50 protein-coding genes and 1 pseudogene (1 of these 51 running past the window's edge) are annotated in these 57,671 nt (G+C 59.3%); 28 read left to right on the top strand and 23 right to left on the bottom strand.

Annotated features, from left to right (window positions below; all coding sequences use genetic code 11):
- Positions 1-331 precede the first annotated feature (331 nt).
- The 3 genes from HX803_RS32645 (at position 332) to HX803_RS04820 (ending at position 7,780) form a co-directional block, all read left to right on the top strand.
- On the top strand, positions 332-565 hold the full coding sequence (locus HX803_RS32645; protein WP_256732811.1) for a DUF6124 family protein: 234 nt from the start codon (positions 332-334) through the stop codon (positions 563-565).
- 336 nt (positions 566-901) lie between these two features.
- Positions 902-6,646 carry a DUF4011 domain-containing anti-phage protein Hhe gene (gene hhe, locus HX803_RS04815; protein WP_372339892.1) on the top strand — a complete coding sequence of 1,915 codons (5,745 nt, stop codon included), beginning with the start codon at positions 902-904 and terminating at the stop codon, positions 6,644-6,646.
- Positions 6,647-6,691: 45 nt separating this feature from the next.
- Complete coding sequence (locus HX803_RS04820; RefSeq protein ID WP_178919359.1) at positions 6,692-7,780, top strand: DUF4236 domain-containing protein; 1,089 nt, start codon at positions 6,692-6,694, stop codon at positions 7,778-7,780.
- A gap of 87 nt (positions 7,781-7,867) precedes the next feature.
- On the opposite strand, the gene HX803_RS04825 is transcribed toward HX803_RS04820, so the two are convergent.
- From HX803_RS04825 to HX803_RS04880, 12 genes and pseudogenes are all read right to left on the bottom strand, one after another.
- Complete coding sequence (locus tag HX803_RS04825) at positions 7,868-8,719, bottom strand: restriction endonuclease (RefSeq protein ID WP_372339893.1); 852 nt, start codon at positions 8,717-8,719, stop codon at positions 7,868-7,870.
- Between the two features lie 58 nt (positions 8,720-8,777).
- Positions 8,778-8,906, bottom strand: a pseudogene (locus HX803_RS33085) (type I restriction-modification system subunit M N-terminal domain-containing protein); the annotation flags it as partial.
- Positions 8,903-9,121: a hypothetical protein gene (locus HX803_RS32655; protein ID WP_256732812.1), complete on the bottom strand. Its 219-nt coding sequence runs from the start codon at positions 9,119-9,121 to the stop codon at positions 8,903-8,905. The pseudogene HX803_RS33085 and the gene HX803_RS32655, both read right to left, overlap by 4 nt.
- Positions 9,122-9,210: 89 nt before the next feature.
- Entirely contained in the window at positions 9,211-9,987 is a 777-nt protein-coding gene (locus HX803_RS04840; RefSeq protein ID WP_178919363.1) for a helix-turn-helix transcriptional regulator, read from the bottom strand.
- Positions 9,988-10,201: 214 nt separating this feature from the next.
- Positions 10,202-10,729: an inorganic diphosphatase gene (gene ppa / locus HX803_RS04845; RefSeq protein WP_068579703.1), complete on the bottom strand. Its 528-nt coding sequence runs from the start codon at positions 10,727-10,729 to the stop codon at positions 10,202-10,204.
- A 94-nt stretch (positions 10,730-10,823) separates the two neighbouring features.
- Complete coding sequence (locus HX803_RS04850; RefSeq protein ID WP_178919365.1) at positions 10,824-11,654, bottom strand: zinc-dependent peptidase; 831 nt, start codon at positions 11,652-11,654, stop codon at positions 10,824-10,826.
- Between the two features lie 7 nt (positions 11,655-11,661).
- Positions 11,662-12,318 carry a DedA family protein gene (locus HX803_RS04855; RefSeq protein ID WP_178919367.1) on the bottom strand — a complete coding sequence of 219 codons (657 nt, stop codon included), beginning with the start codon at positions 12,316-12,318 and terminating at the stop codon, positions 11,662-11,664.
- Positions 12,319-12,641: 323 nt separating this feature from the next.
- Positions 12,642-13,100: an N-acetyltransferase gene (locus HX803_RS04860; protein ID WP_017735604.1), complete on the bottom strand. Its 459-nt coding sequence runs from the start codon at positions 13,098-13,100 to the stop codon at positions 12,642-12,644.
- A 92-nt stretch (positions 13,101-13,192) separates the two neighbouring features.
- Positions 13,193-14,026 (bottom strand): ethanolamine ammonia-lyase subunit EutC, encoded by an 834-nt coding sequence (gene eutC, locus HX803_RS04865; protein ID WP_178919369.1) that lies wholly within the window; start codon positions 14,024-14,026, stop codon positions 13,193-13,195.
- A complete protein-coding gene (locus tag HX803_RS04870; RefSeq protein ID WP_178919371.1) occupies positions 14,023-15,417 on the bottom strand; it encodes an ethanolamine ammonia-lyase subunit EutB in 1,395 nt (464 codons plus the stop codon). Before HX803_RS04870 ends, eutC begins: the two co-directional genes overlap by 4 nt.
- Positions 15,418-15,469: 52 nt before the next feature.
- Positions 15,470-16,903, bottom strand: coding sequence for an ethanolamine permease (gene eat, locus HX803_RS04875; RefSeq protein ID WP_176998549.1), 1,434 nt, complete (start codon positions 16,901-16,903; stop codon positions 15,470-15,472).
- 149 nt (positions 16,904-17,052) lie between these two features.
- Complete coding sequence (locus HX803_RS04880; RefSeq protein WP_176998548.1) at positions 17,053-18,573, bottom strand: aldehyde dehydrogenase family protein; 1,521 nt, start codon at positions 18,571-18,573, stop codon at positions 17,053-17,055.
- A 273-nt stretch (positions 18,574-18,846) separates the two neighbouring features.
- Here HX803_RS04880 and HX803_RS04885 point away from each other — a divergent pair, with 273 nt between their 5' ends.
- The 7 genes from HX803_RS04885 (at position 18,847) to HX803_RS04915 (ending at position 29,030) form a co-directional block, all read left to right on the top strand.
- Complete coding sequence (locus tag HX803_RS04885; protein ID WP_178919373.1) at positions 18,847-20,763, top strand: sigma-54-dependent Fis family transcriptional regulator; 1,917 nt, start codon at positions 18,847-18,849, stop codon at positions 20,761-20,763.
- Positions 20,764-21,159: 396 nt separating this feature from the next.
- The gene (locus HX803_RS04890) at positions 21,160-21,969 is read left to right on the top strand and encodes a hypothetical protein (protein ID WP_372339894.1); all 810 of its coding nucleotides are present in this window, start codon (positions 21,160-21,162) and stop codon (positions 21,967-21,969) included.
- 97 nt (positions 21,970-22,066) lie between these two features.
- Positions 22,067-23,416, top strand: coding sequence for a UDP-N-acetylmuramate:L-alanyl-gamma-D-glutamyl-meso-diaminopimelate ligase (gene mpl, locus HX803_RS04895; RefSeq protein WP_178919375.1), 1,350 nt, complete (start codon positions 22,067-22,069; stop codon positions 23,414-23,416).
- A complete protein-coding gene (ubiX, locus tag HX803_RS04900; RefSeq protein WP_071485426.1) occupies positions 23,413-24,042 on the top strand; it encodes a flavin prenyltransferase UbiX in 630 nt (209 codons plus the stop codon). The genes mpl and ubiX overlap by 4 nt, the downstream gene beginning before the upstream one ends.
- Entirely contained in the window at positions 24,035-24,319 is a 285-nt protein-coding gene (locus HX803_RS04905) for a YceK/YidQ family lipoprotein (RefSeq protein WP_178919377.1), read from the top strand. The genes ubiX and HX803_RS04905 overlap by 8 nt, the downstream gene beginning before the upstream one ends.
- A 225-nt stretch (positions 24,320-24,544) precedes the next feature.
- Positions 24,545-27,808: a hypothetical protein gene (locus HX803_RS04910; protein WP_178919378.1), complete on the top strand. Its 3,264-nt coding sequence runs from the start codon at positions 24,545-24,547 to the stop codon at positions 27,806-27,808.
- 460 nt (positions 27,809-28,268) lie between these two features.
- Positions 28,269-29,030 carry a hypothetical protein gene (locus tag HX803_RS04915; protein ID WP_178919380.1) on the top strand — a complete coding sequence of 254 codons (762 nt, stop codon included), beginning with the start codon at positions 28,269-28,271 and terminating at the stop codon, positions 29,028-29,030.
- 232 nt (positions 29,031-29,262) lie between these two features.
- Here HX803_RS04915 and HX803_RS04920 read toward each other — a convergent pair whose 3' ends face one another.
- The 3 genes from HX803_RS04920 to HX803_RS04930 all read right to left on the bottom strand — a co-directional run bounded on the left by HX803_RS04920 (position 29,263) and on the right by HX803_RS04930 (position 32,284).
- Complete coding sequence (locus HX803_RS04920; protein WP_178919381.1) at positions 29,263-29,904, bottom strand: oxidoreductase; 642 nt, start codon at positions 29,902-29,904, stop codon at positions 29,263-29,265.
- Between the two features lie 29 nt (positions 29,905-29,933).
- Positions 29,934-31,652, bottom strand: coding sequence for a C13 family peptidase (locus tag HX803_RS04925; protein WP_178919382.1), 1,719 nt, complete (start codon positions 31,650-31,652; stop codon positions 29,934-29,936).
- 176 nt (positions 31,653-31,828) lie between these two features.
- Positions 31,829-32,284, bottom strand: a complete 456-nt coding sequence (locus HX803_RS04930) for a MaoC family dehydratase (protein ID WP_014720094.1) — start codon at positions 32,282-32,284, stop codon at positions 31,829-31,831.
- A 158-nt stretch (positions 32,285-32,442) separates the two neighbouring features.
- Between HX803_RS04930 and HX803_RS04935 the strand changes: the two genes are divergently transcribed.
- From HX803_RS04935 to HX803_RS04945, 3 genes are read left to right on the top strand one after another with little or no spacing between them, the layout of a single operon-like run.
- Positions 32,443-32,796 (top strand): CidA/LrgA family protein, encoded by a 354-nt coding sequence (locus HX803_RS04935; protein WP_178919383.1) that lies wholly within the window; start codon positions 32,443-32,445, stop codon positions 32,794-32,796.
- Positions 32,793-33,509, top strand: a complete 717-nt coding sequence (locus HX803_RS04940; protein WP_176998539.1) for an LrgB family protein — start codon at positions 32,793-32,795, stop codon at positions 33,507-33,509. Before HX803_RS04935 ends, HX803_RS04940 begins: the two co-directional genes overlap by 4 nt.
- A gap of 22 nt (positions 33,510-33,531) precedes the next feature.
- A complete protein-coding gene (locus tag HX803_RS04945) occupies positions 33,532-34,125 on the top strand; it encodes an LON peptidase substrate-binding domain-containing protein (RefSeq protein WP_178919384.1) in 594 nt (197 codons plus the stop codon).
- Here HX803_RS04945 and HX803_RS04950 read toward each other — a convergent pair.
- Both HX803_RS04950 and HX803_RS04955 read right to left on the bottom strand, forming a co-directional pair.
- A complete protein-coding gene (locus HX803_RS04950; protein WP_178919385.1) occupies positions 34,119-35,435 on the bottom strand; it encodes a bifunctional DedA family/phosphatase PAP2 family protein in 1,317 nt (438 codons plus the stop codon). The two genes, HX803_RS04945 and HX803_RS04950, sit on opposite strands and share 7 nt — an antisense overlap.
- 191 nt (positions 35,436-35,626) lie before the next feature.
- The gene (locus HX803_RS04955; protein WP_178919386.1) at positions 35,627-36,310 is read right to left on the bottom strand and encodes a DNA-3-methyladenine glycosylase; all 684 of its coding nucleotides are present in this window, start codon (positions 36,308-36,310) and stop codon (positions 35,627-35,629) included.
- 175 nt (positions 36,311-36,485) lie between these two features.
- Here HX803_RS04955 and HX803_RS04960 point away from each other — a divergent pair, with 175 nt between their 5' ends.
- The 13 genes from HX803_RS04960 to HX803_RS05020 all read left to right on the top strand — a co-directional run bounded on the left by HX803_RS04960 (position 36,486) and on the right by HX803_RS05020 (position 48,978).
- The gene (locus HX803_RS04960; RefSeq protein ID WP_178919387.1) at positions 36,486-37,751 is read left to right on the top strand and encodes a glutamate-5-semialdehyde dehydrogenase; all 1,266 of its coding nucleotides are present in this window, start codon (positions 36,486-36,488) and stop codon (positions 37,749-37,751) included.
- Positions 37,751-38,395, top strand: coding sequence for a nicotinate-nucleotide adenylyltransferase (nadD, locus tag HX803_RS04965; RefSeq protein WP_176998534.1), 645 nt, complete (start codon positions 37,751-37,753; stop codon positions 38,393-38,395). The genes HX803_RS04960 and nadD overlap by 1 nt, the downstream gene beginning before the upstream one ends.
- A 69-nt stretch (positions 38,396-38,464) precedes the next feature.
- Positions 38,465-38,959 (top strand): ribosome silencing factor, encoded by a 495-nt coding sequence (gene rsfS, locus HX803_RS04970; RefSeq protein WP_010206793.1) that lies wholly within the window; start codon positions 38,465-38,467, stop codon positions 38,957-38,959.
- Between the two features lie 9 nt (positions 38,960-38,968).
- Positions 38,969-39,436, top strand: a complete 468-nt coding sequence (gene rlmH / locus HX803_RS04975) for a 23S rRNA (pseudouridine(1915)-N(3))-methyltransferase RlmH (protein ID WP_003176297.1) — start codon at positions 38,969-38,971, stop codon at positions 39,434-39,436.
- 15 nt (positions 39,437-39,451) lie between these two features.
- On the top strand, positions 39,452-41,350 hold the full coding sequence (gene mrdA, locus HX803_RS04980) for a penicillin-binding protein 2 (protein WP_178919389.1): 1,899 nt from the start codon (positions 39,452-39,454) through the stop codon (positions 41,348-41,350).
- A gap of 31 nt (positions 41,351-41,381) precedes the next feature.
- Positions 41,382-42,485 (top strand): rod shape-determining protein RodA, encoded by a 1,104-nt coding sequence (gene rodA, locus HX803_RS04985; protein ID WP_050442794.1) that lies wholly within the window; start codon positions 41,382-41,384, stop codon positions 42,483-42,485.
- 17 nt (positions 42,486-42,502) lie between these two features.
- A complete protein-coding gene (mltB, locus tag HX803_RS04990) occupies positions 42,503-43,513 on the top strand; it encodes a lytic murein transglycosylase B (protein ID WP_178919390.1) in 1,011 nt (336 codons plus the stop codon).
- Positions 43,513-44,511, top strand: a complete 999-nt coding sequence (locus HX803_RS04995; protein ID WP_176998531.1) for a septal ring lytic transglycosylase RlpA family protein — start codon at positions 43,513-43,515, stop codon at positions 44,509-44,511. Before mltB ends, HX803_RS04995 begins: the two co-directional genes overlap by 1 nt.
- A 184-nt stretch (positions 44,512-44,695) precedes the next feature.
- Entirely contained in the window at positions 44,696-45,853 is a 1,158-nt protein-coding gene (locus tag HX803_RS05000; protein ID WP_176998530.1) for a D-alanyl-D-alanine carboxypeptidase family protein, read from the top strand.
- Between the two features lie 84 nt (positions 45,854-45,937).
- Positions 45,938-46,219 carry a DUF493 domain-containing protein gene (locus HX803_RS05005; protein ID WP_025858241.1) on the top strand — a complete coding sequence of 94 codons (282 nt, stop codon included), beginning with the start codon at positions 45,938-45,940 and terminating at the stop codon, positions 46,217-46,219.
- Entirely contained in the window at positions 46,219-46,866 is a 648-nt protein-coding gene (gene lipB / locus HX803_RS05010; RefSeq protein WP_178919392.1) for a lipoyl(octanoyl) transferase LipB, read from the top strand. Before HX803_RS05005 ends, lipB begins: the two co-directional genes overlap by 1 nt.
- Positions 46,867-46,892: 26 nt before the next feature.
- On the top strand, positions 46,893-47,894 hold the full coding sequence (gene lipA, locus HX803_RS05015; RefSeq protein WP_176998559.1) for a lipoyl synthase: 1,002 nt from the start codon (positions 46,893-46,895) through the stop codon (positions 47,892-47,894).
- Between the two features lie 154 nt (positions 47,895-48,048).
- Complete coding sequence (locus HX803_RS05020; protein WP_178919394.1) at positions 48,049-48,978, top strand: LD-carboxypeptidase; 930 nt, start codon at positions 48,049-48,051, stop codon at positions 48,976-48,978.
- Between the two features lie 125 nt (positions 48,979-49,103).
- Here HX803_RS05020 and HX803_RS05025 read toward each other — a convergent pair whose 3' ends face one another.
- The 5 genes from HX803_RS05025 to leuS all read right to left on the bottom strand — a co-directional run bounded on the left by HX803_RS05025 (position 49,104) and on the right by leuS (position 55,189).
- The gene (locus tag HX803_RS05025; protein ID WP_178919396.1) at positions 49,104-50,429 is read right to left on the bottom strand and encodes a lytic murein transglycosylase; all 1,326 of its coding nucleotides are present in this window, start codon (positions 50,427-50,429) and stop codon (positions 49,104-49,106) included.
- A 61-nt stretch (positions 50,430-50,490) separates the two neighbouring features.
- Positions 50,491-50,655 carry an alternative ribosome rescue factor ArfA gene (arfA, locus tag HX803_RS05030; protein ID WP_003176285.1) on the bottom strand — a complete coding sequence of 55 codons (165 nt, stop codon included), beginning with the start codon at positions 50,653-50,655 and terminating at the stop codon, positions 50,491-50,493.
- A gap of 156 nt (positions 50,656-50,811) precedes the next feature.
- The gene (gene holA, locus HX803_RS05035; protein WP_178919398.1) at positions 50,812-51,849 is read right to left on the bottom strand and encodes a DNA polymerase III subunit delta; all 1,038 of its coding nucleotides are present in this window, start codon (positions 51,847-51,849) and stop codon (positions 50,812-50,814) included.
- A 39-nt stretch (positions 51,850-51,888) separates the two neighbouring features.
- Positions 51,889-52,494, bottom strand: coding sequence for an LPS assembly lipoprotein LptE (gene lptE, locus HX803_RS05040; RefSeq protein ID WP_178919400.1), 606 nt, complete (start codon positions 52,492-52,494; stop codon positions 51,889-51,891).
- An 88-nt stretch (positions 52,495-52,582) separates the two neighbouring features.
- Positions 52,583-55,189 (bottom strand): leucine--tRNA ligase, encoded by a 2,607-nt coding sequence (gene leuS / locus HX803_RS05045; RefSeq protein WP_178919402.1) that lies wholly within the window; start codon positions 55,187-55,189, stop codon positions 52,583-52,585.
- A 261-nt stretch (positions 55,190-55,450) separates the two neighbouring features.
- On the opposite strand from leuS, the gene HX803_RS05050 reads away from it, so the two are divergent.
- The gene (locus tag HX803_RS05050; RefSeq protein WP_178919404.1) at positions 55,451-55,768 is read left to right on the top strand and encodes a hypothetical protein; all 318 of its coding nucleotides are present in this window, start codon (positions 55,451-55,453) and stop codon (positions 55,766-55,768) included.
- 114 nt (positions 55,769-55,882) lie between these two features.
- The gene (locus HX803_RS05055) at positions 55,883-56,644 is read left to right on the top strand and encodes a YdcF family protein (RefSeq protein WP_178919405.1); all 762 of its coding nucleotides are present in this window, start codon (positions 55,883-55,885) and stop codon (positions 56,642-56,644) included.
- A 121-nt stretch (positions 56,645-56,765) separates the two neighbouring features.
- Here the strand turns inward: HX803_RS05055 and lnt are convergent, their stop codons facing one another.
- Positions 56,766-57,671, bottom strand: the 3' portion of a protein-coding gene (lnt, locus tag HX803_RS05060) for an apolipoprotein N-acyltransferase (RefSeq protein WP_178919407.1). The gene runs 618 nt beyond the window's last position; 906 of the gene's 1,524 nt are visible here — the last part of the coding sequence; its start codon lies off the right edge, out of view; the stop codon is at positions 56,766-56,768.

Genomic DNA, 57,671 nt, shown 5'->3' on the forward strand with positions numbered 1-57,671 from the left:
GGGTTTTAAAGGCCAGCAGGGCTGAGCGCTTTCATTTGCGGGACGTTTCCGAGAGAATCCAAACCGCATTGCGCCAGTGGGGATGGGTGACTAGGCTGCGGGCTGTCACTGCATATTCAGTGAACGGGTTTAGTCGCCCGGACCTTGCTAGGCGCATGCGCCATCTCAAAGACAGGTGTCTTCTCACCTGCACTTTATGGTGGCTGTGCGCAGGGCACCCTCGGGTGCGCCGGAGCCTAGCAGCCGGTCGACTAACCTGCGTACAGCCGCCACCTCTGATTGTTTAGTCGCAAAAGGACGGTGGTATTCACTTACTGCTAGGGGTTTTGCTATGGATAACGTTTGTTCGGATTTGCCGTCATCGGGTGCGACTTACCCATTCACCGTTAATGAAGAGCTAAGCTTTGAGGATGCCTGGGTGCGTGTGGCTGAGTTGCTGCAGTGTGCGGTGGCTACGTCGCAGGTGCTTGGGGAACCGCTGGCTGCACCGCAGAGGGCGGTGATGCATTTGGTGGAGCTGGCGAAGATGGTGGCGGATCGGGCTGTGGAGTGTATGCAGCCTTAATCACTCCACTTCAAAGACGGGCAAGACAGCAGCCAGTTCGCCTTTGCCGTCACCACTGGCATAAGACAGGCAGCATTTGGTGGTTCTTCCAACCCTTGTGGAAGCAGAGACTTGCACGCGTCAAGGCATTTTGCCTTTACCTTGCAGCGCGTGCTGGATATTGTGACATCCATCAAATTCCAGGCAGGCCGCTGTTTCCCAAGGATGGCATCTCGAGCGCACTGAGAAATCTGCCGCGCCCCTAAAACGCCTCTCTTGTTATCGCGGCCAGCTGAAGCTGAGCATCGGCTTGCCTTGCCCGGATAAATCATTAGGCAGTTACCCCGAAAATTAGCGGTGATCGACGTGAACTCAGGCCCTGAATCATTGGATATCCAACGAGATGAACTTGTTCTGCAATGGATATTGGAACTAGTCCCTGCAGACGGGACTGCCGTTGGTAACAAGTCACTCAGGGACCGGATCGATCGGCGAGCTGAGCTTCAGGATTTTTCCGTTTCTGAGGAAGAGTACTGGCGTCTTCGTGACGAGCTTATTTCCAAGGGGTTGCTCAATAAAGGAAGTGGTCGCGGGGGATCGGTTTATCGCTTCGATACAGAGGCCAAGGGGCATTCGAAGCCTATTGATACAGAGCCATTTACCGATTGGGACGACCTCGATACGCCTCCAAGCGAGATACCGGAAAGTCTGGAGAAACTGAGAAGTAGGCTGCTTGACCTTAGTGCTCGCAATCGGTTGTTGAATTTCTCACACGCGCGCTCCAAGCGTTTTGTACGGATCATTGATGAGCTGCCGGATCATTTGTTTGACTCCTTGGCAGACGAAAAATCTATGCGCTTTGCTGCTGTGCCTGAGCCAACGGAAAGGCAGCTGCTTACTCACGGTTTTTTAAAGCTGGACGAAAAAACAGGCGCAGTTATTGAACTCAAGAAACAACCCACAGCAGAAGTGTGGGCGCAAATTCTGGGTATGTCGACCAGCTATGAGCTACCTCTGCCTCCTGAAAACGGGGAATCTGGTAAGCACTCTGATGATGCGATCCAGACGCTTTATTACCCGGTAGAGATGGAGTCTCGGCTGCAGATACTACATGCTCAGTCGCGATCAGCGCTTGAGGAGACGGGTGCAAACATCCTTTATCTTGCGCTGGGTTTTCTGGAGTGGAATGACTCGGTGGCGGGTAAAGAAAGCACCCGTCTGGCACCGTTGATGTTATTGCCAGTGAACTTGGAGAAAGGAAAGCTCAACCCTCAAACCGCAACTTTTGAATACCGCGTACACCCTACCGGTGAAGATATTCTTACCAACCTTTCGCTACGAGAAAAGCTTCGCGTCGATTTTGATATCGCGTTACCGCGAATTACCGACGACAGTACACCTGAAGAGTACTTCGAGCGAATTGTAGAAACCGTACTGAAAGTCAAACCTGACTGGAAAGTTCATCGTTACGCTTCGCTCGGTCTGTTTGAGTTTGGCAAGTTGATGATGTACCTCGACCTTGATCCCGGCCGGTGGAAAGATCAAGCGCTGCTTGATCACGGTTTGGTTAAGCGACTAACAGGAATGGACGGTTTACCGCCTGACTCGACAGGAAAGCAAGGCGCATTTTGCGTCGAGCATTCGATAGACGATATTGAGCAGATTCACCTGCAGTTTCCTCTCATTGATGACGCTGACAGCTCTCAGCACAGTGCATTGATAGATGTTATCCGCGGGGATGATCTTGTGATTGAGGGGCCTCCCGGTACAGGGAAGTCTCAGACCATCACCAACATGATTGCTGCGGCATTGGCCCAAGGCAAAAAAGTGTTATTCGTTGCCGAAAAAAGGGCGGCGCTTGAGGTCGTCAAAACTCGACTGACGCGGGCCGGCTTGGGTGATTTCTGTTTGGAGTTGCATAGTCATAAGAGCCAAAAGAGCGCTGTTATCGATAGCATTCGGCAACGGATTCAGAAAAATGGCGGCTACCGTTCGCCTAAGCAACTTACAGATCTGATTTCCAACTATGAGCGATTGAAGCAGCAGCTCAATAAGCACGTACATCACCTACATACTCAATTCGAAGAATCGGGAATGAGTGTTCATCAGGTGCTCATGCAGGCAACGCGTTTGCGTGAGGCATTGTCGATTAAACCTTCAGACCTGCACCCGCAGTCCGAGGTATTGATTGATAAAGTGCATTTGCAAGAGCAAGCCGGCTTTTACGCACATATCTATCGTAAGACAGCTGAGGAGGCTGGCCAAGCAGGCAGGCTTGAAACGCATCCGTGGTTTGGCAGCACAAAAACGCGGGTGACGGGTGCCGAGCGATCAGCACTTCTGGAAAACCTCGCACGCGCGCAGCATGCGCTGAATCGTCTAGCGACTCTTCGGCCTCAACTCGCACTACAGCTTCAGGTTCCTGTACTGGAGGCTTATAGCCCAGAACAGATGCGAGATTTAGCTGCCTCTATTCCGGTGCTTGCATTACCTAAAGGTGATGAGGATTGGGATCTATTAGGACGCTTGGACATCGCGTCCTGTGAGGCGTTGAAGCTTTGGCTGCAGGGTATGGACTCCTTGTTGGACGAACAGAGTGTTTTAGCTAGGTCGTTGCGTGCTGAAGTTATTAGCTCTGAGGAAGCAATCTCATCTATCAAAAAAGCCTGCGCAGCCATACGTCTGCATAACGGTGATGAAGCCCTTTCACTTAATGTCCTACTGGATGTGATTGAAGAGGCTGAAGATCTACTGGAGTTGGCTCCGCGCCTTCAAAGACTAATTCAGTTGTTAACGGACGGGCGGGCCGTTCAAGGCTTGCGAAGTGACTTTATCGGAATTGAGCAGTTGGTACTCTTTCTGCAAATGCTTTCGGCGATGCCTGAGGATTTGGCAAGTCTTCGCCATAAGCGCTTTGAAGACGAGAGCTTGGACGAATTGCTCGTAGAGTTGGGCAGTGATATCTCGGTTGTTAAACACTTGCAGGAGCAAGCAGCAGGTCACTTCACACTGGATCGATTGCCTAGCCATACGCGATTAGAGGATTTAAATCGAGTTCTGGCAGATAAATCACTTTTCCGTTGGTTCAAGGGGCAATGGCGCTCTGCGAAAGCCGAAATCCTGGCTATGGCGCGACCTGGGCTCAAGCTGAACCAGCTTCTGGTGGTCCTACCTGATGTAATTGCCTATTTGAAACAATACAGTCAGTTGAATGAAAACAAAGGGCTAGGCGAAAAACTGGGTGAGCATTTCCAAGGCATTGATACTCCGATTGATGCGCTCAAGCGTTTACGAGATTGGTACAAGCTCCTGCGAGCAGAATGCGGACGTGGGTTCGGTGCAAAGGTCTGGATTGCAGAGTACCTACTTAAAGTCGATGAGCAGCTATTGGCTGAGATTTTTGACGATACCGTAGAGCTCGAATCCTACCTGATGGATGTACGTGACCATCGACTGGACTTGGAAGAACTGTTGCCGTTTGACTGCCATGATTTGCGTTCGGAAGACTTGCTCGCCCCACAGGGGCTGTATGTTCGCCTTATCAGAGACGTCGGAGCTCCTCTTCGCTCTTTACTACCCGTGGTTAGCGAAGAGAAACCTACGATGGGGCAACTGCTGCAGTTGATTCAATCCGTGGAGAGCTGGCAGGCCCGTTCGGCGGCCCTGCAAAGCGACGCAGTGCTAAAAACCTGCTTGTTAGGAGAAGAGCTCCCTCGAATAGAAAACCTTTCCGCAGCCCGACCTCGCTTGACTACGTGGCGGCATACGGTTGCGTTCGTTCAACCCATTCTGGCGTTACCGATTCGTGACATTCTCGTTCCGCAGTTGACGGCGTGTACGCCAAAAGAGGCTGAGGAGTTGATACTCCACTGGCGTCAAGAAGGCGCAACGCTCGCACAAGCTGTGGATGTTTGGGAGCACGCATTGGAAGGCTTTTTCCAAAGCGCTTCGGTCATTTCCAGCCAGTGGTGGCAGTCCATTGAGAAAGCAGATTTCGAACCCATTGCTGACCGCTTGGCATGGGCTGCACAGAATTCGGATCTCCTCGATCATTGGTTCGAGTACCGTCGCTTGCGTTTGCACCTGGTCGACTTAGGGTTCGAGACCGTCGTCGAAGCAATCGAAACGCAAAAACTGGCGTCGGAGCACTGTATTGACGCTTGTTTGCTCGGCCTTCTCGACAGCTGGGCATTGAAGATTCTTGAGCTCGATCCCGCATTGGGTCAATTCTCGGGTAAAGAACAAGAAGCCATCCGCGCCCGGTTTGCTGACATTGACGAGCAGCTCAAGCATCTACAACGTGAGCAGGTTTCTTCACGTATCAGTCAGAACAATATTCCCGCCGGCAATAGTCATGGAGCGGTTCGAGACTTTACGCAACTGGCCTTACTGCAACGTGAGGCTGAGAAAAAGACACGGCATGTGCCGATCCGTAGCTTGATGAACCGTGCATCTGAAGCGTTACAGGGCCTCAAACCCTGCTTCATGATGTCGCCAATGGCTGTCGCCCAATATCTGCCAGCAGGTCATGTCGAGTTCGATTTGGTCGTTATGGACGAAGCCTCTCAAATGCGTCCGGAAGAAGCATTGGGTAGCATTGCCCGAGGCAAACAGTTAGTGGTTGTGGGTGACCCGAAACAATTGCCGCCGACAAATTTCTTCTCCCGCAACGGTGGCGATACAGACGCCGATGAAGCCGATGTTTCCTTGGCAGAGGACTCAGAAAGCATTTTGGAAGCCGCCATGCCGCTATTCAAACTGCGGCGTTTGCGTTGGCACTACCGGTCCCGTCACGAGAGTTTGATCGCCTTCTCCAACAAGGCCTTCTATGAAAGCAACCTCGTTGTCTACCCATCACCGCACCGCGAATCAACCGAATTTGGCGTCAAGTTTGTCAGAGTACCTCGCGGGCGTTTTGTTGAGCAGCGCAATATCGAAGAGGCTGAAGTTGTCGCTAAGGCCATTGAACACCACCTTACTCACCGACCTGATGAGTCTTTAGGTGTGGTGGCCATGAACGTTAAACAGGCTGATCAAATTGAGCGAATGCTTGAGCATCTGGCCAAACAAAGTCCGCAGTTGCAAGTCGCGCTGGACCGTAATCAAAGTCAGGATGAGCCACTGTTCATCAAGAACTTGGAAAACGTTCAGGGTGACGAGCGAGATGTTATTTACATCTCCGGTACTTACGGCCCTATGGAAGTAGGTGGCACCGTTCCTCAACGCTTTGGCCCGATTAACGGTGCCAGCGGATGGCGACGTTTGAACGTGCTGTATACCCGCTCCAAGAAACGCATGCAGGTCTTCTCCTCGTTTGGATCGACCGATGTCTTAGTAACCGGAACCTCTAGCAGAGGTGTTCAGGCACTGCGCGACTTTCTGCACTTCGCCGAATCTGGTCGTATGCCACACATCAAAGAAAATGAACGCGCCCCTGACAGTGATTTCGAGGTAGCAGTCATGGACATGTTGTCGCGCCATGGCTATCAATGCGAACCCCAGGTTGGCGTAGCGGGATTCTTCATTGATTTGGCTGTCCGTGATCCTGGGCAACCTGGCCGCTACCTGATGGGCATTGAGTGTGATGGAGCCGCATACCATTCGGCCAAGTCCGCGCGTGACCGCGACCGTCTGCGTCAAAGCGTGTTGGAGCAATTGGGCTGGAATATTCGCCGCATTTGGTCGGTGGATTGGTTCCGCAATGCCCGCGTGCAAATCGAACCTATTCTCCAGGAGCTTGCACGGTTGCGAACCGAGCCAACGGCAGAGGTAGCGGCGATAGGCGAGGAGTCTGAAGAGGCTTCAATCCAGCACGTGGCAGATGAGCAGAGCGAGCACGCTGAGCGTATTACCCTTGAGGGTAACTACAGCCTGCGAGAGAAGTTGCTGTGGCTTGAAGAAAATGTGATCCGGCCGAGTTTGCCAGATGTTCCTGTTAATCAGCGGCTATTGAGGCCTGCGATGCTGGAAGCGTTGCTTGAGTTTCTACCTGCAGACCGTATTGAGTTTCAGCAGATGATTCCTGGGTATTTGCGTAATGGCACCCACGGTATGGAAGGGCGGTATATCGATGATGTACTCCTTGTGATTGGCGAGCAGTGAGTCAGCTACTAACAGTGGATGTTCAGACGGCTTCAAGGAAGGGTAATGGGTTTCTATATTCGTAAGAGCATCAGAGTAGGGCTGTTTCGTTTCAACCTGTCCCAACAGGGAGTGGGCGTTTCGGTTGGGTTGAAAGGCTTACGCATTGGGACGGGACCTCGGGGTAATTACGTGCATATCGGTCGGGGAGGCCTGTATTACCGGGCTACCCTACCAAGTGCAAACGGTAACCAGCCTTTTTTACCTCACATTGACACTACTGTGATACCTGAGGGTACCCACGCCCCTTTAGTCGAAATCGAATCCGCGGCTGCTTCGAAAATCGTGGATTCATCTTCACGTGATTTGCTCAATGAGATGAATATGAAGCAGGCACGATGGCGGATTTGGCCATGGGTTGGCGTCCTGGGACTGCTCACAGTATTTCTTGGCCTACGTAGTGGTTGGTCCAATAGCGCTTTATGGAGCGCACTCGTCATTGGTTCAATCCTAACCATTGCCTTTGCGGCACGCGACGCGATGGCTAAGACGGTTGTACTGTTTTACGATTTTGACGCCGAGATGGAAAAAGCTTACGAAGCATTGCATAGCAGCGGTCAGCAGGTTTCGACAGCTGTTGCAGCCTGGCATATCGAAGCCGAAGGTGCCGTTCATGATCGTAAGTATCACGCTGGTGCGAGCAACCTTGTTCGTCGAAAAAAAACGACTATTTCACGATCTTCACCTCCTTATGTAAAAACCAATATAGAAACCATTTCCATGGTTGTAGGGCGCCAAACGCTGCATTTCTTCCCTGACCGTGTGCTGATTTATGACGAGAAAGGCGTGGGAGCGGTTAGCTATGGAGAGCTGCAGTTACAGGTCAATGCGAAGCAATTTATCGAAAGTGGTCCGCTTCCTAGAGACGCCACGGTAGTTGATAGGACGTGGCAATTTGTTAACAAAAAAGGCGGCCCCGATCGCAGGTTCAAAAACAATCGTGAGCTTCCCGTTTGTCTTTATGATGAATTGAAATTTTCTAGCGTGACCGGTCTGAATGAGGTCGTACAAATCTCGCGAAATGGTGTTGGAGATACTTTTGCTAGGGCGATTTTCGACCTTGCGCGGGTGATGCCGTCTGAGCGAGTAAGTTGAGGCGCTCTCGTTAAGCGTGTTCATCCGAGTGGTTGAGTTGCGACTGTGCGCGGCCAGGCTGGTTTGTACTTTGCAGCTTGGGGGGCGTCAGTCTTCTACGAAATAATCATTGTCCAGCTGCTTCACTTCGTAGATCTGTTTCACATTGCAACCCAGGTTGTTCTCGACCATCAGGCGTGCCAGATCTTCACCATCGATTAGCACCACTTTTATATCCAGATTCATCGCGGCTTCGCGAGCACCGTTGGAGAAGTCTGAAGTGGTAATGAAAACACCCTTACGAGCGCGCTGGCGTGTGAGAGCCCCGATGAACTTATCTATTTCTGGGCGGTGTACGGTGTTCACCCAGCGCTTTGCTTGCAGGTAGATCACATCCAGGCCGAGCTTGTCTTCCTTGATGATGCCGTCTATGCCGCCGTCGTTAGTTTGTTGAGTTGCGCGGCCAGCTTCCTTACGTGATCCGCCATTTCCCATGGAAATCATCAGATCGACGACAAGCTGCTCAAAAAAGGCTGGTGAGGCCGCACGTACCAAAGACAGCAGATCCTCCGCCAATGCTTGGCCAAGAGTCTGATGAGCATCGGCTAACTGCTCGTCTGGGGTGGTTTCCGATGCGGCGATTTCCAACGCAGCAGGGATGTCTCCTGTTTGTGGTTTGGCGGTGTGAAAGTCGGCGAACTCAGGGAACTGCTTAAGCCAACTGACGCTGATACGCTCTGGTCCATTGGACAATGCATCAAGGCCCCGCGCAGTAATCTGCACCATACCTTTCGCCGGGATGGTCAGTAGTCCGGCCTTATTAAGATAAGTTCGAGCCCAACCTACCCGGTTATTGATCACCGTCTGATTGCCGGAAGGCAGGTGCTCTTTTCGCTCGTCCTCACTCAATTGGAACTGATCGGCAATCCGCTCGCGTAGTTCACGGAGCGGCAGCGGCATACCATCCTGTACTGTGCTCAGGACTGGCCGCATCACACTTTGAAAGTCCGGAATTGCCATCCATACGGCGCAACAAAGTGAAAGGCAGGATAATGCGGCCGTACTGGGATTGCTTAAAATCACCACGCAGCAGGTCGGCAATCGACCACAGAAAGGCGGCCGTCTGGGAATGATTTTCCGTGTTCACGCGACAATTCCTTGGGGTAGGCAAAAAGCTAAGTCTAACCCGTTGAACTGCCAACCTGTGACAGGCAATGTTTGTTCGGTGATGTAAATACTTAAGACATTAAAAAGCCGGCTTGTGGCCGGCTTCTCGGGGACTGCTTCAGCTTGTTTTTGACAAACCTCACCAGCCTTCAAATCGCTCAGCCCACGTTGCGTCGGGCTGAATAGTAAGGGCATCCGCGGGAACTCCTCCGCTTCGCCGAGCAGGGTGGATAGCGCAAAGCCACCCCCTGCCAAATGTGGGCCGCATGATACCCACATTCACCTCAAATGCCCACCTCCGGATCCGTTTTAGAGCCTTCCCAGCCCAATAAATGCTCATCCAGCGGCACGGGTGGGCGGCGGTTGTTCAGGGTGGACCACCAGAACACCCAACCCACGATCTGGAAGTTCTGCTCGAAGCGTTGCTCGTACGTGAGGTATTCGTCGGGGTGTTCGCTGGCGTTGTGGCTGCGCATGCGCAGGCCGCCGCCTGGGCGGTTGTAGAGGTATTTGATGCGCAGCATGCCGTCGTGTTCTACGGCGTAGATTTCGCCATCGATGATTTGGGTGCGGCCTCGGTCGATGGCGAGGGTAGCGCCTTGTTGGATGATGTCGATCATGCTGTTGTCGACCATGTAGGCGCCCAGGGCGCGGTCGGGGTTTACGGTGAGGGTGTCGAGGGTGTGTTGGGAGACGCGGATGCGTTCGCTGGAGGTGAAGGAAGGGTGGAGGTCGATCTCCACGTCGGTTTTTTCCGGAGGGCAGGCTGGGTCTGCGAGGTATTTGCCGCGTCCTTCGCGGGTGTTGGTCAGTCCTTTTCGGGTGTCCGGGCCTTCCAGCAGGAAGTTGGCCGGTGGGTGCTTGGGGCCTTCGCCGGTGCGTAGCCAACGGCTGGAGATGCACAGCAGTTCTGCGATCTCGTTGAGTCGGCCCATGGGCACGCCGCGCTTGAACCAGTTGTTCACGTGTTGGGGCGTGACGCCGCGGTTCTTGGCGAAGTCGGAGGCGGAAAGGTGAACTTCCCGTAATAGCGCTTTTAAACGATCACCTGATGTATTCATAAACGCAGAGCTTACTGACCGGGAAAACAGATCAAATAAACCATGCGTTGAGTTGCGCTTGTAGGTTTTTACTTAGTTGTAGTTCGATGCGCCGGATTCAAAGGGCAACTAAACGAGATCTATAAGTTTTTGAACTTGTCGTTTAATTTTTCCCACAAAAAAAGCCCCGAATGATCGGGGCTTTTTTTATTGCCGGGGCAATGAGGAGCGGGTATCAGCCTTTGTAGGCAGCGACCGACTTCAGGATCTCGGCGCGGGCGGCGTCTGCGTTGCCCCAACCGTCGATCTTCACCCATTTGCCTTTTTCGAGGTCTTTGTAGTTCTCGAAGAAGTGTTTGATCTGCTCCAGCAACAGTGGTGGCAGGTCGGTGTATTCCTTCACGTCCACGTACAGCTGGGACAGCTTGTCGTGTGGTACCGCGATAACTTTGGCATCGCCGCCGCCGTCGTCGGTCATGTTCAGGATGCCGACTGGACGTGCGCGGATCACCGAGCCTGGTGCAACCGGGTAAGGGGTTACGACCAGCACGTCGAGGGGGTCACCGTCGTCGGCCAGGGTGTTTGGGATGAAACCGTAGTTGGCCGGGTAGAACATTGGGGTGGCCATGAAACGGTCAACGAACAGGCAATCGCTGTCTTTGTCGATTTCGTATTTGATCGGCGCGTGGTTGGCCGGAATCTCGATGGCGACGTAGATGTCGTTCGGCAGGTCTTTGCCAGCCGGAATCTTGCTGTAGCTCATTGGGCGTTGCCCCCGTTAATTGGCCATGAAACATGGCCGGATTGGCCTAAAAGTGGCGGCGATTATAGGCACATTCTGATGCCGATGCCATGCGTCAGACGTCGTACGGCGCCTGGGGTTCAGTCCGGTACCGTGCGTCGCTGGCTTGCAGCTGAGTCAGGCGGGCCAGGGGATCCTGGCGGTAAAAGCGGCTGAGCTGCGCGTACACCTGTGGATAATGGTTGACCAGTAAATCCGGGGCGCTGAAGAAATATTCGCTGGTGACCGCAAAGAACTCGGCCGGGTTTTCGGCGGCGTAGGGGTCGATCTCGGTTTCGACGTCCGGGTTGGCGTCGAGCTGGCGATTGAGGTCGTCGTAGGCGCTCTGCATCACGCTGGCCCACTCTTGCACGCGCATGTCGCTGTGCAGCGGCGGCAGGCCGTTGGCATCGCCGTTGAGCATGTCCAGCTTGTGGGCCAGTTCGTGAATGACCAGGTTGTAGCCTTCCCACTGGCCGCTTGCTAGTACACCGGGCCAGGCCAGGATCACCGGGCCCTGTTGCCAGGCTTCGCCGCTGTGTTCGCCGTCCCATTCGTGTTCGATGCCGCTGCTGTCGCGATGGCGCTGGGGGCTCAGGAAGTCGTCGGGGTACAGCACGATTTCATGGAAGCCCTGGTACCAGTCGAGGTCGCCGAGGTTCATCAGCGGCAGTTGCGCCTGGGCGGCGAGCAGCAGGCGTTGTTCCTGGTGCAACTCGACGCCGGGAAGGGCAGTGAGGTGTTTTTCGGCGAGGAATACTACGCAGGCTTCGCGTAGCCACTGGTCCTGCTCGGCGCTGATGCCGTCGAGGAAGGTCAGGTGGTGGCGCACCCGCTGCCAGGTGTCCTCGGCAATCGGGTGCTTGGCCAGCAGGCGCCGGCGACGCCAGGCGCTGAGGGACCACATCGCGCGCTTACTGCGACTTGGCTTCGGAAGAGGTGCGGCCAAAGCGGCTGCGGGCCACGCCAATGATCATCGGCACCAGGGACAGCAGGATGATGAACACCACCAGCAGCGACAGGTTTTTCTTGATGAACGGCACGTTGCCGAAGAAGTAGCCCAGGGTCACCAGGCCGCCGACCCAGATGATGGTGCCGAACACGCTGAAGCCGAAGAAGCGCGGGTAAGGCATTTTGGCGATGCCGGCGACGAACGGGGCGAAGGTGCGCAGGATTGGCAGGAAGCGCGCCAGGGTCACGGTTTTGCCGCCGTGCTTGTCGTAGAAGTCGTGGGTCTTCTGCAGGTAGTCGCGGCGGAAGATTTTCGAGTTCGGGTTGCTGAACAGCCGTTCTCCGGCCGTTCGGCCTATCACATAGTTGGTGCTGTCCCCGAGGATCGCCGCCAACATCAACAGGCCGCCCAACAGGATCGGGTCCATGCCGCCGCCCGCGGCAATGGCGCCGGCGATGAACAGCAACGAATCACCCGGCAGGAACGGCATGACCACCAGGCCGGTCTCGCAAAAAATCACCAGGAACAGGATGGCGTAGATCCACACGCCGTAATTCCTCACCAGCGTATCGAGATACACGTCGAGATGCAGGATAAGGTCAAGCGGGTTGAAATCCATGAATGGCACCTGTGTGAATGGCCCGGCTCAGCAGGCCTGTGCGGGGGCGTCGGGAAATAAGGCTACAAGTCTATGTCGCGATTCTTACAACCCTGAGAGGTCCGCATTATACGGATTGAGCCGTGAAAAGCGTGTTGGTTTTGTAGCGGGGGATGTCGTGTAGACGATGGGCTAAGGTCTGAATGTTATCGAGTGTTCAATTGTGGGAGCTGGCTTGCCTGCGATGCCGGCACCTCGGTGTATCAGTGAGACCGAGGTGATGCCATCGCAGGCAAGCCAGCTCCCACACAAGCCCGTTCCCCATAGGATAGGCGGTATGGGCTTCAGTCCTCGCTGATTGGCAACACGTAGTTCTTGAACTCCGTGTCTTCGCGAAACCCGATTGACTCGTACGTCTTCTGCGCCACTTCGTTGTCACTGCTGGTCGACACCCGCAGCCGTACCGCGTGGGTTTCCTTGGCCATTTTCTTCGCCGTGCGCATCAGGTTGTCTGCCACCAGTTGGCGGCGGGCGTCTTCGGCCACGTAGATATCGTTGAGGATCCACACGCGCTTGAGCGACAGCGACGAAAAGCTCGGGTACAGCTGGCAAAAGCCGAGCAGCTTCTTGTCGTCATCATCGGCCAGGGCCAGGTAGATCACCGACTCCTTGCGGCGCAGGCGCTTTTCCAGAAAGGCCCGCGACGAGTCCGGGAAGGGCAGGGCACCATAAAACTCACGGTATTTGACGAACAGCGGGGTCAACAGGTCCAGGTGTTCCAGGGTCGCTTGAGTAATCCGCATGCCAGGCCTCAACTTCCAAAGGGGGGATGACCACACAAGCGGCCGTGACTCGATGCTGCCTAATGGCGCGAAAAAGCGCAATCGTGCAGCAATTAGTCATCCGGTGAACTGAGCAGGAAATTGCCTTTCATCAGGTCAGGATCATCCGATTCGATGGTCTGAACCTGCGCCTCGTCCTTGAGATTGACCCCCGACAGCTGCCGACGACACGCCTCTCGCATCAAGTAAAGCAGGCGATGGGCGGCCATGCCGTAGCTCAGGCCTTCCAGGCGCACATTGGAGATGCAATTGCGGTAGGCATCGGTGAGGCCGACCTTGGGGTTGTAGGTGAAATACAGGCCTAGGCTGTCCGGCGAACTGAGCCCCGGCCGTTCGCCGATCAGAATGACGGTCATCTTGGCCCCCAGCAGCTGGCCCACTTCATCCGCCACCGCCACGCGGCCCTGTTCCACCAAAACAACCGGCGACAAGGACCAACCGTCGGCGCTGCTCTGTTCCTCCAGGCGTGTCAGAAACGGCAAGGTGTGTTTATGCACCGCCAGTGCCGACAGGCCATCGGCGACCACCACCGCCAAGTCCACGCCGCCCGGATTGGCCGACGCATGATCACGCAGCAACTGGGCCGACTCATCGCTCAAGCGCCGCCCCAGATCCGGGCGTTGCAGGTACATGTGACGGTCAGTGGCGGCACTGTGCAGCAACAGGCTATCGCGCCCGCGCTCGGCCAACTGGCTGCTGAGGCCGGCATGGTCGAAGGGCAGGTGCACGGCGTCCCGCGCTTGGGCGTGGGCGAACTGGAAGTCCAGCTGTGCGCTGGTGGGGATGCTGGTGCCGGTGCGGCCCAGGGCAATGCGCGCCGGGGTCAGGCGGCGCAATTCCAGCCACGGGTTGTCAGGCAGGTCGAGTTGCACGGGCGGCTCCTTCATCCCAGTTGCGCCAAGGCTTGGCGGAAGGCCGGTGGCAGGCTGTTGCCAAACTGCACCTTGCCGTCGGCTTGCGTGAAAATGCCCATTTTTGCCAGCCACTGTTCAAACTCCGGCGCCGGCTTTAAACCCAATGTTTGGCGGGCGTATAAAGCGTCGTGGAACGAGGTGGTCTGGTAGTTGAGCATGATGTCATCGGAGCCCGGGATGCCCATGATGAAGTTGATCCCGGCCACCCCCAGCAGGGTCAGCAGGGTGTCCATGTCGTCCTGGTCGGCCTCGGCATGGTTGGTGTAGCAGATGTCGCAACCCATCGGCACGCCCAGCAGCTTGCCGCAGAAGTGGTCTTCAAGGCCGGCGCGGATGATCTGCTTGCCGTTGTACAGGTACTCGGGGCCGATAAAGCCTACGACCGTATTCACCAGAAACGGCTTGAAATGCCGCGCTACCGCGTAGGCGCGGGTTTCGCAGGTTTGCTGGTCGACGCCAAAGTGCGCGTTGGCCGACAAGGCGCTGCCTTGGCCGGTTTCGAAATACATCAGGTTCTGGCCCAGCGTGCCGCGCTTGAGGCTCAAGCCCGCCTCGTAACCTTCCTGCAGCACACTCAGGCTGATGCCGAAACTGGCGTTGGCCGCTTCAGTGCCGGCAATCGACTGGAACACTAGGTCAAGCGGCACGCCGCGGTTGATCGCCTCGATCGAGGTGGTGACGTGGGTCAGCACGCACGCCTGGGTCGGGATCTCATAGCGCTGGATGATCGCGTCGAGCATCTCCAGCATGGCGCAGATCGAGGCGATGCTGTCGGTGGCCGGGTTGATGCCGATCATGGCGTCGCCGTTGCCGTACAGCAGGCCGTCGAGAATGCTCGCGGCGATGCCGGCCGGTTCGTCCGTAGGATGGTTGGGCTGCAGGCGCGTGGATAAACGCCCGCGCAGGCCCATCGTGCCGCGAAACTGCGTGACCACGCGGATCTTCTGCGCCACCAGCACCAGGTCCTGCACGCGCATGATCTTGGACACGGCGGCGGCCATTTCCGGTGTCAGCCCTGGCGCCAAGGCGCGTAGGGAATGTTCGTCGGCCGCGTCGCTGAGCAGCCAGTCGCGCAGGCCGCCGACGGTCAGGTGGCTGACCACTGCAAACGCCTGTTTATCGTGGGTATCGATGATCAGCCGAGTGACTTCGTCGCTTTCATAAGGGATCAGCGCTTCTTCGAGGAAGTGCTTGAGCGGGATATTCGCCAGCGCCATCTGCGCCGCCACCCGCTCGCCGTCGTTCTGCGCGGCGACGCCGGCCAGGAAGTCCCCGGAACGTGCGGGGCTGGCCTTGGCCATCACGTCCTTGAGGCTGTCGAAGCGGTAGGTTTGAGCGCCTACCGCGTGGGAAAAGCTTGCCATACAGTGTCTCCTTGACGACGCAGGCAGCGGCCTGCGTCGAGGTTTACGGCAGTCAGTGCAAGGCGGCCTCTGCGGCCTGGATCGCCGCGAATTCCTCTTCGGGCGTGCCTGCTACCAAGTGATGCCGGCTGTAGAAAGCAAAGTAAGCAATTAATACTCCATAGATGATCGCGGCGCCAATCACCACCCGTGGGTCCACCAGAAAGCCCGCCACCACGGCCACGCAGGCCAGTACCAAGGCGATGCCGGAAGTGAAGATGCCGCCTGGCGTGCGGTACGGACGCTCCATTTTGGGGCGACGGATACGCAGGGTGATGTGCGCGGCCATCATCAGCACGTAGGAAATGGTCGCGCCAAACACCGCCACCAGAATCAGCAAGTCGCCCTGGCCGGTCAGCGACAGGCCAAAGCCAATGATGCCGGGGATCACCAGGGCCAGTACGGGTGCCTTGCTCTTGTTGGTCTGCGACAGTTTGCGCGGCAGGTAGCCCGCGCGGGACAAGGCGAAGATCTGCCGCGAATAGGCGTAGATGATCGAGAAAAAGCTGGCGATCAGGCCGGCCAGGCCCACCAGGTTGACGAAGCCGCCCATCCACGTTGAACCGCCGTAGGACAAGGCCAGCGCTTCCACCAGCGGGTTGCCGGATTTGACCAGCGCATAGGTGCCGGCGCCGCCCGGTGCAATCACCAGGATCAACAGGGCAAAACTGGTCAGCACCACAATGGCGCCGATCAGGCCGCGGGGCAGGTCGCGCTTGGGGTTCTTGGTTTCTTCGGCGGCCAGGGGCACGCCTTCTACCGCCAGGAAAAACCAGATGGCGTAGGGAATCGCTGCCCACACGCCGACATAACCGAACGGCAGGAAGGTGCTGGCGCCCTTGGCTTCGGTCACTGGAATGTCCAGCAGGTTGGCCACGTTGAAGTGCGGCACCATCGACACCAGGAACACGCCCAGGGCAATCGCTGCAATCGCGGTAATCACAAACATCAGCTTCAAGGCTTCACCGACGCCGAAGATGTGGATGCCGATAAAGATGATGTAGAACGCCAGGTAGATCATCCAACCGCCGATGCCGAACAGCGACTCACAGTAGGCGCCGATAAACACCGCGATGGCGGCGGGGGCGATGGCGTATTCGATCAGGATGGCGGTGCCCGTGAGGAACCCGCCCCAGGGGCCAAAGGCGCTGCGGGCAAAGCCGTAGCCACCACCGGCGGTAGGAATCATGGAAGACAGTTCGGCCAGGGAAAAACACATGCACAGGTACATGGTGGCCATCAGCAATGTGGCGAGGAACATCCCGCCCCAGCCGCCTTGGGCCAGGCCGAAGTTCCAACCGGCATAGTCGCCGGAGATGACGTAGGCAACGCCAAGGCCTACCAGCAGTACCCAGCCGGCGGCGCCTTTTTTAAGTTCGCGTTGTTGGAAGTAGTGGGAGTCAACTTTTTCGAAGTCGACAGAAGAGCCAGTCGGTTCGCTAGGCATGGGAAAGTACCGTCCGTTGTTATTGTTTTTAATTCGGCATCTATGGGCCGAATGCATTTCGCAAGTACTTGTAGAGATCTAACTGTGGGAGCGAGCAAGCCCGCTCCCACATTAGGTAGTGCATTTCAAATGTGGGAGCGGGTTGTCAGTTAGAAGAAACCCAACGGATTAATGTCGTAGCTCACCAGCAGGTTCTTGGTCTGCTGGTAGTGATCCAACATCATCTTGTGGGTCTCACGGCCCACGCCGGACTTCTTGTAACCGCCGAACGCGGCATGGGCCGGGTACAGGTGGTAGCAGTTGGTCCACACGCGGCCGGCCTTGATCGCCCGGCCCATGCGGTAGGCGCGGTTGATGTCGCGCGTCCACACGCCGGCGCCCAGGCCGAACTCGGTGTCGTTGGCAATCGCCAGGGCTTCGGCTTCGTCCTTGAAGGTGGTGATGCTCACCACTGGGCCGAAGATTTCTTCCTGGAACACGCGCATTTCATTGGTGCCCTTGAGCAGGGTTGGCTGGATGTAATAGCCGCCCGCCATGTCGCCTTCGAGCTTCTCGACCTTGCCACCAGTGAGCAGTTGCGCGCCTTCGCCCTTGGCGATTTCCAGGTAGGACAGGATTTTGTCGAATTGCTGCTCGGACGCCTGGGCGCCGACCATGGTGTCGGTGTCCAGCGGGTCGCCGCGTTTGATCGACTCGATCTTCTTCATGACCACTTTCATGAACTCGGGGTAGATCGACTCCTGTACCAGCGCACGGGACGGGCAGGTGCACACTTCGCCCTGGTTGAAGAACGCCAGCACCAGGCCTTCAGCGGCTTTCTCAATGAAGGACGGCTCGGCCTTCATGATGTCGTCGAAGAAAATGTTCGGCGACTTGCCGCCCAGCTCAACGGTGGACGGAATAATGTTCTCGGCGGCCGCATGCATGATGTGCGAGCCCACTGGCGTGGAGCCGGTGAAGGCAATTTTGGCGATGCGCTTGCTGGTAGCCAGGGCTTCGCCGGCTTCTTTGCCGAAACCGTGCACCACGTTCAGCACGCCCGGTGGCAGCAGGTCACCGATTACTTCCAGCAGCACGTTGATGCCCAGCGGGGTTTGCTCGGCAGGCTTGAGCACCACGCAGTTGCCCGCCGCCAGGGCCGGCGCGAGTTTCCAGGCGGCCATCAGCAGCGGGAAGTTCCACGGGATGATCTGGCCCACTACACCCAGCGGCTCGTGGAAGTGGTACGAGGCGGTGTGTTCGTTGATCTCGGCGCTGGTGCCCTCCTGGGCGCGGATGCAACCGGCGAAGTAGCGGAAGTGGTCGGCGGCCAGCGGGATGTCGGCGTTGAGGGTTTCACGCACGGCCTTGCCGTTGTCCCAGGTTTCGGTGATGGCTAGCAGTTCGAGGTTCTGTTCAATGCGGTCGGCGATTTTCAGCAGCACCAGCGAGCGGTCCTGGGCCGAGGTCTTGCCCCAGGCGTCGGCGGCGGCGTGGGCGGCGTCCAGCGCCTTGTCGATGTCTTTGGCCGTGGAGCGAGGGAATTCTGCGATGGGCTTGCCGTTGACCGGCGAGGTGTTGGTGAAATAGTTGCCATCGACCGGCGCAACGAATTCGCCACCGATGTAGTTGCCGTACTTGGCCTTGAACGAAACGATGGCGCCTTCAGTACCGGGGTGTGCGTAACGCATGGTAGGTATCTCCTGGCTCTTATGTTTATTGGGAGTGCAGCGCAACGAGCGCGTTATAAAGCGTAGAGCAAAGGTTGGGCCACTGCTTTGCGGGCCAGGTAAATCAAGGGTTTAGGGTTTGTTGCAAGGCGTTGCTGTGCCAAGGGTGGTACAGGCGGTGTGACAGTTTGTGCCACCTTTGGTACAGCCGGTGACCGGTGAGTCTGCCCGGGATTGCAATGGCTGGAGGCCTGGGGGATGCTGGGCGTTCTCACGCAGGGAGAATAATAAGAAATGCACAACGATCATTTCAGTCGCCATGCCCAGCAAGTCCTCACCGTGGCCCATGGTCGCGACCCATCCAGCGATCCCTCCATCGCCCGTTCCTGGCTGCGTTGCCTGGAGGACTACCACCTGGACCCTGCGCAAACCATTGCCCCCACCGTGCTTGAACATGGCCGCCTGCTGGAAAGCCGCGAGCGCCTGCAACAGGTGCTGCACATTGCCGGCAGTGAGATGAACAGCCTGCACCAGCAACTCTCGGGCGCCGGCCATGCGGTGTTGCTGACCGATGCGCGGGGCGTGATCCTCAACTGTGTCACCGCGCCGTCCGAGCGCAAGATCTTCGAACGCGCCGGGCTGTGGCTGGGCGCCGACTGGAGCGAGGCGTGCGAGGGCACCAACGGCATCGGCACCTGCCTGGTGGAGCGCCAGTCCCTGACCATTCACCGTGATGAACACTTTCGTGGCCGGCATACCGGGCTGACCTGTTCGGCCAGCCCAGTGTTCGATCCCCATGGCGAACTGCTGGCTGTGCTGGACGTGTCCTCTGCCCGCGAGGCGGTGTCGCGCCAGAGCCAGTTCCATACCATGGCGCTGGTCAACCTGTCGGCGAAGATGATCGAGAGCTGCTACTTCCTGCGTCACTTCGAACACCACTGGCTGCTGCGTTTTCATTTGCAGGCCGAGTCGGTGGGCTTGTTCAGCGAAGGGCTGCTGGCGTTCGACGGTGAGGGGCGAATCTGCGCCGTGAACCAAAGTGCACTGAACCTGCTGGGACAACTGCGCGGCGGTTTGCTGGGGCAACCGGTGGAAGCGTTTTTCGACTGTTCCCTGGACCAATTGCTCGGCCGCGCCAGCGCCAATGCCACGGCCAGTTGGCCGCTGCGCACCCGCGATGGCCGGCATTTGTTTGCGGCATTGCGCGGGCAAGCGCTCCCAGCCCCCGTGCCCATCGCCAAGTCGGTTGCCGTGGAGCGGCCACGCCTGCCCGGCATCTGCCTGGGTGACCCCGCTTTGCAACAGGATTTCAGCAAGGCGCTGCGGGTGTTCGAACGCGACGTACCGCTGTTGATCAATGGCGAAACCGGTTCCGGCAAGGAGGCCTTCGCCAAGGCTGTGCACCAGGCCAGCCAACGGGCCGACAAGCCCTTTGTGGCGCTCAACTGCGCGGCCATCCCTGAAAGCCTGATCGAGAGCGAATTGTTCGGCTATCGCGGTGGCAGTTTCACCGGTGCCCGCAAGGAAGGCATGCAAGGCAAGTTGCAGCAGGCCGATGGTGGCACGTTGTTCCTCGATGAAATCGGCGACATGCCCCTGGCCTTGCAGACCCGCCTATTAAGGGTACTGGAGGACCGGCTGGTGGTGCCCATTGGCGGCGAGCCGCAAGCCGTCAACGTCAGGATCATCAGCGCGACTCACCGTAATCTGCTGGAGCGCGTGGGCGACGGCAGCTTTCGCGAAGACTTGTACTACCGGCTCAACGGTCTGGAAATTCCGTTGCCGGCCTTGCGCGACCGTGCCGACAAGCCCCAATTGCTGGATTTTCTGCTGGCCGAGGAGGCGGGTGATCAAGCAGTCACCCTTGAGCCCTCCGCGCGCCAAGCGCTGCTGGCGTTTGCCTGGCCAGGCAATGTGCGGCAGATGCGCATGGTGCTGCGCACCGTGGTTGCGTTGTGCATGGACGGTTGCGTGCGGTGTGAGGACTTGCCGGTGGCGCTTCGCCATTCACCCAGCGTGACGGCCGGCACTGCAACAACCCAGGCTGACTCGTCGCTGGGGGCTGCAGAGCGAGGAGCATTGTTGGCCACCTTGGCTCAGCAGCATTGGCATATGAGCCAGACCGCCGTCGCGCTGGGTGTCAGTCGAAACACGCTTTATAGAAAGCTGCGCAAATATGGAATCGCCCGCCCATTGCGCCAGGAGTGTTAACGGGTTGTCGTTTATTCAGTTGGGCGAGTAGGAGGCGAGTTTTGCCTGCCGTGCGATGACTCGGGTTTATCGTGGGGCGCTGATTTTCTGGAACCCGATAGCGGTTTTCAAAGACGCAGTAGATGAGGTCGGCATTCAGCCTGGCCTCGGATTACCGGCTTTAACTCCCTATCCGTATCAGAAGTCATCAAGGTGAAGATTATGCGTATCACAGGTCTGCCTCCGTCGACGCTCCACCATTCTGAGTCATCGCCCGCCCATCCGCAGACAGAACCCGCCGCGCCTGAAACGTTCGCCCATGAAGAAACCCAGGGTGGACACACACGCAGCAAGCGCGGGATTGTTTCCAATCCATTCCGACGCGCACCGTCGACTCCGCTACGTACGCCCAGTGTCGTGTCGACTCGCCCGCCCGTTGCGCCTGGGAGCCCCAAGCCTCCCGCAAGGACCGCGCGGGACAACTTCAAGGAAATCTCGGCAACCCTCACCGGTACGCCCGGTCCGCGTACGCTGCCCTCCCAGAGCCACGTGGCCCCGAAAACCCTGGCGGATGTCACGCAGAACCTGATCGTTGCAGACCGCCTGCACAAGGCTGGCGTGTTCGCCAACGAGCCCAAGCTGGGCACGGTGGCCCGGGATGCCTTTGTCAACGCGGGTATCAACGGCCTGGTGAGTGCACCGTTGAGCATTGCAACGTACGCAGGCTCGGCCTGGACCGGGGAGGCGATCAAGGGTCAATTCGCCTCGCAAACGCCCATACTGCCACCTATTCACGGCCCGGCGCCGAGTACCCAAGTGGGCGGGGGCGCGCCAGTGCCGGATTCCGCTCAGGTGGAGGCACACCTGAAATTGGCCGAGCTTCGGATCGAAATGGTGGCGAACAACATCATGGCGATACGTCAGGGGACGGATGCGCCCGCCCTGCGCATGATGGAGCAGGTTTATGCCACTCCGAACGAACGTCTGAACACCTTGGAGGCGTTGTACGAGGTGGCTGAAAAGAAGCTGAAACTGATCGGAGAGGGCAATGACATGATTTTCCGCCCCTTCGCGGTGCCGGCGGGCACCTCGCCTCTCACTGACGCGGTTCGCCTGACGCACCTGGACAAGCGTTTTGAAGCGGTGAACAAGTTCATCGGCAAGTTGATCGTATTGAAGGAGACAGAACTACCCAAGGAAACACCCGGCGAAACCTCGACGGCCTGATGTTCCAGGCGGCCTTCCGGGGCCGCCGCCCGACACCTAAAGAGTGCGATTTCCCCCGCCCTGCGCTAACCTGCCTCGATGTTTTACGAGGTCGACTATGCACATTCATATTCTTGGTATCTGCGGCACTTTCATGGGCTCGATGGCGGTTCTGGCCAAAGAACTGGGCCATCACGTCACCGGCTCCGATGCCAACGTCTACCCGCCCATGAGCACGCAGTTGCAGGCCCAGGGCATTGAGTTGACCCAAGGCTACGACCCGTCGCAGTTCGACCCGGTGCCGGACCTGGTGGTGATCGGCAATGCCATGTCGCGGGGCAACCCAGCGGTCGAATATGTGCTCAACAAAGGTTTGCCTTATGTGTCTGGCCCGCAGTGGCTGGCCGATCACGTGCTGCAAGGCCGTTGGGTACTCGCCGTTGCCGGCACCCATGGCAAGACCACTACCAGCAGCATGCTGGCCTGGGTGCTGGAGCATGCCGGCATGAGCCCGGGCTTCCTGATTGGCGGCGTGCCGCAGAATTTCTCGGTGTCGGCGCGCTTGGGCGACACACCGTTTTTTGTGATCGAAGCCGATGAATACGACAGTGCCTTCTTCGACAAACGTTCCAAGTTCGTTCACTACCGCCCACGCACCGCGATCCTGAACAATCTGGAGTTCGATCACGCCGACATCTTCCCCGATCTGCCGGCCATCGAGCGGCAGTTCCACCACCTGGTGCGCACCATTCCCAGCGAAGGCCTGGTGATCCATCCGACCACCGAGCCCGCCTTGCAGCGGGTGATCGAGATGGGCTGCTGGACCCCGGTGCAAACCACCGGCGCGGGCGGGCAGTGGCAGGTCAAGCTGCTCAGCGAAGACGGCTCCAGATTCGAAGTGCTGTTTGAGGGCGAGCCCCAGGGCATTGTCGAGTGGGGCATGACCGGCCAGCACAACGTGGCCAACGCGCTGGTGACTCTTGCCGCCGCGCGGCATGTGGGCGTTGTGCCGTCCATGGGCATTGCCGCGTTGAGCGCCTTCAAAAGCGTGAAACGCCGCATGGAAAAAGTCGCCGAGGTGAATGGCATTACGATCTACGACGACTTTGCCCACCATCCGACGGCGATTGCCACCACCCTGGATGGCCTGCGCAAGCAGGTGGGCGATGCGCCGATCATTGCGATCATCGAGCCGCGTTCAAACTCCATGAAGCTGGGCGCGCACCGCGATGGTTTGCCGGAAAGCGTCAACGATGCCAACGAGGCTGTCTGGTACGCACCGGCCAACCTCGGCTGGGACCTGCCGGGCATTGCCGCGCGGTGTACGGTGCCGTCCACGGTGTGCGATTCCATCGAAGGCATCATCGAACACGTCAAGCAGCAGGCCAAGCCGGGCACTCACGTAGTGGTCATGAGCAACGGCGGCTTCGGCGGCCTGCATGGCAAGTTGGCCGAGGCGCTGAAATGAGCGGGCCGGAACGCGTCACCCTGGCGATGACCGGCGCATCGGGCGCACCTTATGGGTTGCGCCTGCTCGATTGCCTGGTGCGCGAAGACCGCGAGGTGCATTTCTTGATCTCCAAGGCCGCGCAATTGGTGCTGGCTACCGAGACCGACGTCGCGCTGCCGGCCAAGGTACAGATGATGCAGGCCTTCCTCACCGAGTACACCGGTGCGGCGGCGGGGCAGATCCGGGTTTACGGCAAGGAAGACTGGATGTCGCCGGTGGCCTCGGGCTCTGGCGCACCGGCGGCGATGGTGGTGGTGCCGTGTTCCACCGGCACGTTGTCGGCGATTGCCACCGGTGCGTGCAACAACCTGATCGAGCGCGCGGCGGACGTGACCCTCAAGGAGCGTCGCCAGTTGATCCTGGTGCCACGTGAAGCGCCTTATTCGAGCATTCACCTGGAGCACATGCTCAAGCTGTCGAACATGGGCGTGACCATTTTGCCGGCATCGCCGGGCTTCTATCACCAGCCGCAGACCATCGATGACCTGGTGGACTTTGTGGTGGCGCGCATTCTCAACCTGCTGAACATCCCTCAGGACATGCTGCCACGTTGGGGCGAACACCATTTGAGCAGCGATGAATAAACTCTTGATGGTAGTGCTGGCGCTGCAACTCGCCGGCTGCGCGACCGCTCGCACCTTGGACGCCGCGCAATCCGGTGCACCGGTGGTGTATGCCGGTACGCGGCTGGACTTGTATGCGATCAATGGTGGCTGCTGCGCCAAGGATCGGTTTGGTGCCGAGGCGCCGAGCTATCCCCATGTCGACCTGCCAGCCAGCGCGCTGCTCGACACGCTGCTGTTGCCGCTGTCGGTGTTAACGGTGCTGGGGGTTGGCTTCAACGCCACGGGCGGTCTTTAGGGCGGGGGTGCAAGCGCGCCTCATTGTAGCCAACCCCGTATCCACATCAGATCGTGTTCATACCGTATAAGTGGGAGTGCGAACGGCAGTCGTAACTGGCTCTAGCCCGAAGTATCAATCGATTTACTTCGTAACATTATAAACAGTGGCTGTTGTGGGGGGGATCGGTCGCTCGTGTCACTCAGTGCATGAAATATTTAATTTTTGTTCATGTGCGAGGCAAATATGACAACTATTCCTACTTCTCAGGTAGAGCCTGCTGGGTCAGGTAACGCACTCGTCGAAACGTATTCAGGCTCCCAGCCGAACAACGATAGTGAAGCCGCTGCGAGCCGCCGCAGTACGCAAATGTCTGACTCTCCTGAGAGTCGCGCAGCTGCTGACGCTAAGTTATCGAAACCTTTCGCGATGGCATTAGCGGCGCGGTCCTATCACACTTCCATTGCACCGCCTGATCTTTCTGTTCCTGCGGATACTACATTGGGGCGTTGGTGCACCGAACTGGACAACGCGTTCAACAGCCGCGAATTTTTAACGTGGGCGAAGGAGCAAGGGCTTGATACCAAGAGTATGAAGCTGGACCCCTTGCTCGGGGAGTTGACCGGCATTGTAAAGGGTAAGACAAAAACGTTTTCCCTCAGTGACGATTCAGGCTGGCCGGATGTTTCCCGAGTCTTGCTTTCAATTGCCAGGGTGATCGCACCACGGCCTGGGCAGGCCTTTAGTTACCCTTGGCCGGAGGGCAAGGTGCCGTTGTACGTGGTGGGGCGATTTTACGGAGTGCCCATCGACCTTTCGCCAGCACAGGCCGCCGATCACCGCAAAAAACTGCAAAAAGGCGAAATACCTGAATTTCCTCCTTCGGGTTACGGCGTGCAGCGATCCGTAGCGGCGTTAGAGGAGCAGCGTAAGGCGCTGGGGGATGACGCCAATCATCATGCACTTCTTGCAGCGCTGAGATCCCAGGCAAACGATGCCGAAGGGAAGATTGATCTGAACACCGTCATGCTGCCCCTTGACAGGCGCTCAAGCCTATTTTTCACCGAACAGTGCCGGGAGATAAGTGTTGCGAAGATGCTTGAGTCGCGTGGATATAACGTGCCTGCCAATAGTCAGGAAGCACAGTATCTGGCTCGTTCATTATCCTTTGATCTTCTCCCTCGGGTGCCAGGGGCGGACGCTGGAGGGGTCAGGAATATCGTTAAGGCGTTGGGTAACACTCAGTTACGCAAGATGAAGGCGGAGGTAAACAAATGGAAGGCGCAAACAGCCAGTGAGGCTTCTAATCCTCAGGCCGGGGTTGGGGCTGACAGTCTGTTACACCGTCTGATCGGCTCGCTTGCCGAGTCTACGCGCAAGGCGATTGCGGACAACCCTGCGTTAGCATGGGATCAGCTGATTCGCTCGCCAGAGGCTTTGAAGCTGGGTAAGGCCTTACAAAGTAAACTCAATACAGCTGAGTCTCCGACCGGTGTAATCGAAATATTGAACGCAGCGCTCGTGCAAGAGCTTGATCCCGGTTTAGGAAAGTCACCCTATAATCTGGCGGGCTATAACCTCTACAGCAAAGACAATGCGGGGGCCACTGCTGCCGAAATTGTGAAGCGCTTCGTAGCCCATCTTGAAGCGAAAGTGGGTGTTGAAGCGGCACCTATTGCTGCTCGTTTATTATTGTCGGCTGCCGCACCTGAGTTCCTGTCGAAAAACATACCGCCCAATCTTGTTTATGGGTCTCATACGTGGACGGACTTCTCTATTGCGGTTGCACTCGTAGAACAGGACGCGCCCGGCGCATCCGCGAATATGACCTTTAGTCAAGTGATAGAGTACGCTGAGGCGCAGCTTAATGTTCACGAGGGCGAAGCCCGAGTAAATATAGCGTCGGTCAATCCATATATTCAGTGGGGCCTCGCGAATGGTGTGATCGTAAGCACTCCTAACGGGGAGTATAAGGACGAAGATCTCGAACACTCACTCACGGTGTTAAAAAAACAGAAAAAGGAATTGGAGTGGGCGCGTGCTGAGTTGCAGAAAGATCCGCCGAGTCGGAAAGAATTGGCATTGGCAGAGTTCAAGCGCGTTTTTCCGGGAATAGAGGATCCTACGGAGAATACGCTACGGGGCGTTTTGGATAGCCGGTATATTGTGTCGCCGCTTGATGTTTACATGACTGATCCATTTGATCCGAGCGTATGGGTCTCGCGCGATGAAAAGAAACTACCCTGGGATCAGATGAAGTCCCGCTTTCCGCAGCTTATTAAAGATATCAATAAAAAATTTGATGATGAATTTAGCCAGTACAAGAAAAATCATAAAAATGCTTGGGCTATTCAGTTTAAATACCAACTTTCTTTGTTGCCACCAGCAGAGCGGGAACGCATAGGAAATTCAGATGTAAGTTTCTTCGAAGTGTCTCGCCCCTTTTTGGGTACAAAGCTTCAGTTCAACGAACATGGCCACTCTGCGCATTCCTGGCCCGTACCACGTACTCCGACTGCGCAGGAGCTAGACGCTTTAAAAGGGCAACATGGCTTACTGATGAAAGTGGAAGGGCGCGATGGGAAGACAGACTATTACAGTTATTTCCCCGCGCTAGGGAAAATGGTCAAGGAAAAAGCTGTGCCGGCAGAACAGCTGAACTACGACGATAGCGCTTATTTTGGTCCTGGCGCCAAACCTCGTGTGTGGAACACACAGAATATCTACACGCAGTACGGTGAAACCAATAAAAAGCGTGATCCAGTGAGTCTGGACGGTAAGGCACAAGGCTCTTATTTTTCTGGCAGAACTGGTTCGCTGGCTAACGTGGTAGGTGATTTTTTCACAAAAAATTATGATGCTTTTCAAGCAGGCGCTGCCGGCGTTACAGAAATTGAAAAAACCCGAAGGGAGATTAAAGAGATAAATGAGTTTTTGCTTTCGCTCATTCCTTTTTATGACGGTATTAAAGATGCTATCAACGGTAATGTTGCAGGCGCAATTTTTAATATCGGGTTTGATATTTTAGGCTTCCTTCTTCCTGGGGTAGGTGCAGCGAATAAAGCGTTAAAGGGGGGTAAGTCAATAGGTACTGCTCTTGCCCGTTCCTTTTTTGCGGGGGTTGGCGCCTCTGTCGGCATTACCGATGCCATTAATCTTCCAAAAAATATCAAGCGTGGGATAAGGACTGTCATTAAGGATGGGAAGAAAATTTATCAGCACGCAGATGAAGTATTGCCCCGGCTGAGAGGGAATTATAAGAAATATGATGTGACGAAGACTTATAAAGATGGTGACATTGTCAAAGGGGTCGGTCGCGTTGATACGGGAGGGGTAGCGGAGCCTGTGGTGGCTATTTTCCACAAGGGGGGGTGGTATGCATATAGCAGTATCACAAACACACCGTTTGGTCCCCAGTTATTACAGTTTGGCGCACTGAGTTCAATGGGGGAGGGGCAGCATGAGGCAGGAAATGGATCTGAGACCAGGCTAAGACTGGCCGGTGCTTGAATTTCTTTTGTAGGCGAATGTATGTGTGCCATCTACAGTTAACCTTATTGAGGTTGGAAAGTTTGTGCGCGTTCTGGTGTGTGCGCTTTAGGTAATTTCTGGTTGGTTGCTGATTTGGCGGCAAACTGTCTGGATGTCGCAACATTGAATAAAATGGTGGGGGGTGGAACTCGTTGAGTGTTTTTTTACACAAAACAGTTGAGGGTAAGGGATGACTTTCTAATGCTAACTAATCATTAGGTAATTCATTATGATGTTTTTACATGCAACCTCTCGGTCGATGGCTTTCTCCAGGATTGGGGAGTTTTTTAGTGGCGCCTGGAATAGAAACAGTCCTTCTTCGGTGCCCAAAGATGTGAGTGCTCCCCATACAAGAGGTGGCCAAAGTTCTAGCTCGTCGAGCGGTTATGGCTCACAAAAAAGTGCTGAGTCATTTGACCAAAAGTATGTGGATTCTCAAGTGAACGGCGCCAATGGGGCTGGACATACGACGGGCACTAGGCAGCCTGGCGACTCCACTAATACCGACGCTTCTGGCTCTGATGGTTTAAAGAAGTACCAAGAGGCGCAACAAAAAAAGTGGCAGGCCCAAAAAGACGCGGAAGCGCGAGACAGGTTGTTTGGCCAGCCGACGCCGGGTCGCGTAGACGGTAAAGACGTTGAGCCGTTCTCTTCAGAAAAACTATCGGATGAGGCGATATCACTTTCATCCTCCGCCAAGGCTAAAGTTGACAAGGCAGCGCCGGTAAGAAATTCCAGCTTACTTCGGACCGCGGCAATTGCTCTACCATTTTCCGCCCTCGGTTTGATTATTGCAGGCACTGTCAACGCAGTTCTCAAACCGTATGTAGACCCTAGCGCTAGCTCGGGCCTTACCAAGCAAGACGTCAAAGATAATCAGATTGTCGAGCAGAGCCAGAAAGATGTATTTACGGCCGCAAACGCGTTGAATGATCTGAAAAGAAATGCAAAGGTTGCTCCGGGCTTGGATTGGGCATTGAAAAGCAACGATGAGCGCATGGATACCCTCGAAGACATGATGGATATCATAGAGCGGGATATGGGGGGCGAAGCCAAAAATTTGGGTATTCCCTTCACGCTCGCGTCTACTGGGGCGCCGAGAGATGACATTGAAAGTCGTGCGAAGGCAATTAGCTCCAGGCTTGCTGTGATCACTACGTTGTTCCGTAGCGTGGGAGCTAAGTTGGACGCTAATGCTTAAATTCTCACGCCTGCTTATAGCGTAACTGTGCAAAAAGGCCTCGGCGGTATCAGCCGCACGCGTCTGGATTTCAAGGCCATGAATGGCGGCTGCTGCGTCAAGAATCGGCATGTTGACAGGGCGCCAAGCTATCCGGGAGTGTTGCTGCCACTGTCGGTGCTGACAGTTGGCTTCATTGTGTGTGTCTCATCGCGGGCAAGCCTGCGATGAGGCCATTCCAACCGGTGCACAATCATTTGCCCAGCTTGCGCAACTCATCCGACTCCACCACCCGCACCCCATCCTGCTCTTCCAGCGCCAGGCGCCACATGGCCCGGGCCAGTTCACACACTTCGATGCCACGGTATTTACCGGGGATCAGCTTGGACAACGGCCCGGCCAGTTGCTCGGCCAGGCGTGGCTCCAAACGTTCCCCAAGCAACAGCGAAGGGCGAACGATGGTCAGTTGCGGCCAGTCTTGCGCCTTCAACGCCTGCTCCATCTCGCCTTTGACCCGGTTGTAGAAAATCGATGACTTGGGATCGGCGCCAATCGCGCTGATCACGATCAGGTGCCGTGCACCCATTTCTCGCGCGCGCTTGGCAAAGGCCACGACCATGTCCAGGTCAACGGCGCGAAACGCTGCTTCGGAGCCTGCTTGTTTGATGGTGGTGCCCAGGCAGCAGAAGGCGATGTCTACGCGACCGCTCAGTTGCGGCAGGAACACCGCCGGGTCGCCCACCGGGTTTTCCAGGTGCGGGTGTTCGGCCAGTGGCTTGCGGCTAGGTGCCAGTACGCGAGATACCGTAGGTTCGTTGAGCAGGCGGTCGAGCAGGTGTTCGCCGGTCAAGCCGGAGGCGCCAGCGAGCAGGATATGCTGAGGTGTCAGGTACATGGTGTTTCCCCCTTGTTACACAGTTCAGCTTAGTTGCCTTTGGCTTCCTTGCTATTCATTGAGACGCTTTCGAGCGCCTTTCGTGCCTGCTGTTTGCGTAAAAGTTGCCAGTGGGCGATCACGCCCTTGGGGGCCCAGATCTGCGGCTCGGAGGCTTCGAAGTTGTCCGCCTGTTCGCGTTCGGCCACGTGCTGCTGCGCCAGCTTGAAGGCTTGCTGCAAGTCGTCGGTCTGGTTGAAGGCTTGGGCGAAGAGGGCGTCGCCAAAGTAGGTGAAGTCGGCCTCTTCGGAGCAGCCGAAGGACACGCGGTCGGCGCGGGAGGCGGTCATGATCAGGGTGCGTTCGTCTTTGAGCGCCGGGATGAAACCGCCGGAGTAGCAGGCGGAAATCACGATGATCTTGTCGCGGTTCTTCAACGGCGCGAGCACGGCAGCCAGCTCATCGGCGGGCAGGTCGGCCAACTCCATGCGCGGCTGGTCCAGCACCAGTTCGTGTTCGTGGGTGCCGTGGCTGGTCATGTAGATGAACACCAGGTCTTCCGGCCCGGTACGTTCGGCCAGGGTTTGCACGGCGCGGCGCAGGCTTTCGCGGGTAGCGAGGGGGCGGTCGGCGATATGGTCGCGGTGGTTGACCAGGCGGATCTGCCCACGGGCACCAAAACGGCTGGCGAGCATGTTGCTGACGTAATCGGCTTCGCGCAGGAACACGCTTTGCTTGCCATCACCGGCCAGCACCAGGGTGTACAGTTCCACAGCAGGGGTGGAGGGGGGCACGGCGGCGAGGGCGGCTTCCAGCAGGCGGCCTTGAGCCAGTATTCCGGTTTCCAGTGGGTCGGGCAGCAGCTTACCGTCGGCATCGCGCACGCGCATGCCGTTGACCCAGGTGCCCGCTTGCACCGTGCCATCGGTGAGCACCAGCGTGCCCTTGCCTTGGTAGCTGTCGCTATCGAAACCGCCGATATAGAAGCTGCCATCGGTGAGGTTCAGGCGGCCTTCGCCGGTGAAGCGCCAATCGCTGAATTGGCCCACATAGTGGCTGCCGTCGATACCGATCAGCTCGCCTTTGCCGCTGAGGGCGCCTTCCTTGAACTGACCGATCCACACGTCGCCGTCGGCGTTCTCATAGCGGCCCTTGCCGTTGAGCTGGTTCTGTTTGAACTGGCCGACATAGATATCGCCATCGGCGCTGTTGAACGTGCCGTTGCCTTCAAGCTGGCCATCGACGAAGTGACCGCTGAACTGGTTGCCGCTGTCGTCGTTGCGCTGGCCTTCGCCATTGGGCTTGCCGTGGGCGAACTGGCCCTGGTACTGGCTGCCATCGGCCAGTTCCAGGCGGCCGAGGCCGGAATACTGGTCGTCCTTGAACTCGCCGCGATAGGTCATCGCCCCTTCTTTGAGGGTGCCTTCGCCATTGCGTCGACCGTTCTTGAAGCCGCCCACATAGCTGCTGCCCGAAGTGCTCAGGCTGCCCTGGCCGTCGAACAGGCCTTGCTGGAATTGGCCTTTATAGACTTCGCCGTTGCTGCCATGCCATTCGCCCTGGCCGTGCCATTGGCCCTTGTCGAACTGGCCGGCGTACCAGCTGCCGTTGGGGTAGTCCACCCGGCCCTGGCCCTGCAGCAAGCCGTTGACCACATCGCCCCGGTAGCGGCCGCCGTCGGGCAGGCGCGCATCGGGCGGCAACAGCGATTCGCCGTCTCCGCAAGCGGTGAGCAACAGGGCAAGGGCAAGAGGAGCGAGTGGGCGCATAGCGGGATCCGGATAATTGAGCGCCGAGTATGCCGCAGCTGCGAGATTCATACATAAATTTACATACATTGTGGCGAGGATTTTGCCCCGCCACGCGCCTGTAGGAGCCGGCTTGCCGGCGATGCAGCGTCGCTGCGTTTTTCGCTGGCAAGCCAGCTCCTACAGGGGGCTGGGCGTTACACGAAGCAGAGTGACAACGACTCCGCAATGTAAGCCGGTTTTTCCTGGCCTTCGATTTCCAGGGTAGCGGTGGCCTTGAACAGCCATTGGCCAGGCTTTTTCTCGGTGACGTCCGTGAGCGTGACGTTCAGGCGAACCTTGGAATTGACCTTTACCGGCTGGATGAAACGCACGCTGTCCAGGCCGTAGTTGACCGCCATCTTCAGGCCTTCAGGCATGATGAGGATGTCTTCCATCAGCTTGGGCATCAGCGACAGCGACAGGAAGCCGTGGGCGATGGTGCTGCCAAACGGCGTTTGCGCGGCCTTGATCGGGTCGACGTGGATGAACTGATGATCGCCGGTGGCTTCTGCAAACAGGTTGATACGGGCCTGGTCGATGGTGAGCCATTCGGAACGTCCCAGTTCCTTGCCGACATAATCTTTGAGCTGCGCTACAGGTACATAGGGCATTGCGACTCTCCTTGGTTCATCGGTTTTTATAGGTGTGCGAAATCCATCTTAGATCATCATGGGCACCCCGCCCGGTCAACCCACCATGCTTTTGGCGAATGCCTGAGCATAGGGCGGGCGTGCTTATAATGCGGGGACGTTTCGAGGGGGAAGAACGGATGCTGCTACGTGGCCTGACCTGGCTGGTGCTGTTTCAATTGATCGGCACGGCGATCAACCATTTGCTGTTGCCCATCTTGCCGGGGCCGATTATCGGGCTGCTGCTGATGCTGGGCTTTCTGATCTGGAAGGGCGAAGTCGGTGAGCCTTTGAGCCTGGCGGCCAGCAGCCTGCTGCGCTATCTGCCGCTGCTGCTGGTGCCCCCTGCGGTCGGGGTGATGGTGTACGCCAAGGACATCGCGGCGGACTTCTGGGCCATCGTCGGTGCGCTGGTGCTGTCGCTGGTGATCGCCATGGGCTTTGTCGGCGTGCTGATGCAGCAGATGGTCAAGCGCAAGGAGAAGGATCAATGATCTTCGACTGGCAGGGCGCGTGGACCGCCGTGATTCATCACCCCTTGTTCGGCATTGGCATCACCCTGGGCGCTTATCAACTGGTGCTGGCGGCGTTCGAGAAAACCCGCTGGATTTTCCTGCAGCCGGTGCTGGTGTCCATGCTGCTGGTGATCGGTGTGTTGGTCAGCTGTGGCCTTACATACGCCGAGTACCGCAAGAGCACTGAGATCATGGGCATCCTGCTGGGCCCCGCGACCGTGGCCCTGGCCGTGCCGCTTTACTTGAACCTGCGGCGCATTCGTCAATTGTTCTGGCCGATTTTTACTACGCTGGTGGTAGGCGGGGTATTGGCCACCGGGTTGTGTGTGCTGTTGGGCTGGTGGTTCGGTGCCGAACACATGATGTTGATGACCATGGCGCCCAAGTCGGTGACCTCGCCAATTGCCATGCTGGTGGCCGAGCAGATCGGCGGCGTGGCAGCGCTGGCGGCCGTGTTTGTGCTGATCACCGGCGTGATCGGTGCGATGATCGGCCCGGCCTACCTGTCGCGCCTGGGTGTTCACAGCCCTGAGGCGCGCGGCATGGCGCTGGGCATGACGGCTCACGCGGTCGGCACCTCGGTGGCCCTGCAAGAGAGTGAAGAGTGCGGCGCCTTTGCGGCGCTGGCGATGAGTCTGATGGGCGTGGCCACGGCGGTATTCTTGCCGCTGGCCGTGTCGGTGATCGTTTAATCCGGGTTTGAAGGAAACCTTTATGAGTCTGGCGCTGTTCCCGCTCAACACTGTGCTGTTCCCGGGTTGCACCCTCGACCTGCAACTGTTCGAAGCGCGCTACCTGGACATGGTCGCGCGCTGCATGAAAAAGGGCGAAAGCTTCGGCGTGGTGTGCATCCTTGACGGCAGCGAAGTGGGCATGGCCCCGGACGGCTACGCGTTGATCGGCTGCGAAGCGCTGATCCGCGACTTCAAGCAACAGGACAACGGCCTGCTGGGCATTCGTGTCGAAGGCGGGCGGCGTTTTCGTGTACGCGACGCCGGTGTGCAGAAGGACCAATTGTTGCTGGCCGAGGTGCAATGGCTCGAAGAGCTGCCGGACCAGCCATTGGAAGAAGAGGACGCCGACCTGCTGGCGTTGCTCCAGGCCCTGGCTGAGCACCCGATGGTGGCCTCGCTGGACATGGACGCCCATGCCGATGGGCAGCAAGCCTTGGGCAATCAGCTTGCCTACTTATTGCCCTTCACCGAGGCCGACAAGATCGACCTGCTGCAACTCGACGACCCACAGCAGCGCCTGGATGCGATCCAGATGCTGCTCGATGAGTTGCAGGGCGAGTTGTTCACTCAATAGGCATACCGTAGCAGGGCGTGGGGCGTGCCGGTGAACGCGATGAACCCCAGCACCGCGACCAGCGCCGGCAACAGCAGCCACCAGGCTTTTTGCGACAGGGCCGGCAGCGGGCTTCGATACTGGCTCACCCCCAGGCTGAACGCGCACACCGTCATCGCCAACAGCGTGCCGGCCAGGATGTCCGTGGGCCAGTGGGCGCCGAGGTACACCCGCGACAGCGCGATGAAGGCCGCCGGAATACAGCCCAGCAGCATCCAGGTCAGGCGCAGCCGGATGGGTTGCCCGCGACCGGCCAGTACGGCCAGTGCCAGGAAAAACGCGAACGCGCCGGAGGCGTGACCGCTGGGCATGCTGAAACTGGTCAGCGGGTCGGTGAGGATTTCCGGGCGGCCACGGGCGAAAAACAGCTTGGTCCCCGTGTTGATCACCGCCGCGCCGGCGAGGGTCGCGCCGACAAACAGCGCATGCCGCCATTGCCGCGCCAGTAGCAGCAGGCCGGTGAACACGGCGCTGGCCACGAACATCTTCTTGAATTCACCCAGTTGGGTGATGCGCACCATCACCTCGTCCAGCCAGGGGCTGCGGTGTTCTTGCACCAAGGCACTGAGGCCCTGGTCGAAGTCATTGAGATGGGGGTAGCCGATAAACAGGGCGATCAACATCGTCAGGCTGGCGCAGCCAATCCACAAGGTGGCGCGACGATGGCCGCGCAGGCTACTGTTCAGGCTCAACCCCACGACTACCGCGATACAGGCCGCAACGACGCCAGCCTCCGGCCAGAAACCCTCGGGCAACGGCAGGCGGAACGCGGCGCCGGTCGCCCAGCCGGGCAGCAGATAGGCTACCGACCAGCCCGCCGCTGCGACGATGCTCACCGCCACGAAGCGCGGTAAGGGCATGTCGCACATGCCGGCCACCATGGGCAGCATTGGCCGTAGCGGGCCGATGAAGCGCCCGACCAGCAGGCTGGCAATGCCGTATTTGTGGAAGTAGGTTTCGGCGCTGTTCATCCATTCAGGGTGGTGACGAAGGCCGGGCAGGCGCCGGATGTTCTGATGGAAATGTCGCCCCAGGTAGTAGGACACCGCATCACCCAGCAGCCCGCCGAGAAAACCCAGCAGCAGGGTTTCGCTCAAGGACAGCGCACCGCTGCCGGCGAGGGCGGCAATGGCGAACAGCAATACCGTGCCTGGCACGATTAGCCCTGCGATGGCCAGGCATTCCACACAGGCGACGATGAAGACCGCCACCGCCAGCCATTCGGGGTTCAGGGTCAGCCAGCCGGTAATGCTATCGAGCCATTGGCCCATAAAACGTCTCCATGTCTGCAATACAAAATCTGATACGGCGTAAATCAACTGTGGGAGCGGGCTTGCTCGCGAATGCGGTGTGCCAAGCACCGGTTCCTTCACTGATACACCGCATTCGCGAGCAAGCCCGCTCCCACATGGGATCTGCTGTGTTGCGGATATCGATTTCCAGCAAACGCAGTCGTTTCAATTCAAATTAGAAAATAGTCGCGGCCTTCGACCTGGCCCCGGCGCAGCGGGTTCCGGGTGCAGTAAGGCGCGTAGCCCGCATCGACAAAGCGGTACATCAGCTGTTCATCGCGCCCGCTCGGAATGCCCAGGCGGGTGGTCTGGATGATCTGGCTCGGGGTCTGGCCCACGTCTTCCACGTAGAACAATTCCTGGTCGAAGCGCTTGGCGTCCCACATCGGCACTTTCAAACCCAGCGCCTTACACAGCAGGGTTTGGCCGGCACACAGCTTTTGTGATGGGCGCGGGCTGCCGTTGGCACCGGGGTTGTTCAGCAGCATCTGCGCCAAACTGGCCGGGCCGGACGTTTCATCGACCCACGGATACGCCGACTTGATCAGCACGGCGTTGCCCGGGCCCTGGGCGCTGAAGTTCAGCGAATCGCCGCCACGGGCGTAATACATGTAGATATGGCCGCCATCCAGAAACAAAGCCTTACGCTTTTCTGTGTAGCCGAGCGAGGCGTGGCTGCCTTTTTCGGCCAGGTAATACGCTTCGGTTTCAATAATTCGCGCCGAAAGCCAGAGATCGCCTACGCGATGGCGGACGATTTTTCCGAGCAGATCCCGGGCGAGCAATTGCGCGTCGCGGTCGAAGAAGCTGTCGGGCAGGGCGCTGGCGGGCACTTGGGGGGCAAAACTGGACATGGCAGTCAGGGGTTAATACGGCTAAATGTGACGGAATCATAACAACTCCCACCTTAATTACCGCTGAAGCCCAGGTTTTTACAGTTCATTTCGACCATCCGCCCCTCACCGCTGTCAGTCGAGCGGCGTCACAGCTATAATCTGCCGCTTTCCTCCCTGCCAAGACTCCCTGACCATGACTGAGTCCGTTCTTGACTACATGACCCGCCTGGGTCGCGCTGCCCGTCAGGCCTCGCGGTTGATCGCCCGTGCGAGCACCGCGCAGAAGAACCGCGCCCTGCTGGCGGCCGCCGACGCTCTGGATGCTTCGCGCTCCGAGCTCTCCGCCGCCAACGAGCAAGACCTGGCCAACGGCCGCGCCAATGGCCTTGAGCCAGCCCTGCTGGACCGCCTGGCGCTGACTCCGGCCCGTATCGACGACATGATCGAAGGCCTGCGTCAGGTGGCCAAGCTGCCTGACCCCATCGGTGAAATCCGCGATATGCGCTACCTGCCGTCCGGCATCCAAGTGGGCAAGATGCGCGTGCCCCTGGGCGTGATCGGCATCATCTATGAGTCGCGCCCGAACGTGACCATCGACGCCGCGAGCCTGTGCCTCAAGTCCGGCAACGCCACCATCCTGCGTGGCGGCTCCGAAGCCATTAATTCCAACCGTGCCATTGCCGCCTGTATCCAGCAGGGCCTGGCCGTGGCCGAATTGCCGGCCGAAGTGGTGCAAGTGGTCGAGACCACTGACCGTGCCGCCGTTGGCGCACTGATCACCATGCCGGAATTCGTCGACGTGATCGTGCCGCGCGGTGGCAAGAGCCTGATCGAGCGCGTCAGCCGTGATGCCAAGGTGCCGGTGATCAAACACCTGGACGGCGTGTGCCACGTGTATATCGACATCGCGGCCGATATCGACAAGGCCATCCGCATCGCCGACAACGCCAAGACTCACCGCTACGCCCCGTGCAACACCATGGAAACCCTGCTGGTGCACGTGGGCATTGCCGAGCGCGTGTTGCCCCCACTGGCGGCTATCTACCGTGACAAGGGCGTGGAGCTGCGCGGTTGTTCACGCACCCGTGCGCTGCTGGGCGCGGACGTGATCGAAGCCACCGAGCTGGACTGGTACACCGAATACACGGCGCCGATCCTGTCGATCAAGATTGTCGACGACCTGGACGAGGCCATCGAACACATCAACACCTACGGCTCCAAGCACACCGACGCCATTGTTTCCGAGCATTTCAGCGATGCCCGGCGTTTCCTCAACGAAGTGGATTCCGCCTCGGTGATGATCAACGCCTCGACGCGCTTTGCCGACGGCTTCGAGTACGGCCTGGGGGCGGAGATCGGTATCTCCACCGACAAGCTGCACGCCCGCGGCCCGGTCGGCCTGGAAGGCCTGACCAGCGAGAAGTACGTGGTGTTCGGCGACGGTCATGTGCGCACTTGATGGGTAAACGCATCGGGCTGCTCGGCGGTACTTTCGACCCCGTGCACATTGGCCATTTGCGCAGTGCCCTGGAAGTTGCGGATGCCCTCGCGCTGGATGAGTTGCGGGTGATGCCCAACGCTCGGCCGCCGCACCGCGATACCCCGCAGGTGTCACCGCAACAGCGCCTGGAAATGGTGCGCCTGGCAGTGGACGGCATTGCGCCGTTGGTGGTGGACGACCACGAACTCAAGCGTGATAAACCGTCCTACACTGTCGATACCCTGGAAGTGATGCGCGCTGAAATGGCCGCGGATGACCAGTTGTTTCTGCTTTTGGGCTGGGACGCATTTTGCGGCCTGCCCTCTTGGCATCGCTGGGAGGAACTCCTCCAGCATTGCCACATCCTGGTTTTGCAACGCCCGGATGCCGATAGCGAACCGCCGGATGCCTTGCGCAACCTGCTGGCCGCGCGGTCGGTAAGTGACCCCTTGGCCCTGACCGGGCCGAACGGGAATATTGCATTCGTCTGGCAGACCCCGCTTGCGGTGTCCGCCACCCAGATCCGTCAACTGCTGGCCAGCGGTAAGTCGGTACGTTTCCTGGTGCCTGACGCGGTCCTGGCCTACATCGATGCGCACGGGCTTTACCGTGCGTCGAACTGAAAAGGCGCGCTTGAGCGTACGCACAGTCGTACAGCGAGCGCCCGAACATACGAGCAAAACGAGTTTTATATGACGAACAAAGACGTAAGCAAAGTTAAGCGCAAAGGCACGTTCAAAAGCGCTCCGTTGCCAGTAGAAGCCCACACCGGCCCTGAGCTGGCAGGCGAAGAGCTGGTAAAAGTGGCCGTGGCCGCCCTGGAAGACGTGAAAGCCCAGGACATCCAGGTGCTGGACGTACGTGACAAGCAAAGCATCACCGACTACATGATCATCGCCACCGGTACCTCGAACCGTCAGATCGGCGCGATGCTGGACAAGGTTCGCGAAGCCGTCAAAGCCCAAGGCGTCAAGCCGCTGGGTGAAGAAGGCAAGGGCGACAGCGACTGGGTGCTGCTGGACATGGACGACGTGATCGTTCACATGATGACTTCCAACGCTCGCCAGTTCTACGACCTGGAGCGTCTGTGGAAAGGCGCCGAGCAGAGCCGTGCCGCCGATGGCAAGCACCACAGCCCGGAAGTGGGCCACGCGCACTTCGACAAGCTGAACAAAGACCAGGAATAAGGAACGGCTGTGCGCCTGCGTCTGATAGCTGTCGGTTCACGCATGCCCAAGTGGGTGGAAGAAGGCTGGCACGAGTATGCCAAGCGTCTGCCCGCTGAGCTGTCTCTTGAACTGGTAGAGATACCGCTCAATACCCGGGGCAAGAATGCCGATGTGGCGCGCTTTATCCGTCAGGAAGGCGAAGCCATGTTGGCCAAGGTCGGCCCCAACGAGCGCATCGTCACCCTTGAAGTGCACGGCAAACCCTGGAGCACCGAGCAGTTGGCGGTGGAACTGGACCGCTGGCGCCTGGACTCGCGCACGGTGAACTTCATGGTCGGCGGCCCCGAAGGGCTGGCGCCGGAAGTCTGTGCGCGGGCGGACCAGCGCTGGTCGCTGTCGGCGCTCACGCTGCCGCACCCGCTGGTACGCATCCTGATCGGTGAACAGCTGTATCGCGCCTGGACAGTCCTGTCCGGGCACCCTTATCACAAATAATCTGCGCCCCTCCCGATGACCCAGCCGATCCGCATCAAGGACCACGAGAAAGACGCACGTCTTGTACGCGCGCGCGTGGTGTTTGGCGCAATCCTGGTGGTGGCCTTGTTGGGCGTGCTGATTGCGCGCCTGTATTTCCTGCAGGTGATCCAGTACGACTATCACTCCACGCTGTCGGAGAACAATCGGGTGCACGTGCAGCCGATTCCGCCGACGCGTGGGCTGATCTTCGACCGTAATGGCGTGGTGGTCGCGGACAACCGACCCAGCTTCAGCCTGAGCATGACCCGCGAGCGTTCCGGCGACTGGCAGCAGATCCTCGATGTGATCGTCGAAGTGCTGCAACTGACGCCGGAAGACCGGGTGATCTTCGAAAAGCGCATGAAGCAGGGGCGCCGGCCGTTCGAGCCGGTGCCGATCCTGTTTGAGCTGACCGAAGAGCAGATCGCCCGGATCGCGGTGAACCAGTTCCGTCTGCCCGGTGTTGAGGTGGTGGCGCAGTTGGTGCGGCATTACCCGCAAGGGCCGCACTTTGCCCACTCCGTCGGCTACATGGGACGGATCAACGAGAAAGAGCTGAAGACCCTCGACCCGGTCAACTACAGCGGCACCCACCATATCGGCAAGACCGGCATCGAGCGCTTCTACGAGCCCGAGCTGCACGGCCAGGTGGGTTACGAAGAAGTCGAGACCAACGCCCGTGGCCGCGTGCTGCGGGTGCTCAAGCGCACCGACCCGGTGCCGGGCAAGGACATCGTGCTGAGCCTGGACATCAAGCTGCAGGAAGCAGCGGAAATGGCCCTGGGTGGTCGGCGGGGTGCGGTGGTGGCGCTGGACCCGACCACGGGCGAAGTGCTGGCCATGGTCAGCCAACCGAGTTTCGACCCCAACCTGTTCGTGACCGGCATCAGCTTCAAGGCGTACGCCGAGCTGCGTGATTCCATCGACCGGCCGCTGTTCAACCGCGTGCTGCGCGGCCTGTACCCGCCCGGCTCGACGATCAAGCCTGCGGTGGCGATTGCCGGCCTCGATGCGGGCGTGGTCACGGCCTCCAGCCGGGTGTTCGACCCGGGCTACTACATGCTGCCCAACTACGACCACAAGTACCGTAACTGGAACCGCACCGGTGATGGCTTTGTCGACCTGGACACCGCGATCATGCGCTCCAACGACACCTATTTTTACGATCTGGCCCATAAGCTCGGGATCGATCGCCTGTCTGCCTATATGGGCAAGTTCGGCCTCGGCCAGAAAGTCTCTCTGGACATGTTCGAAGAGTCCCCTGGCTTGATGCCATCGCGGGAGTGGAAACGCGCGACCCGCCGCCAGGCGTGGTTCCCGGGTGAAACCTTGATCCTCGGGATCGGCCAGGGCTACATGCAGGCCACGCCGTTGCAGCTGGCCCAGGCGACGGCGCTGGTGGCGAACAAAGGCATCTGGAACCGCCCACACCTGGCCAAGACCATCGAAGGCGAGAAGCCGGTGGATGAAAACCCGATTGCCGATATCGTGCTGCGCGACCCGTCCGACTGGACCAAGGTCAACCACGGCATGCAGCAGGTGATGCACGGCGCCCGGGGTACCGCGCGCAAGGCGGCCGTCGGTGCGCAATACCGCATTGCCGGCAAGAGTGGTACCGCCCAGGTGGTCGCGATCAAGCAAGGCGAGAAATATGACCGCTCCAAGGTTCAGGAGCGCCACCGTGACCACGCCTTGTTTGTCGGCTTCGCGCCGGCCGACGACCCGAAGATCGTGGTGGCGGTGATGGTCGAGAACGGCGAGTCCGGCTCCGGCGTCGCAGCGCCCGTGGTGCGCCAAGTGATGGACGCCTGGCTGTTGGCCGACGATGGCAGGCTCAAGCCCGAATATGGCGGCCCCCCTTCAAGCACCGAGGTTACGGCCCGTGAAGAGTAATTTTGACCGCATCCTCTCCAGCGAGGACGTGATGCGTCGCCGTGCGACGTTGCTGCAACGCATGCACATTGATGGCCCGTTGCTGATCCTGCTGCTGACCCTGGCGGCCGGCAGCCTGTTCGTGCTGTATTCGGCCAGCGGCAAAAACTGGGACCTGCTGATCAAGCAAGCGTCGTCGTTCGGCCTGGGCCTGTTGTCGATGGTGGTGATCGCCCAGCTGGAGCCGCGTTTCATGGCGCGCTGGGTGCCGCTGGGGTATGTGGCCGGCGTGTTGTTGCTGGTGGTGGTGGACGTGATGGGCCACAACGCCATGGGCGCGACCCGCTGGATCAACATCCCGGGGGTGATTCGCTTCCAGCCGTCGGAATTCATGAAGATTTTAATGCCGGCGACTATCGCCTGGTACCTGTCCAAGCGCACCTTGCCGCCACAGCTCAAGCACGTGGGCATCAGCCTGATCCTGATCGGCGTGCCGTTCATTCTGATTGTGCGCCAGCCGGACCTTGGGACTTCTTTGCTGATCCTCGCGGGCGGCGCCTTCGTGCTGTTCATGGGCGGTTTGCGCTGGCGCTGGATCCTCAGCGTGCTGGCCGCCGCCGTGCCAGTGGCCGTGGCGATGTGGTTCTTCTTTATGCACGACTACCAGAAGCAGCGAATCCTCACATTCCTCGACCCGGAGAGCGACCCGCTGGGCACCGGCTGGAACATCATCCAGTCGAAGGCGGCGATCGGTTCCGGCGGCGTATTCGGTAAAGGCTGGCTGCTGGGTACCCAGTCGCACCTGGACTTCCTGCCGGAAAGCCACACCGACTTCATCATTGCGGTGATGGGCGAAGAGTTCGGCCTGGTAGGCATTTGCGCGTTGCTGTTGATTTATTTGCTGCTGATCGGTCGCGGGCTGGTGATTACCGCCCAGGCGCAGACGCTGTTCGGCAAGTTGCTGGCGGGCAGCCTGACCATGACCTTTTTTGTTTATGTTTTCGTCAACATCGGTATGGTCAGTGGCCTGTTGCCGGTGGTTGGGGTGCCGTTGCCATTCATTAGCTACGGCGGAACTTCGCTGGTGACATTGCTGTCAGCGTTTGGGGTTTTGATGTCGATTCATACGCATCGCAAATGGATCGCACAGGTTTGAATAAGGTGAAGATGTCAATGCAAGTAATGCGCGGCTGGGCGACTCGGCATGCGTCCCTGATGGGCCTGATCGGGCTGCTGGGCGCGACGCAAGAGGCGCTGGCCGGTGACTACGATGGCTCACCTCAGGTCGCCGAATTTGTCGGTGAAATGACCCGCGACTACGGTTTCGCCGGTGAACAGCTGATGGGCGTGTTCCGCGAAGCCCAGAAGAAGCAGGCGATTCTCGACGCCATCTCGCGCCCCGCCGAGCGGGTTAAACAGTGGAAGGAATACCGCCCGATGTTCCTCACCGACGCCCGTGTGGCGCGGGGTGTGGACTTCTGGCGCCAGCACGAAGCCGTGCTGGCCCGCGCCGAGCAGGAATACGGCGTGCCGGCCCAGGTGATCGTGGCCATCATCGGCATCGAAACCTTCTACGGGCGCAACACCGGCAGCTACCGGGTGATCGACGCCTTGTCGACCCTGGGCTTCGATTACCCGCCGCGTGCCGAATTCTTCCGCAAGGAACTGCGCGAATTCCTGCTGCTGGCCCGCGAAGAGCAGGTCGATCCGCTGACCCTCAAGGGCTCCTACGCCGGGGCGATGGGCTTGCCGCAATTCATGCCGAGCAGCTTCCGTGCCTATGCCGTGGACTTTGACGGTGATGGCCACATCAATATCTGGAGCAACCCCGACGACGCCATCGGCAGTGTGGCCAGCTACTTCAAGCGCCATGGCTGGGTGGCCGGCGAACCGGTGGTGATCCGTGCCGATGTTTCCGGGGAGCGTGCCGATGAAGGCCTGACCCAGGGCATCGAGCCGGCCAAGACAGTCGGGGAGTTGCGGGCGCTGGGCTGGTCGAGTCAGAATGCGCCACCCGATGACATGCCGGTGACGGCATTCCGCCTTGAAGGCGAAAACGGCCCGGAATACTGGATGGGCTTGAAGAATTTTTACGCAATCACGCGTTATAACCGCAGTGTGATGTACGCCATGGCCGTGCATCAGCTGTCAGACATGCTGGTCCAAGCACGGGGCAACAAGTAATGCGGGTATCGCCGATCAAACAACCGCTCAAGCTGGTGGCGTTCGCCGCGTTGTCCCTGCTGGTCGTCAGTTGCTCCACCAGCCGTGGTCCTGCGCAGAAGTCCGGCGGTACGGCCATCCGTTCCCAGCCGGGCCTGGACATCAACCGCGCGCACAAAGACGGCGCGCCGTGGTGGGACGTGGATGTCTCGAAGATCCCGGACGCCACGCCAACCCTGCACACCGGCGCCTACAAGGCCAACCCGTACACCGTGCTGGGCAAGACCTATTTCCCGCTGCAAGACTCCAAGACCTATGTCCAGTCGGGCACGGCGTCCTGGTACGGTACCAAGTTCCATGGCCAGAACACCGCCAACGGCGAAGTGTATGACCTGTACGGCATGAGCGCGGCCCACAAGACCCTGCCACTGCCCAGCTATGTGCGCGTGACCAACCTGGACAACAACCGCACGGTGATCCTGCGAGTCAACGACCGTGGACCGTTCTATTCGGACCGCATCATCGACTTGTCCTACGCGGCCGCGAAGAAACTCGGTTACGCCGAAACCGGCACGGCGCGGGTGAAGGTCGAAGGTATCGACCCGGCGCAGTACTGGGCCCAGCGTGGCAAGCCGGCGCCGTTGATGCTCAATGAGCCGCAAACCCCGCAGCCGCAAGTGACGGCGTCGGCGGGCAAGATCGAACAGTGGACCCCGCCGCCAGCGCAGCACGCGCCGGATACGGTGGTCGTGCCCCAGGCAGCGCCGGGCGCCTCCATGGCCGGTGGGCAATACCTGCAGGTCGGCGCTTTCGCCAACCCGGACGCGGCAGAGCTGTTAAGGTCCAAGCTCAGCGGCATGGTCAATGCGCCGGTGTTCATCAGTTCCATCGTGCGTAACCAGCAGACCTTGCACCGCGTGCGCATGGGGCCAATCGGTTCGCCAAGCGAGGTTGCGCAAGTACAGAACAGCGTGCGCCTGGCCAACCTGGGGCAGCCCAGCGTGGTCACCGCAGAATAAGCAGTAGAAGGCTTGATGGCTTGGGCGCGCATGCGGGCCCGGACCTTGGTTGTTGGCTCGTTGAACAATAAAAACCCGGGGGCAAGGGGTGAGCGGGCAACCGAACACGTGACAGTCTGGAAGCGGGCTGTCTGAATAGTTTTGCCCGCGAGGGCAAGTTTCCATAAGCAATTTCGAGAGACGGATGAACATCACCACCTTAGCCAAACGCACGTGCCTGCTTCTTTCGCTGATCATCACCCCGGCCGCCTGGGCGGTTGAAATGGTGCCGGCTTCCCCGCAACTGGCCGCCAAGGCCTGGGTCCTCATGGATGCCGCCAGCGGCAACGTGCTGGTCGAGAACAACGGTGACCAGCGCCTGCCCCCTGCCAGCCTGACCAAACTGATGACGGCCTACATCGCGACCCTGGAAATCCGTCGCGGCCAGATCGGCGAGAACGACCCGGTCACCGTCAGCGAAAACGCCTGGCGCACCGGCGGTTCGCGGATGTTCATCAAGGTGGGTTCGCAGGTGACGGTGAGCGACCTGCTGCATGGCATCATCATCCAGTCGGGTAACGACGCCAGCGTGGCCCTGTCCGAGCACATCGCCGGCAGCGAAGACGCGTTCGCCGACATGATGAACAAAACCGTGGCCGACCTGGGCATGACCAACAGCCACTTCATGAACCCGACCGGCCTGCCGAACCCAGAGCACTACTCGTCGGCTCACGACATGGCGATCCTGGCCCGCGCGATCATCCGTGTCGACCCGGTGCACTACGCCATCTACTCCCAGAAGGAGTTCTTCTGGAACAACATCAAGCAGCCTAACCGCAACCTGTTGCTGTGGCGTGACAAGACCGTCGACGGTCTGAAAACCGGTCACACCGAAGAAGCCGGCTACTGCATGGTGTCGTCCGCCGTACGTGATGGCCAGCGCCTGATTGCCGTGGTCTTCGGCACCAACAGCGAGCAGGCCCGTGCGGCCGAGACGCAAAAACTGCTGACCTACGGTTTCCGTTTCTTCGAAACCCAGACCTTCTACCAGAAGGGCACTGAACTGGCGCAGGCGCCGGTCTGGAAGGGCGCGACGCATCAAGTCAAGGCCGGCCTGGCTGAAGACCTGACCCTGACCATGCCTAAAGGCCAGCTGAAAAAGCTCGCTGCCAGCATGACCATGAACCCGCAACTGGTTGCGCCAATCGCCAAGGGCGACGTGATCGGCAAGGTCGAAGTCAAACTGGACGACAAAGTGGTGCACAGCGCCGACCTGATCGCCCTGGACGCTGTCGACGAAGGTGGCATCTTCCGCCGCGTGTGGGATAGCATCCGTCTATTCTTCTACAGCTTGTTCAACTGATAGTGTGCACCTGCAAAGCCCCGTGTTGATCCGACACGGGGCTTTGCCCGTCGCCACGGCTTACGCTTACGAGGCCGTTACGCCATGACCGATAAAGAAGTAGAAGTAAAGGCGCCAAAGATCGAATTCCCAGTGACGGACTATCCCGTCAAGGTGATCAGCGATACCGGCGTGGGCCGCAAGGACAAGATTCTCGAGATCGTCCGCAAATACGCAACGATCAACGACAACCGCGTGGACGAGCGTCAAAGCTCCACCGGCAAATACACCACGATCCAGTTGCACATCGTTGCGACGGATCAGGACCAGCTCTACAACATCAACAGCGAACTGCGGGCCACCGGCTTCGTGCACATGGTGTTGTGATGTCTCACGTCCTGGGCTTTCGCGAGCTCGGCCGGATGGACTACGAGCCCGTCTGGCACGCCATGCAACGGTTCACGAACGAGCGCGGCACCTCGGCCCCCGATGAGATCTGGCTGGTGGAACACCCGCCGGTGTTCACCCAGGGCCAGGCCGGCAAGGCCGAACACCTGCTGCTGCCGGGAGATATTCCGGTGGTGCAGGTCGACCGAGGTGGCCAAGTGACTTACCATGGGCCCGGCCAACTGGTGGCGTACCTGCTGCTGGATGTGCGCAAGCTGGGGTTTGGCGTGCGTGACCTGGTCACCCGCATGGAGGCCTGCCTGATCGAGCTGCTGGACAGCTACGGCGTGACCGCTGCGGCCAAGCCCGATGCCCCGGGTGTGTATGTGGACGGCGCGAAAATCGCCTCCCTGGGGTTGCGCATCCGCCACGGCTGTTCCTTTCACGGCCTGGCCCTGAACGTGGACATGGACCTGGCGCCGTTCCGACGGATCAACCCGTGCGGCTATGCCGGACTGGCCATGACCCAACTGAGCGAGCACGCCACACCGATTAAATTTGCCGAGGTTAGTGCCCGGCTGCGTGCGCAGCTCGTCAAACACCTCGACTATGCTGAGCAGACGACCCTTACGGGCGGAATCGACTGATTATGACTACTGATGCAGTGCAAACCATGATCCCGACGGTGGACGTTACAGACCGTCCGGCCCCGGCCCCGCGTGCCAAGGTGGAAGCCGGCGTCAAGCTGCGCGGCGCCGAGAAGGTTGCACGCATCCCGGTGAAGATCATTCCGACCACCGAACTGCCGAAGAAACCCGACTGGATCCGCGTGCGCATCCCGGTTTCGCCGGAAGTCGACCGTATCAAGGCCCTGCTGCGCAAGCACAAGCTGCACAGCGTGTGCGAAGAAGCGTCCTGCCCGAACCTGGGCGAGTGCTTCTCTGGCGGCACCGCCACCTTCATGATCATGGGTGACATCTGCACCCGTCGTTGCCCGTTCTGCGACGTCGGCCACGGCCGTCCGAAGCCACTGGACGTCAACGAGCCGGAAAGCCTGGCCATCGCCATCGCCGACCTGCGCCTCAAGTACGTGGTGATCACTTCGGTAGACCGCGACGACCTGCGTGACGGCGGTGCCCAGCACTTTGCCGACTGCATCCGCGAGATCCGCAAGCTGTCGCCGAACGTGATGCTCGAAACCCTGGTGCCGGACTACCGTGGCCGCATGGACGTGGCGCTGGAAATCACCGCCGCCGAGCCGCCGGATGTGTTCAACCACAACCTGGAAACCGTGCCACGCCTGTACAAGGCTGCGCGCCCAGGTTCGGACTACCAGTGGTCGCTGACCCTGCTGCAGAAATTCAAGCAGATGATGCCTCACGTTCCAACCAAGTCCGGCTTGATGCTGGGCCTGGGCGAGACCGACGAGGAAGTGATCGAAGTCATGAAGCGCATGCGCGAACACGACATCGACATGCTGACCCTGGGCCAGTACCTGCAACCGTCCCGCAGCCACTTGCCGGTGCAGCGTTTCGTGCACCCGGACACCTTCGCCTGGTTCGCCGAAGAAGGTTACAAGATGGGCTTCAAGAACGTGGCCTCGGGCCCGCTGGTGCGCTCCTCGTACCACGCTGACGAGCAGGCCAAGCTGGTCAAGGCGAGCCTGGTTTCGTAAGCCGCTCCGCAATTGAATGTGGATGCGGGCTTGTGTGGGAGCGGGCTTGCTCGCGAATACGGTGTTTCAGTCACCTGATTAATCGACTGATACTCCGCTTTCGCGAGCAAGCCCGCTCCCACATTGGGTTCTGCGTTTAAGTGGGAGACCATGGATGACCAGTAAATCAACAGTTGCCGTACCCGCCCTTCGCTCTGAAGGCACCATCGCCCTGATCGCCCCCGCCGGTCCTGCCGCGCTGGACGTCGAAAAAGCCGGTCACTGGATGCGTTCCCGTGGCTACGATCTGCGAATTTTTCCTGGCGTGTATGAACGCGACGGCTACCTCGCCGGCAGCGATGACGTTCGCCTGCGTGACCTGCACGACGCCTTCGCCGATCCCGATATCGACGCGATCTTCTGCCTGCGTGGCGGCTACGGCACGCCACGCCTGCTCGATCGCCTGGATTTCGACCTGCTGCGCGCCAACCCCAAGCCATTCGTAGGCTACAGCGACATCACCGCGTTGCACCTGGCTATCAGCCGCTACGCCGGCTTCGTGACCTTTCATGGGCCGATGCTCAACGCCGACCTGCTGGGCGACAAGCAGCAACCTACCGAGTCGTCACTGTTCAGCATGCTGCGCGGCCAATTGGGCGCTGGCAGTGTGCTTGCACATCCGGTGGCCTACCCGTTGACCACTGTCGAGCCTGGCATCGCCTGTGGGCGCTTGCTGGGGGGCAACCTGTCGATGATCGCGGCAGTGATGGGCACTGCCTTTGAGATTGATGCAGAAGGCATCATCCTGCTGATTGAGGACGTCAACGAGCCGATCTACCGGATCGACCGGCTGCTCACCCACTTGCGGTTGGCGGGCAAGCTGGATCAGGTGGCGGGTGTGCTGGTGGGGGATGTGGCAGGGGTGGACAATGCCGTGCTGGAGCGACTGCTCAAGCAGACCTTCGGACCGCTGCGCATTCCAGTGCTGGCCGGCTGGCGCAGTGGGCATTGCGATCCGAACCTGACCTTGCCGATGGGCGCTTTGGTGCGCCTGGATGCGGGAGAGCAGCGGTTGGTGCTGGAGCAGGATGTGGTCTTTAAATAACCGTCGCCTGTGACACCGTCTTCGCAGGCAAGCCAGCTCCCACATTCGACCGCATTCCAAAGGATGCTCACGGTTAAATGTGGGAGCGGGCTTGCTCGCGAAGACGGTAGTCGCCATAAGCGGTTCTACCGGGTTTGCAGGGATTCCAGCAGCTTCACCGTCGGATACCCATCCGCCGGCCAGCCCAACGCTTGCTGCGCCGCACGAATCGCCTTGCGCGTATTCGCACCAATGATCCCGTCCGGGTTCCCGGCGTCATAGCCTTTGGCACTGAGTGCCGTCTGCAAATCGATGCGCTGCGAGCGACTCAGCGGCAATTCATCTTTCGGCCAATCGCCACGAATCACACCGCCACCGCCAAACCGTTCCGACAGCAGGCCCACTGCCAGTGCGTAGGACGACGAGTTGTTGTACTTGAGGATCGCGCGGAAGTTATCCAGTACCAGGAAGGCTGGGCCACGGTAGCCTGCCGGCAGCAGCAGCGCAGCGGAGAGCTGGCTGACGTTTGGCGGGATGCTCGCGCCTGGCGGCAACTGGATGCCCAGGTTCAGCCATTCGGCGACCGACTTGCGCACGCCGCCATCGGCCAGTGCGTAATCGAAGTTCGTTGGCAATTGCTTGACCTCGAAACCCCACGGCTGGCCTTTCTGCCAGCCGGAGCTTTGCAGGTAGTGGGCGGTGGAGGCGAGGGCGTCGGCCGGGCTGTTCCAGATATCGCGGCGACCGTCGCCATCGAAGTCCACGGCGTGGGTGTTGTAGGTGGTCGGGATAAATTGGGTCTGGCCCATGGCACCGGCCCAGGAGCCTTTCATCTGGTCGGCCTGGATGTCGCCGTGCTGGATGATCTGCAGCGCGGCCAGCAACTGCGCCTGGGCGAATGCCGGGCGACGGCCTTCGTAGGCCAGGGTCGCCAGGGAGCGGATCACCGAGTTGTTGCCCTGGAATTGGCCGAAGTTGCTTTCCATGCCCCACACCGACACCAGCGCCTGGCGATCAACGCCATAACGCTGCTCGATGCTTTGCAGGATGTCCGCATATTTGATCAGCAGGGCCTGGCCGTTGCGCACGCGTACCGGCGACAGGGCGCCGTCGAGGTATTCCCACACCGGGCGAGAAAATTCAGGTTGGCTGCGGTCGGCACGGATGACCGCCATATCGGGTGTGACGTTGGCGAACGCCGTGTCGAACACGGCAGCCGTGATGCCGGCCTGCAGGGCTTGCACGCGAAAACCCGCCTGCCATTCAGCAAAGGTCTGGGTGGGTTGGATGTCGAGGTTGTCCACGGCGACGGGGGGCACGACAGCAGGCGCAACAGCGGGTGCGGTCTGGAGCTTGGGCAGCGGTTGAGCGTCGGCGGCGGTGGGTTTTTCCGCGCAGGCGACGAGCAGAATAAGGCTGGAGGCAGCGATCAATTGGCGAAGGTGCCAACGACGGGAAAGGCTAGAGGGCATGCACAGGTCCAGGGATTACAAATCAGGTGCAGACCTTATCATGCCGGAGGGGCGCTTGCCTTCAGGCAGCCAGAAAGTAAGAAGCCTCCCAGCTATTAGACTGGAAGGCTTCGCGGCGGTAGCTGCCTTTGCCCTTGCCGGCGCGTTCCTGACGGCTGCGGAACAGTGGCTGGGCGATGATGGATTTGGCCTTGTTCGGGCCATGCTTGGATGGCTTTTTGCTCATGCTCGGTACTCTCATAGGGTGGGTTAAAGCGGTGCAAATCATCTGCCGAAGTTGGGCGGCTGTAAAGGCTGGCACCTCTCAGAAATTGTAAATGCGATCAAAATGTGGGAGCTGGCTTGCCTGCTCCCACAGGGGTATGCGGTGTTCGGGGGGTGTTTATTCGGCGGGGAGTGTCAGGCGCTGGCCGGCCATCAGCAGCGACAAACGGCTCAGGCTCATCCATGGGGAACCGGCCGCCTGGCCCTTGATCTGGGCATCGATGCGCTGGGCTTCCAGCAACAGTTGCGCCCAGCGTTGCGCCGAGTGCCGTTGCAGGGCTTTGCTCATCAGGGGCTTGCGCTTGTCCCAGACAGGCGGCTTGGCCTGGCTGAACGCTTTGTCCAGCGGCGTGCCCTGGCTGTATTGCAAGGCAATATTGGCCAGCACCCGCAGCTCCCGAGCCAGGGCCCAGAGAATCACCGGTGGCTCCACGCCTTCTCCGCGCAAGCCTTCGAGCATGCGCAGGGCGTGGGCCGGTTCGCCATTGAGGATCGCATCCACCAGCCCGAACACGTCAAAGCGCGCACTGTCGGCCACCGCGCCTTGCACGGTTTCGACCGTAATCTGGCCGTCCTCAGCCATCAGCTTGAGCTTTTCGATCTCCTGGGCAGCGGCAAGCAGGTTGCCTTCCACCCGGGCGGCAATCAGCTCTACAGCGTCTTGGGTAGCGGCAAGCCCCGATTGAGACAAGCGTTGACGAATCCACTGCGGTAGTTGGCTGCTGTCCACTGGCCAGATCTGAATGAACTGGGTCTGCGCACCTTCCACCAAGGCCTTGCCCCATTTGGTTTTCTGCGCACTGCCGTCGAGTTTGGGCAGGCTGACCAGCAGTACCGTGTCTTCGGCGGGGCGTGCGCAGTATTCCATCAGGGCCGCCGCGCCTTTGTCGCCGGGCTTGCCGGAGGGCAGGCGCAGTTCCAGCAGGCGCTTTTCGGCAAACAGCGACATGCTCGCACCGGCTTGCAGCAGCGTCCCCCAGTCAAAACTGGCGTCGGCGCTGAACACTTGGCGTTCGTCGAAACCTTGCTGGCGTGCGGCACTGCGAATGGCGTCTGCGGCTTCCTGGCACAGCAGTGGGTCATCGCCACTGACGATGTACACAGGCGCGAGGCCACCTTGCAGGTGTTTGGCGAGTTGGGCGGGGGCGAGTTTCATAGGCGGGGCGAACGGGGCGCCAGGGGCGCCCCGTTTGGCTTACTCGACAGGGACTTCAACAGGCGACTGTTTCGGCGTGTTGTCTTCGTACTCTTGTGCCGCTTTCAGCGCGTCAGCATCGGCCTTGGCCTTGTTGTCGGCGGTTTGCTGTAGGGCATCGAGCTGTTGCGGGGTGAACAACGACAGGCGCAGGACCATGCGTTGCACCAGTTCACGGCGCATTTCCTTGCGGACCTGGATGATTTCCGAGTCTGAGCCCACCAGGTTGTTGCCATCGTGGGTGACGATTTTCTGTACCTGGATCTTGTCACCCATCAGTGGCAGGTGATCGCGGCCCTGCATCTGGAAGAACAGCTCGGTGCTCAGTTCGACTTCCGAAGAGCGGCCGGCGCTGGCATAGCTCAGGTTGCGCTGGGTTTCTTTCTCGTCGACAAGGAACAGCTTGTAAGGCGCGCCGTTGTAGACATGCACGCCGCTGTTTTCCAGGACCTGGCGCAACTGGACCACGGTGGTGCCGTAGGCGTCGCGGGCGCTGAGGTCCAGCTCCTTGATCGTCAGGTCATTGGTGCCGGTGCCGCGCAGCTGGAAGCCGCAAGCGCTCAGAAGAACGGCGAGGCCCATCACCAGCAAATTGCGTTTGATCATTTTGTTGCTCCCCTTGAAACCATGCGGGCCTTATCGCGGCCCTAAAGGTTTAGTTCGGCGCAGGGCTCAGGCCCTGCGCCCGATCCGATTAGCTAGCGACGATATTGACCAGCTTGCCAGGCACCACGATCACTTTGCGGATCGTCAGGCCTTCGGTAAAGCGCAGCACGTTTTCGTTGACGCGGGCAGCCGCCTCGACGTCTTCGCGGCTGGCGCTGGCAGGCATGTCGATCTGGCCACGCAGTTTACCGTTGACCTGGATAACCAGTTGCAGGGTGTCCTGCACCAGGGCGCTGTCATCCTGTACCGGCCAGCGTGCGTCGATAACGGCATCGCTGTGGCCCAGGCGGTTCCACAGGTCGTGGCTGATGTGCGGCGTGATCGGTGCCAGCAGCAGAGTCACCGTTTCCAGGCCCTCCTGTACCAGCGCACGGTCCTGCTCGGTGGCTTGTGGTGCTTTTTCCAGCACGTTCATCAGGGTCATCACCTGGGCGATGGCGGTGTTGAACTTGTGGTTCTGACCCACGTCCTGGCTGGCTTGCTTGATGGCCAGGTGGGTGCTGCGGCGAATGACTTTCTGCTCGTCGCTCAAGGCGGCCACGTCCAGCTTGCCCGGCAAGCCTTGGCTGATATGAGCGTGCGCCAGGCGCCAGACGCGCTTGAGGAAGCGGTGCGAGCCTTCGACGCCGGAGTCGGACCATTCGGCGCTCATGTCCGGCGGCGAGGCGAACATCATGAACAGGCGGCAGGTGTCGGCGCCGAACTGATCGATCATCGACTGAGGGTCAACGCCGTTGTTCTTGGACTTGGCCATCTTCTCGGTGCCGCCGATCTCTACCGGCAGGCCGTCGGCGATCAGCTTGGCGCTGATGACCTTGGCTTTGCCGTCGCGCTCAAGCTCGACGTCGGCCGGGTTGTACCAGGTGTAGGCACCGTTGGCTTCACGGCGATAGTAAGTCTCGGCGACCACCATGCCCTGGGTCAGCAGGTTCTTGAACGGCTCATCGGAGCTCACCAGGCCTTCGTCGCGCATCAGCTTGTGGAAGAAACGCGCGTACAGCAGGTGAAGGATGGCGTGTTCGATGCCGCCGATGTACTGGTCGACCGGCAGCCAATGATCGGCCGCGGATTTCTCGACCAGGCCACCTTCATAGTGCGGCGAGGCGTAGCGGGCGTAGTACCACGACGACTCGACGAAGGTGTCCATGGTGTCGGTTTCACGCTTGGCAGGCTGGCCGCATTTGGGGCAGCTGCATTCGTAGAACTCGGGCATGCGCGCCAGTGGCGAGCCTGCGCCGTCCGGCACCACGTCTTCCGGCAGGACGACCGGCAGTTGGTCTTCCGGTACTGGCACGTCGCCACAGCTTTCGCAGTGGATGATCGGGATCGGGCAGCCCCAGTAGCGCTGGCGGCTAATGCCCCAGTCGCGCAGGCGGAACTGGGTGCGCGAGGCGCCCAGGTTCTTCTTGATCAGTGCAACTTCGATCGCATCGAAAGCGCCTTGGAAATCCAGACCATCGAATTCGCCGGAGTTGATCAGCTCACCGTGCTCGCCATAGGCGTCTTGCCACGGGGCCGGGTTGGTGTCGCCCGAGCTGGTGCGCACCACGGATTTGATCGGCAGGCTGTATTTGGTTGCGAACTCGAAATCGCGCTCGTCGTGGGCTGGTACTGCCATTACGGCGCCATCACCGTAGTGCATCAGCACGTAGTTGGCGACCCATACTGGCAGCTTCTCGCCAGTCAGTGGGTGCTCGACGAACAGGCCGGTCGGCAGGCCTTTTTTCTCCTGGGTGGCGACGTCGGCTTCAGCCACGCTGCCGCCTTTGCATTCGGCGATGAACGCCTGCAGCTCAGGGTTGTTCTGTGCGGCCTGGGTGGCCAGCGGGTGTTCAGCGGCCACGGCCACGTAGGTCGCGCCCATCAGGGTGTCGGGGCGGGTGGTGAAGACTTTGAGTGCGCCCGCTTCGCCGATCGAGTCGACGTTGTAAGGGAACTGCACTTCCATGCCCTTGGATTTGCCGATCCAGTTGCGCTGCATGGTCTTGACCTGTTCCGGCCAGCCCGGCAGGTCGTCGAGGCTCGACAAGAGTTCATCCGCGTAGGCGGTGATCTTGAAGTAGTACATCGGGATTTCGCGCTTTTCGATCAGCGCGCCGGAGCGCCAGCCGCGACCGTCGATCACTTGCTCGTTGGCCAGTACGGTCTGGTCCAGCGGGTCCCAGTTCACGGTACCGCTTTTCTTGTAGATCACACCTTTTTCGAACAGGCGGGTGAACAGCCATTGTTCCCAGCGGTAGTAATCCGGCTTGCAGGTGGTCACTTCGCGGGACCAGTCCACCGCCAGGCCCAGGCTGCGCAGCTGGGTCTTCATGTAGGCGATGTTTTCGTAGGTCCACTTGGCGGGGGCCACGTTGTTTTTCATCGCGGCGTTTTCCGCCGGCATGCCGAAGGCGTCCCAACCCATGGGTTGCAGGACGTTCTTGCCTTGCATGCGCTGGTAGCGGGAAATCACGTCACCGATGGTGTAGTTGCGCACGTGCCCCATGTGTAGCTTGCCGCTGGGGTAAGGGAACATCGATAGGCAGTAGTAAGTCTCCTTGCCTGGCTGTTCACTGACTTCAAAGGACTTTTGCTCGTCCCAGAAGGTTTGGGCGGCATTTTCTATTTCACGGGGCTGATATTGTTCGTGCATGGCTACTTTTGAACTGAATAGGGGTGGCCTAATCCTCTTCGGTGCAACGTTCAGGTCCATCGACACCAAAAAGCGGCGCGTCCGTGCCCAAACCCTGCGGGAAGTGGAGTTACAGGAAGCGCCGTAGCATACATGACCCCACTCTATCGAGGGAAACCCTGATTGCGCAGCCAGGGCCGTCTGTCGCGGCGCCAGGCATGCGCGGCCATGGGGACTACGCTGTTGAGTGGGGAGCAAGTATTTCTTCAATGAGGTGAGGGGATGGTTGAATCGCAGCGAACTTTAACGAAACCGCAGTTGTATGAAGGACTGATCGACCGTTTGGGTCGGGCATTGGATGCCGCAAGAACCGCAGGCCGTTTGCGTGATGAGAGGCCTCTGGAGCTGGAGTTGCGAGGCTTGAGCCAGGCAGAACTTGAACTGATCAAGGTTTACCTGGAATTGAATCACCACCGCGCCTCTCCTGCGCAGGCTTCCCCGCCTGCCCAAGAGCCCTCGCGTTCGGCCAAGGTGATCTGGCTGAAGGACTTGTCCGCCGGCCGCGGCCCGGAAAAGCGTCGAGCCGTTCGGTGCAAGTGAAACACGGCGTCATCCGTTAGCCTTCTCAGTGTGTACCGGCGCAGAAAGTGTGTGGGTAAAGATTGTCGCTAAACCCTGTTGCATCTAGGCTTCGGGCATCTATGGAGATGCCCGATGCCTATTCGTTATTTCATTAAACAATTGCTCTTGCCGCCCGGCATTTTCTTGCTGTTGCTGGCGTTCGCCTGGTGGTGCAGAAAGCGCCGGCCGCGCCTGGCGGGATTCTGCTTTGCCGTGGGGTTTGGCGGGATGTGGTTGATGAGCCTGCCGGTGGTGGTGCAATGGGGCGCGCATGCGCTGGAGACCGAGCCGCCGCTGGCCCGGGATGAGTGGGCAACGCTGGCCCAGCGAGCGGATGCGATTGTGGTGCTGGGGTCGGGGCGTGAGCGTGGCGACCCGGCGTGGGGCAGTGACCAGCCCACCGGTATCGGCTTGGAGCGCCAGCGTTATGCCGCGCGATTGGCCAAGGCTTCCGGGTTGCCGGTGCTGACCACCGGTGGCTTGCACTACGGCACGCCGCCGAGCGAAGCCGAATTGATGGCGGTGTCGATGAAGGATGATTTCGGTGTAGACGTGCGCTGGAAGGAAGAGCGCAGCCGCACCACCTGGGAAAACGCGCAGATGAGCGCCGAGATTCTATTGCCCCAGGGCATCAAGCGCGTGATGGTGGTGACCCAGGCGTGGCATATGCCGCGTTCGGTGTGGAGCTTTGAAAAGGCGGGCTTCACGGTGGTGCCAGCGCCGGTAGGTTTCCTGGGCGTGGACAACGCCCGTCCACTGGGCGGTTGGATGCCGGAGTTCGTGTCGGTGTGGCGCAGTGGGCAGTTGATCAATGAGGCGGTGGGGCAGGTGGGGTACCGGTTGTTCTATAAGTAACACCGTAGGGTAAATGTGGGAGCGGGCTTGCTCGCGAATGCGGGGTGTCAGTCTCTACAGATGTCGACTGATCCACCGCATTCGCGAGCAAGCCCGCTCCCACATTGTTTTTTGCTGTGCTTTAAACCGTTTTTGACATCCGGCTTGCCAGCAGCGCCCAGCCAAACAGCCCCAGGCACAGGATGATCAGCGGCCACGAGCGCCATTGCAGGTATGGCGTGAGGTTGTGCATCGGCACCACTTCGCCATACAGAATGCCGCGTTCGAACTGCGGGATCTGCGCGGTAATCTGCCCGAAGGGGTTGATCAGGCCGGTCACGCCATTGTTGGTGGCGCGGATCATCCAGCGCCCGGCTTCCAGTGCGCGCATCTGCGCCATTTGCAGGTGCTGCAACGGGCCGATGGAGCGGCCGAACCAGGTGTCGTTGCTGATGGTCAGCAGCAAGTCGCTCTGGGCAGAGAGGCCGGCGGCGAATTCCGGGTACACCACTTCATAACAAATGAACGGCGCAATCTGATAGCCCTTGGCCTGCAGCATCGCCTGGTCGGACGGGCCGCGAGCGAAGTCCGACATCGGCAGGTCAAAAAACGCGATCAAGCCGCGCAGCATGTCTTGCAGAGGGACGTACTCACCGAATGGCACCAGTTTCTGTTTGAGGTAGGTGCCGTCGCCTTCGCCCACCACGGTAATGCCGTTGAAGTAGCGCTTCTGGTGGTGCACTTCCTGGCGAATCGGCACGCCGGTGATCAGCGCACTATGCCGGTCGGCGGCAAACTTGCCCATCATGCCCAGGTAGCCTTCCACCGATTCCTTGAGCACTGGCACGGCGGTTTCCGGCCACACCAGCAGGTCGGCACGCTTGGAGCTGAAGCTCATGTCGCGGTACAGCGCCAACTGCGCGTTGATCTGTTCCGGGTCCCACTTCATGCTTTGTTCGACGTTGCCCTGGATAGCGGCAACGCTCAGCGGCGCGCCGGACGGTGTGGTCCAGGCGTGATGCTTGAGCGCCAGGCCAATGGCCCATGG

It is taken from the genome of Pseudomonas sp. P7548, assembly GCF_013386585.1.
Classification (GTDB): domain Bacteria; phylum Pseudomonadota; class Gammaproteobacteria; order Pseudomonadales; family Pseudomonadaceae; genus Aquipseudomonas.

Coding starts and splice junctions, on each gene's coding strand:
- HX803_RS04955 (WP_178919386.1), bottom strand. CDS start 36,310: ATGTCCAGTTTTGCCCCCCAAGTGCCCGCCAGCGCCCTGCCCGACAGC.
- HX803_RS04885 (WP_178919373.1), top strand. CDS start 18,847: ATGCACAACGATCATTTCAGTCGCCATGCCCAGCAAGTCCTCACCGTG.
- lipA (WP_176998559.1), top strand. CDS start 46,893: ATGATCCCGACGGTGGACGTTACAGACCGTCCGGCCCCGGCCCCGCGT.
- HX803_RS04860 (WP_017735604.1), bottom strand. CDS start 13,100: ATGCGGATTACTCAAGCGACCCTGGAACACCTGGACCTGTTGACCCCG.
- rsfS (WP_010206793.1), top strand. CDS start 38,465: ATGACGAACAAAGACGTAAGCAAAGTTAAGCGCAAAGGCACGTTCAAA.
- lipB (WP_178919392.1), top strand. CDS start 46,219: ATGTCTCACGTCCTGGGCTTTCGCGAGCTCGGCCGGATGGACTACGAG.
- HX803_RS05055 (WP_178919405.1), top strand. CDS start 55,883: ATGCCTATTCGTTATTTCATTAAACAATTGCTCTTGCCGCCCGGCATT.
- HX803_RS05000 (WP_176998530.1), top strand. CDS start 44,696: ATGAACATCACCACCTTAGCCAAACGCACGTGCCTGCTTCTTTCGCTG.
- HX803_RS04855 (WP_178919367.1), bottom strand. CDS start 12,318: ATGGATTTCAACCCGCTTGACCTTATCCTGCATCTCGACGTGTATCTC.
- eat (WP_176998549.1), bottom strand. CDS start 16,903: ATGCCTAGCGAACCGACTGGCTCTTCTGTCGACTTCGAAAAAGTTGAC.
- HX803_RS05025 (WP_178919396.1), bottom strand. CDS start 50,429: ATGCCCTCTAGCCTTTCCCGTCGTTGGCACCTTCGCCAATTGATCGCT.
- HX803_RS04920 (WP_178919381.1), bottom strand. CDS start 29,904: ATGTACCTGACACCTCAGCATATCCTGCTCGCTGGCGCCTCCGGCTTG.
- HX803_RS04960 (WP_178919387.1), top strand. CDS start 36,486: ATGACTGAGTCCGTTCTTGACTACATGACCCGCCTGGGTCGCGCTGCC.
- leuS (WP_178919402.1), bottom strand. CDS start 55,189: ATGCACGAACAATATCAGCCCCGTGAAATAGAAAATGCCGCCCAAACC.
- HX803_RS04930 (WP_014720094.1), bottom strand. CDS start 32,284: ATGCCCTATGTACCTGTAGCGCAGCTCAAAGATTATGTCGGCAAGGAA.
- mrdA (WP_178919389.1), top strand. CDS start 39,452: ATGACCCAGCCGATCCGCATCAAGGACCACGAGAAAGACGCACGTCTT.
- ppa (WP_068579703.1), bottom strand. CDS start 10,729: ATGAGCTACAGCAAGATTCCGGCTGGCAAAGACCTGCCGAACGACATC.
- HX803_RS04905 (WP_178919377.1), top strand. CDS start 24,035: ATGAATAAACTCTTGATGGTAGTGCTGGCGCTGCAACTCGCCGGCTGC.
- mltB (WP_178919390.1), top strand. CDS start 42,503: ATGCAAGTAATGCGCGGCTGGGCGACTCGGCATGCGTCCCTGATGGGC.
- HX803_RS04825 (WP_372339893.1), bottom strand. CDS start 8,719: ATGCCGCTGCCGCTCCGTGAACTACGCGAGCGGATTGCCGATCAGTTC.
- ubiX (WP_071485426.1), top strand. CDS start 23,413: ATGAGCGGGCCGGAACGCGTCACCCTGGCGATGACCGGCGCATCGGGC.
- HX803_RS04820 (WP_178919359.1), top strand. CDS start 6,692: ATGGGTTTCTATATTCGTAAGAGCATCAGAGTAGGGCTGTTTCGTTTC.
- HX803_RS04995 (WP_176998531.1), top strand. CDS start 43,513: ATGCGGGTATCGCCGATCAAACAACCGCTCAAGCTGGTGGCGTTCGCC.
- HX803_RS32645 (WP_256732811.1), top strand. CDS start 332: ATGGATAACGTTTGTTCGGATTTGCCGTCATCGGGTGCGACTTACCCA.
- HX803_RS32655 (WP_256732812.1), bottom strand. CDS start 9,121: ATGCCCTTACTATTCAGCCCGACGCAACGTGGGCTGAGCGATTTGAAG.
- holA (WP_178919398.1), bottom strand. CDS start 51,849: ATGAAACTCGCCCCCGCCCAACTCGCCAAACACCTGCAAGGTGGCCTC.
- HX803_RS04925 (WP_178919382.1), bottom strand. CDS start 31,652: ATGCGCCCACTCGCTCCTCTTGCCCTTGCCCTGTTGCTCACCGCTTGC.
- nadD (WP_176998534.1), top strand. CDS start 37,751: ATGGGTAAACGCATCGGGCTGCTCGGCGGTACTTTCGACCCCGTGCAC.
- HX803_RS04850 (WP_178919365.1), bottom strand. CDS start 11,654: ATGTGGTCCCTCAGCGCCTGGCGTCGCCGGCGCCTGCTGGCCAAGCAC.
- arfA (WP_003176285.1), bottom strand. CDS start 50,655: ATGAGCAAAAAGCCATCCAAGCATGGCCCGAACAAGGCCAAATCCATC.
- HX803_RS05020 (WP_178919394.1), top strand. CDS start 48,049: ATGACCAGTAAATCAACAGTTGCCGTACCCGCCCTTCGCTCTGAAGGC.
- HX803_RS05005 (WP_025858241.1), top strand. CDS start 45,938: ATGACCGATAAAGAAGTAGAAGTAAAGGCGCCAAAGATCGAATTCCCA.
- HX803_RS05050 (WP_178919404.1), top strand. CDS start 55,451: ATGGTTGAATCGCAGCGAACTTTAACGAAACCGCAGTTGTATGAAGGA.
- mpl (WP_178919375.1), top strand. CDS start 22,067: ATGCACATTCATATTCTTGGTATCTGCGGCACTTTCATGGGCTCGATG.
- HX803_RS04910 (WP_178919378.1), top strand. CDS start 24,545: ATGACAACTATTCCTACTTCTCAGGTAGAGCCTGCTGGGTCAGGTAAC.
- HX803_RS04940 (WP_176998539.1), top strand. CDS start 32,793: ATGATCTTCGACTGGCAGGGCGCGTGGACCGCCGTGATTCATCACCCC.
- HX803_RS04945 (WP_178919384.1), top strand. CDS start 33,532: ATGAGTCTGGCGCTGTTCCCGCTCAACACTGTGCTGTTCCCGGGTTGC.
- lptE (WP_178919400.1), bottom strand. CDS start 52,494: ATGATCAAACGCAATTTGCTGGTGATGGGCCTCGCCGTTCTTCTGAGC.
- HX803_RS04950 (WP_178919385.1), bottom strand. CDS start 35,435: ATGGGCCAATGGCTCGATAGCATTACCGGCTGGCTGACCCTGAACCCC.
- HX803_RS04880 (WP_176998548.1), bottom strand. CDS start 18,573: ATGCGTTACGCACACCCCGGTACTGAAGGCGCCATCGTTTCGTTCAAG.
- eutC (WP_178919369.1), bottom strand. CDS start 14,026: ATGAAGGAGCCGCCCGTGCAACTCGACCTGCCTGACAACCCGTGGCTG.
- rodA (WP_050442794.1), top strand. CDS start 41,382: ATGCGTCGCCGTGCGACGTTGCTGCAACGCATGCACATTGATGGCCCG.
- HX803_RS04840 (WP_178919363.1), bottom strand. CDS start 9,987: ATGAATACATCAGGTGATCGTTTAAAAGCGCTATTACGGGAAGTTCAC.
- HX803_RS04935 (WP_178919383.1), top strand. CDS start 32,443: ATGCTGCTACGTGGCCTGACCTGGCTGGTGCTGTTTCAATTGATCGGC.
- HX803_RS04870 (WP_178919371.1), bottom strand. CDS start 15,417: ATGGCAAGCTTTTCCCACGCGGTAGGCGCTCAAACCTACCGCTTCGAC.